This window comes from Ruegeria sp. D7 (assembly GCF_056534355.1).
On sequence record NZ_JBQFPG010000012.1, the window covers coordinates 1 to 57,671 of the forward strand.

Genomic DNA, 57,671 nt, shown 5'->3' on the forward strand with positions numbered 1-57,671 from the left:
ATCTCGGTTCCGTCGAATTTGACCGATCCGGACACCCGCCCGTTGCCGGCGAGCAGCCCCATGATTGAAAACGCCGTCTGGCTCTTCCCTGATCCGCTTTCTCCGACGATGGCCAGAGTCTTCTGCTCTCCGAGCGAAAAGCTGACGTCCTGCACGGCACGTACCGGCCCGTCGGGCGTGTCGAATTCTACAGAGAGGTTTTTGACTTCTAGCAAGCTCATGAATGGTCCCTACCTGTCTTTGGGGTCCAGCGCGTCGCGCAGGCCGTCACCGATGAAGAAGAAGCAAAAGAGCGTCACAATAAAGAAAGCGAGCGGGAAGAAGAGCTGCCAGTAGGTGCCGTATTGCAGGGTCGAGGCACCTTCCGAGATCAACGCTCCCCAGCTTGTGTTGGGCTCCTGAACTCCGAGGCCAAGGAACGAGATAAAGCTCTCGGTCAGGATCATCTGAGGCACCAGCAGGGTGGCGTAGATCACGATCACACCCAGCAAGTTCGGGATGATATGCCGGATGACAATCACATGGTGCTTGACCCCGATAGCCAGTGCCGCCTCGACATATTCTTTGGATTTCAGGGTCAATGTCTGGCCGCGTACGATCCGTGACATTTCCAACCAGGAAATCAATCCGACACCCACGAACAGCAGCCACATCGAGCGGCCAAAGACGACCAGCAGCAGGATAAGCACGAACATGTAAGGGATCGACATCAGGATATCGACTAGCCGCATCATGATGTTGTCGGTGCGCCCGCCTACATATCCAGCTGTCGCGCCATAGAGGGTCCCGAAGGTGACGGCGATCAACGAACCGACGATCCCGACCATGAGTGAAACCTGCGTACCTTGAACGACACGCGCAAAGAGGTCTCGGCCAAGTTCATCGACGCCGAAATAGTGGCCGTTTCCTAGCGACGGCGCGCCCAACGTAGCAATGTCGCCCAAGACGCTCCAGTCCACTTCTTCGTTGTTCCATGCGGTAAAAAACGGGCCAAGAACGGCAACAAGGCATATAAAACTCAGCACGAATAGGCTGATCACAGCGGCCCGGTTTTGCAAGAACCGGCGGCGCGCGTCCTGCCAGAGGGATCGCCCTTTTGTCGGTGTTTCCACGTGGCCGTCAGGAGCTGCAATGGCGGTGTCAGACATGGTGCGGCCTCCTCATAGTTTGATCTTGGGGTCAATCCAGGCGTAGAGGATGTCCACGACCAGATTAAAAAGGATGGTTAGGCAGCCGATCAGGATCGTGATCCCCATCATCACCGAATAGTCCCGGTTCAGCGCCGAGTTTACAAAGGCCTGCCCGATACCGCCGGTGGTGAAATAGAGGTCGATCACAACAGATCCGGTGATCATGATCACGAAGGTCGGCCCGAGGTAGGAAATCACCGGCAGCATCGCCGGCTTCAAGGCGTGCCGGAAAAGGATTGCACGCGCCGACAGGCCTTTGGCGCGCGCGGTTCGTATAAAGTTGCTGTGCATCACTTCCAACAGCGACGACCGCATGATCCGGGCAATCGACGCCATGAAGCTGGTCGACAATGCGATCACCGGCATGACCAGGTAGGGCCATTGCCCACCGTTCCACCCACCGCCGGGCAGCCATCCGAGCCATAGCGTAAAGATCAGCACGAGGATCGGCGCCATGACAAAGTTCGGCAGCACCTGAGCGCCGATAGAAACACCCACGGCAAAATAGTCCAGCCACGAGTTCTGGTTCAGCGCTGCCGTGATGCCCAAGGCGGACCCAAACACAACGGCAACCACAAATGCGATCGACCCATAAGTCAACGTCACCGGAAAACCCTGAGCGATGATCTCGTTTACCGTCCTATCCTTATATTGAAAGGACGGACCGAAATCGAACTGGGTGACGACACCCACAACGTAGTTCCAGATCTGGAGCGGAAGAGGATCGTCGAGATGGTACTTGGCCTCGATGTTGGCCAGCACTTCGGGCGGCAGGGGTCGGTCAGAAGAAAACGGGCCGCCGGGTGCGGAATGCATCAGCAGAAAGGAGAAGATGATCAGAACAAGTAGCGTAGGAATCGCGGATAGCAGACGTCTGAATATGAATTCGGTCATTGGGACCTCCCGCGGAAAGGGAATGTTTGGGGCGAATTCGGGATGAGGTGCCGGACCAGAGACGTGGTGTGCGGTCCGGCGCTGCCCAGTCAGTCAGCCGCGAAATAGAGCACGCGCGAGTACCATTTCTGCTCGACATTCCCAACGGGCCAGTTCCTAAGATCGTCGTTCATCATGTAAACGCCTGCGTAGTGATAGATCGGAATGATCGGGAAGTCGGTGGCCAGGATTTCCTCGATACGCGTAAAACTTGCAGACGGATCGGGGCTGGTCTTGGCTTTTTCCAGCAGTGCGTCAACCTCGGCATTGGCATAGCCCGCATCGTTATATGCGTGTGTGCTGCTCATCAGGTCCAGGAAGGACGATGCCAGGTTATATGGCCCGCACCATCCGGCGCGGCCTATGTCGAACTGCTGGTTCGAACGCGCTTCGAGGAAGGTTTTCCATTCCATGTTTTGTAGGACGGTATCGACACCCAGCTTCTGTTTCCACATCTGGGACGCAATGATCGCAATCTTCTTGTGCGCCTCGCTGGTATTGTAAAGAAGATCCAGCTCAATCTCTTCGCCAGAGTAGCCAGCCTCGGCCAGCAAAGCCGAAGCGCGCGCGTCTCTTTCGGCTTGCGTCATTCCACGTGCCGAGCTGTCTGGGCTGACGAAGTTAGCTGTCGCCTCGGGCGTGAAGGTGTAGGCCGGAAATTCGCCACCCTGCAGGATCGCATTGGTGATCACCTCTCGGTCAATGGCCAGGTAAAGCGCCTCGCGAACACGCGGGTCCAGCAGTGCGGGATGCGTGTTTTCCGTCATGTTGATGAAGTAATAGTAGGCACAGAGACGCGGAAAACTAACTGCGTCGTCTGGGTGTTTTTTGCTTAGGGCATTGTATTGCCCGGTAGGCACCTCTGTGCGATCCAACTCACCGGCGAGATAGCGCGTCAGGGCACCGTTGTCGTCACTGATGACAAGAGCCTCGACCCTTTCCAAAATCGTGTTCTGGTCGTTCCAGTAAAGCGGATTGCGTTCGCGCACGGATTTTTCTTGGGGGACATGTTCGGTCAGAACATAAGCACCGTTTGATACGATGTTCCCGGGCTTGGTCCAGTCGGACCCATGCGCATCGATCGCCCATTTTGGCGACGGAAATGTCGGTTCGCTCGTCGTCATCAGCGGAAAGTGCCCCATGCTGTTTTCCAGCTGAACTTCCAGTGTGCGGTCATCCAAGGCTTTCACACCAAGCTCGGACGGATCCATATCTCCGGCCATAACAGCTTTGACATTCTTCAGCCCCATTTCTTTAGCGAACCAGGAATAAGGAGAGGCCGTGTTCGGATCGGCAAGTCGCTTCCACGAATACTCAAAATCATGGGCGGTCACAGGTTTGCCATCCGACCATTTGGCGTTGTCACGCAATTGAAATGTGTAGACGGTGTTGTCAGCGTTCGCTTCAAAATGTGTGGCGACACCAGGCACCAGATTGCCATCTGCGTCCTGGTTCATCAGCCCTTCGAAAAGGTCCCGAATGAATTCACCGCCTTGGACATCTTCCGCCAGTTGCGGATCAATCGAGGCAAATTCATCACCGACGCGGTATGTAAACACCTGCTCGTCGGCTAGTTCTTCATTGGTGACAGGATGGACATCCGCGATTGAGGGCGATGCAAGCAGCGCCATGCTGATTACGGAGGACAATGCAAGTGCGCGGTTCGAGATCATGTTTGCTCCGAGTATGTACAGTGGCATCAGCAAAAAGAATGCGCAGGACTTCACTTGGTCGCTAGTTTGCCAGGCCTTATCTTGTGCCTTGCTGTGCCTTGTGGTTCATAGTGGTCGGAGTGGTAGCAAACATTTTCCCTTCGGAATCCTGCTGAATCATCAAGGTACTTGACCTTACGTCAGCAATACAAATTTTTCGCATTTATCCTAAGATGTTAAATGGCGGCGAGCGCCGAGCGGTTTCTTTGCGACCACCGCTTATTTGAGCGCCTCCAACTTGCGAAGCGATGGCGTGCACCGTAATCTGACGCCTATCGGAACTTCGCCGGTATTGGTCGGGAATCGCGTTTTTTTACCTGAAGGATCCTCAACGAACTGTTGGCCACACTATATTGGATCATTCCTCGAAGAGGGTTGGACGATGACATTTAGGCAGCTTCAGGCGTTTCTGCTCGTGGTGCGAACTGGGACATTGGCGGCCGCCGCTGAACATATGGGGTTAACACAATCGGGTGTAAGTCGACTTGTCACCGAACTTTCGCGAAATGTAGGGTTCGAACTTTTTACTCGCGTGGGCCGGGGCGTAACACCAACAGTTCAGGGTATGGCCTTTTTTAGGATCGCTGAGGGTGTCTACGATAGCGCCGAATCGCTACAACGCGCTGCTGCTGAAATCCGTGCAGGGATCGAAGATCGGGTTCGCCTAGCCTGCCTACCGACTATCGGCGCCGCGGTATTGCCCTCGGTTCTAGAGTCATTTCATCAGAACTACCCAAATGCCTTCGTCGACATTTATGATCAGGATGCCAAAGAAACTGTGGAAGCTTTCTACGACAAAAAGCTCGACTTTGCCGTAACGCACAAAGTTGGTCATCTTGAAGGGATCCATACCGAAGCCTTTGCAACGGCCGATTATGTGTTCGCTGTGCATCAGGACCATGAGCTAGCCAATCTGAAGGTGATCAAAAATACAGATCTCAGCGGGCATAGTCATGTGGGGTTTGAAAGCGAAACGATGTTCTTACCCAATGATGACGAAACCCGGTTGATTGGCGAAGCGTCTGGCAGCATATCCAAGCGAATCTGGTGCCAATCATCCGTAATGCGGTACGCGCTGTTGGCCAACAAACGAAACGTCAACATTGCGGAACCATTTTCACTGCCGCTATTTGCACCGCATGGCGTTGTTGCACGCAGGTTCGAACCGCGGGTTACCATTGAGATGGAATTTGTGATGCCAATGGAAAACACAAATGTGTCTATGTATGTCGTCCTCAAACGAGCATTTCGCAATGCCACATCTGAATTTGCGGCCCGTCACGATCTGCCGATCTTTGTAGGAGGTGCAGAGAAGCTGTAAGCTAGGCCGGCCCCGGTGTGCTGAACAACAACGTCACTGCTAAAATTAGGATTGGCTGATGCTCGACTTACAGGCGCTGCTGACAAGCATATCAGATCGAATCTATCACGAAGCGGATTGGGGACAGCCTGCGCAGTACATTCCGGATCTTGCTGAAATTGAACCCGCCCAATTTGCTATCAGTGTCTGCTTGGCAGACGGGGCGACGTATTCTGCGGGGCTGGCCAATCAACGGTTCACGATACAAAGCATCTCTAAAGTCTTTGCACTTATTGCAACCTTGGGAAGGATCGGCGACCAATTGTGGGCACGGGTCGATCGCGAACCCTCAGGTACTGCTTTCGACTCGATCGTTCTTTTGGAGAGCGACAAAGGCCACCCCAGAAACCCGTTTGTGAATGCAGGCGCTATTGTTACCACAGACGCCCTCCTGTCTGGCCGTGAGCCCAAACTGGCTTTGGCCGAAGTCTTGAATCTCGTGCGCGCAATGGCCGAGGATGATGACATTCATATCAACGGCGCCGTGGCCAGATCCGAGCAAGAGACTGGGGCCAGAAACAAGGCACTCGCTCATTATCTGGCGTCTTATGAGAACCTTTTTAACCCGCCCGATTTGGTCCTTGGAACGTACTTCCATCAATGCGCAATTGAAATGACAACCATCCAACTTGCACGAGCCGGTCGCGTTCTTGCCGGTTTGAAGGGATCGCCAAGAGTGATGTCCCTAAATCACGCGCGACGTGTCAACGCGTTGATGATGACCTGCGGTCACTACGATGGTTCCGGCGACTTTGCATTTCGCGTTGGATTGCCAGGGAAAAGTGGCGTAGGTGGCGGAATTCTCATTATTGCACCCAACGTTGCTTCCATCGGCATTTGGTCACCGGGATTGAATTTCTACGGCAATTCAAATGCTGGTACACGGGCAGCCGCCTATTTGACTCAAGAAACCGGATGGTCCGTCTTCTGAAATAATCAGTGAGTAACCGTTGCTCCAAGATAGGACAGTTTCGTCCGCGACCCGTAAGTTGCCCGCTCTAATCTCGTTGTGTCCTGAACGAATGGCCGGTTTTCACGCTGCCGCGCAGCGCTTAGAAGGGTGCAAGATCAGCAAGGTAGTTTCTTCGTACGCCCGTAGCACAAACTTAGTTCTTCTCCTTCAGACTCCTTTCAGTCCTCGGATGCAGCGCTGCATCAGCTGGAACTAATCGAGTTGCACTACGACGGGTGGCCCACAGCTGCATTCCATCCACCAGTTCGATGTTGCTAAACAGATCCCAATGCGACCGTTCACGACACAAGAGATAGCTGATCAACAGTAGGCCAACACCGCAGAGCGAAGCTGGCCTCAGCTGTTTTTTCCGTAGCAAAAGAAAGCGTTTTCACAATATCCTGAGCAAGTCAAAGGCACCTTTGTATTACGAAAACCCTTCTTTCGTCGTATATCCCCAACTTAAACCGGTTTGTTTGGTTGACCGAACCCACCGCCGCCGGGTGTTTCCATTACAAACTCGTCTCCCGAATGAAGAACTGACTGGTCGTTGCCACAGAGCTTTTGTACGGCTCCGTCGCTACGGACAATTGCGTTCTGTCCCGTCGCGCCGGGGGCGCCGCCTGAAGCACCGTGTGGATGGGTATCCCGGTGGGACGAAAGGATGGTCACGGTTGTTTCTTCTAAGAACCGCAACCGCCTGCGGATACCGTCGCCACCTTGAAACTCACCGTTCCCGCCTGAACCAGAGCGGATCGAAAACTCCTCCAACCGTACCGGGAACCGGCTTTCCAGAACCTCCGGGTCCGTCATGCGGGTGTTTGTCATATGGCTGTGTACCGCGCTCGTACCGTTAAAGCCCTTGCCGGCTCCGGTCCCGCCGCAGATGGTTTCGTAGTTTTGATAGGAGGCATTACCGTAGACAAAGTTGTTCATCGTGCCCTGGCTGCCGGCAATAACCCCAAGCGCGCCATAAAGGGTGTCCGCAATGGCTTGCGAGACTTCTGTATTGCCGGAAATGACTGCCGCGGGTGCGTTGGGATTGATCATCGTGCCAGCCGGAACAATCAGTTTCAAAGGTTTCATACAGCCTTCGTTCATCGGAATGTCGCTGCCGACCAACGTTCGGAACACGTACAAGACAACGGCACGGCAAATTGCCAGCGGTGCATTGTAGTTGAGGGGCGATTGATCGGATGTGCCCGAAAAATCGATAGTGGCGGTTCGGGATTCCCTGTCTACCGAAATTGCCACTTCGATTTTTGCCCCTCCGTCCAATGGGTAGGAAAAACTGCAATCTCGCAGGACGTCGAGAACCTGTCGCACGCTTTCCTCAGCGTTGTGCTGAACGTGCCCCATATAGGCGTGGACTGTTGGCAAACCAAACTGCGCCGATATTTTGCGCAGTTCGGCTGCGCCGGTCTCGTTCGCTGCAATCTGTGCCGCAAGATCCGCCATGTTCTGATCGACATTGCGACACGGGTAACGCCCTGAACCCAACAGGTCGCGCGCCGCGCCGTCTCGTAATTTACCCTGATCGACCAACAAGAAATTGTCGATCAACACGCCTTCTTCTTCAATGTGGCGACTGTCGGGCGGAGCCGAGCCAGGGGTCTTACCTCCGATGTCAGCGTGATGGCCGCGCGAGGCGACGGTGAACACGATTTTCTCACCTGCTTCGTCAAAAACTGGGGTGACGACGGTAACATCGGGAAGGTGGGTGCCGCCATTATAGGGGTTGTTCATCATAAACACGTCACCTGGACGGATTTTGCCCTTGTTTTGACGTAGGATCGTACGAACACTTTCCGACATCGAGCCCAAGTGCACGGGCACATGCGGTGCGTTGGCAACCAGATCACCGTTTTGGTCAAATATCGCGCAGGAAAAGTCGTACCGTTCTTTGATATTCACTGAATACGCCGTATTCGCGAGCGTTGCCCCCATCTGTTCGGCTATAGACATGAAAAGGTTGTTAAACACTTCCAGCATAACCGGATCGACATTTGTGCCGACTGCTTCAACCCGCTGCAGCGGTGTTTCACGCGTCAGGACCAGGTTGCCACCGCTCAGACAGGTGGCGGTCCAACCGTCTTCGACGACATTTGTTCCAGTTGGTTCGGTCAAGATCGCCGGGCCTTTGATCGATTGACCAATGCCAAGCTGCGTCCGATCAACAAGGGGAACCTGTTGGTGGTGCCCGCTGCAATAAAGCGTCACCGGAATCCGAGCGGCGTTGGTTGCGTCACTATCGGGCAAAGTGACCTGCTCACCCGTCTTTCCAATAGCCTCTGTCACCAGCATTTCGATGATCAGATCGCTGGTATCCGGCGCGAATCCAAAGCGCTGCTTGTGCGACACGACAAATGCGTCGCGCATCGAAATCGGGTCGGAAAATGGCACCGACAGACTTTGCTGAGCGTCCGCGGGACGGATATGGGCAGTTGCTGAGATCGAGATATCTACCTCTGCCACGCCCTGCGCCGCAACCTCGGCCCTGGCGGACTTCGCCAGAGCATCGCAGATATTCTGTGCCTCTGGATCCAGAATAGAGGACTGGAACTGATGTTCCCGGATCGCTGTGATGTCCGCCAAACCCATACCAAAGGCTGACAAAACGCCCGCATACGGGTGGATGAAAATCCGTTCCATCCCCAACGCGTCGGCGACCAGGCAGGCGTGCTGTCCCCCGGCACCGCCAAAGCAATTCATGGTATATTTGGTAACGTCGTAACCGCGTTGCACACTGATTTTCTTGATCGCATTTGCCATGTTCTCAACAGCGATGCGCAAGAACCCTTGGGCAAGTTCTTCAATCGACTTATCCGTACCCATTTCAGCCGCCAGCGCTTCAAATTTTCTGCGCACAATTTCCTTATCCAACGGTTCGTTGCCTTCATGGCCGAAAACCGACGGAAAATGATTGGGCTGCAGTTTGCCAAGCAAAACATTGCAGTCGGTGACGGTTAGCGGGCCACCGCGTCTATAGGCAGCAGGTCCGGGGTTGGCGCCAGCACTTTCCGGCCCGACCTGCATCCTGCCATCACGAAAGGACAGGATAGATCCGCCACCTGCGGCGACCGTATGGATCGACATCATCGGCGCACGCATCCGGACGCCGGCAACCTCGGTTTCAAAGAATCGTTCATATTCACCGGCATAGTGACACACGTCCGTAGACGTGCCGCCCATGTCGAAACCAATCAGTTTGTCAAAGCCGTGATCGGCAGCGGTGCGTACCATTCCGACGACACCGCCCGCCGGCCCGGACAAGATGGCATCACGACCCTGGAAAAGATCGGCGTCGGTCAAGCCGCCGTTAGACTGCATGAACATCAATTGATCGCACCCGCCTTCATCGGCGCCCAGAGCTGTCGCTACCTGCTCTACGTATCGACGAAGAATGGGTGACAAATAGGCATCAACCACTGCGGTGTCTCCGCGGCCCACCAGTTTGATCAGCGGGCTCACCTCGTGGCTAAGCGAGATTTGTGGAAACCCAACGGCACGCGCCAGCTCACCAATCAGTTTTTCATGAGCGGGATACTGAAAGCTGTGCATCAACGCGACAGCGACGGATCGGTACCCGTCCGAATAGGCCTTTTCCAACGCGGTTTTCGTTTTGTCGATATCCAGCTGTGTCACGACCTCGCCATCTGCCGCGACACGTTCCTCGACTTCGACTACGTCTTCGTACAGAAGCTCGGGCAGCTGGATGTTCAGGTCGAACAGGCGCGGACGGTTCTGATACCCGATCCGCAAAAGATCGCGCAGCCCCTTCGTTATGAACAGAATGGTTCGTTCGCCTTTCCGTTCCAGCAGCGCGTTGGTCGCGACCGTGGTTCCCATCTTTACCGCACGAATTGACCCTTTTGGGATGTCCTGATCGCTTTCCAGACCCAGCAATTCACGAACACCTTGTACAGCGGCGTCGGCATAGCGTTCAGGATTCTCGGACAGCAACTTATGTGTCTGCAAACTTCCATCCGGCTTGCGTGCAACGATGTCGGTGAACGTGCCACCCCGATCTACCCAAAACTGCCACATGGACATAACTCCTCTGCTTGCCGGCCAAACCGGCATTGAATTTCATGAAGGGGGAAGGAAGCCTCGGCGGTTTAGTACACCAAGGAAGGCAACCAGGTTGCGAGCTTCGGAAAAACCAAAAGAAGCCCGAGCATGACGAACATGGTAACAACAAATGGCAATGCGCCGCGGATCACATCCATCATCGGTCCTGCTTTCCTGATCCCTTGCACCACATAAAGGTTGATCCCTATCGGCGGTGTGATCAGAGCGGTTTCCAGAAGTACCATCAACAAGATGCCAAACCACACCGGATCAAAACCCAGCGCCACAACGATCGGGGTAACCAGCGGCGCCATGGTCAACAGCATGGACAACGTCTCCATGAAGCAGCCGATCAGGATCAGCACCGCGACGATCATCAACATGGTTTGCGTTGGGCTCCAGCCCAGCCCTGTGACAAAATCGGTCAAAGCCTGGGTCAGGCCGATTATTGAAAGGACAAAGTTCAGGAACACCGCAGCTATAATGATCAGCATGATCATGGCGGTCGTGCGCATTGTGCCTTCGATTGCGTGACGCATGGTTTCCATCGACATCTTGCCGTTGAACGCCGCAAGCGCCATCGAGGCAACAACGCCCAATGCTGCGGCTTCGGTAGGCGTAGCCAGACCTGCGTAAATCGAGCCGACGACCACCATGAAGATGCCAAGAGGGGGGATCAGTGCAGGAAGCGCAGCAAGCCGCTCTGCCCAGCTGTGGCGTAATTGGTCCCCGCCCCATTCCGGCCTGATCATGCATGCCACAACGACGGTTGCCATGAACAACAGTGCCAGCAGAAATCCAGGCAGAAAGCCCGCCAGATACAGTTCCGGCACCGAAGTATTGGTCAACAAACCATATAGGATCAGGTTGATCGAAGGCGGGATGAGAATGCCGAGCGTTCCTCCGGCAGCCACGGTGCCGAGAAACAGCCGCTCGTTGTAACCCCGTTTTTTGATCTGCGGCACAGCCACCGTTCCGATGGTTGCGGCTGTGGCTACGGATGACCCAGACGTGGCCGCGAACAGGGCCGAGGATCCGATATTGGAATGCATCAACCCACCCGGCAACCATCCAAGCCATTTGACAATACCGTCGTACATCCTTTCGGTGATGCCAGCACGCAAAAGGATCTCTCCCATCATTACGAACATCGGGATTGCCACCAGCAGAAAGTCCGTGCTGGTCTGCCATGCCATATCCGATATTGCGCGGTGCAACGGCATCGGGCTGTCGGTCCATTGCAGGATCAGGCCCAGCCAACCCAACGAGGCGGCAATAGGAACGGCCAAACCGATGAGGGCAAGTAGGATCAGGAGTGTCTTGATCAGCATCGGTCTATACCGTCTCGTCTTCTATTTGTTCGTCCAGGGATTTCACGCCGATCAGGTCCTGCACTCCGGCCAGATCGCCTCGTAAGTATTGTCTGATCGCGGCCAGAGCGATCAGAACGCCCGAGCCTACAAAGAACATCCAACCCAAGAGCCACGGTATCTGGGGAATGGCCAACGGTACGCGCATCGGAGTAATCGACCGGGAACCGTTAGCCAGCGTGTCGGCCACCATACCCCACACCATCACAACGATGACCAAGGCAAATCCTGTCAAAAGCACGAGGCCAAACAGGTTGATAATTGGGTGCAGCACCTTGGGAATTGCTCCGAGCAGGGCGTCAACCCGGATATGCGCGCGTTCAAACAGCGCAAAAGACATCGCCAACGCGGTTGCCACACCGAAGGCATAGCCCGAGATTTCGTCCGCCCCGCCCAGCGAGATGTTGAAAACTTTGCGTAGAAAGACTTCGAGAGTGATGAGGAAGGCCGAAAACACGATCAGTGTACCACCCAGCCACGTCATCCAAAGGCTCAGCCTTCGCGCGCCGCCTAAGAGCTTGTCTAACATTTTGATTACCTGATGTTTTGTGGTGGGGCGGCGGGAGTTTGACCGCCCCACTGAATCGGCCGGATTACTTGGCTTCGGCTTTCAGGCCAAGGATCGGGCCAACGGTTTCATTCCAGTTTGCAGCACAATCGGCGCCGCAGCGTTCCGCCCAACGGGCCAGCACGACATCGGTCGCGATCTTGTCCCGTGCGGTCAAATCGTCTGCCGTGGGTTCGACGAGCGTCATGGATCCGGCTTCACCGATTTCACATGTGCCGCCGGTGATGCAGGAAATCGCAATATCATCTTCGGTTGCCGTCTCTGCCCACATGGAGTCCGTCAGAACCGCGAGTTCGGTTTCCAAGAGTGCCTGTTGTTCTGGCGTCAGGCTGTTCCATTTGTCCAGGTTCATGGCTCCGAATGCCAGACCCCAGCCAACACGCAAGGTATAGGCATGAGTGGCCACCTGGTTCCACTTGGCCGTATAGGCTGACATGGTGCCGGTGATCGCGCAGTCTACGACACCTTTTTCCAGCGCCGGAATAACCTCGGAGAAGGCGACAGTTACGGATGTGCCCCCGACACCTTCTACAAAATCACCCAAAGTCGTCGAGTAGACGCGGATCTTTTTGCCTTCCAGATCGGAAATTCCGTTCACTTCAGCGTTGCACCAAAGGGTTTGGCTTGGGAACGGGTACAGCATAAGCAGCTTGGCGTTGTAGATCTCTTCGAACGCCGAGGACAACGTGTCGAAATAGGCGTCGGCCACCTTACGCTGCGTGTCGATGTCCTGTGTCAAAGTGGACAGATCAGCGCCTTCGAAAATCGCATTTTCGGCGGCGACGTAGCCGGGCAAGCCAAAGGCAAAGTCGAAGACACCGTTCTTGACCATGCGCATGATCTCGAAGCCCTTTAGCCCCAAACCGGATTGCGACTGGATTTTTCCGACTATTTCGCCGCCCGATGCCTCGTTGAGCCGTTGGTTAAAGAATGGCTCTTCGTGTTTTTGGTAGTTGGTCAGGCTGGACCACGTTCCTACTGCGTTCAAAACCACGGGATTGTCGGCAAACGCTGCGGTTGCTGAGACAGCGAGCGCGCCGAGAGTTGTTGCGAGTTTCTTCATCTGGTTTCTCTCCTGTTGTATTATTTTGATTGATAGATGGGTGTTTCAGCGTCATCCGCGATGTCGGTGATCAGCATGTGCCCCGGCTTGTGCGTGATCGCGATTGAAGGTTTGGCATTCTTGATCGCAGCCTGTGGTGTGACGCCACAAGCCCAGAACATTGGCGTGGTGCCGTCTGAGACCGGAGCCGGATCGCCCCAGTCCGGGCTATTTATATCGGCGATACCAATTTTCTCTGGCTCGCCCCAATGCACCGGCGCTCCGTGCGCCAGAGGAAATTTGCGTGAGATATCGACAACTTCGTCTACCCTGGCATCAGGGATCGCCCGCATACTGACAACCATTGGCCCCTCGAAAGGACCAGATTTGATCGTTTGGATATTGGTCACGAACATCGGCACTGTGCGGTCGTTTTCGATGTGCCAGAGCGGTACGCCGGCCTGTTGCAATGCATGTTCGAAAGTGAATGAGCACCCCAAAGCGAACGCCACAAAATCATCGCGCCACAGTTGCTTGAGATCATGAACCGTGTCGACGTGGATGCCGTCGCGATATACGTAGTAAGCCGGAGTATCGGTGCGGATATCAATATCAACTCCCAAGGTGTCCATGTTTGGATTGCCCGTATCGGAAACGCCGACAATCGGGCAGGGTTTTGGATTTCGCTGGCAGTAGCGCATGAAATCCAACGCGTAATGTTCGGGCAAAATCGCCAGATTGGCCTGCAGGGTATTCCCGCCCAATCCGGCTGTGTGACCGCGATAGGCCCGTGACCTGATCTGCGCGCGCACAGACGCTGTTGTCGCAGATTTCAACGGCTCAAACAGATCGCTCATTACGACCCTCCCTAGTTTGGAATACGTTCGTGCGACTAGGGCATAAAATCAAATTGTATTATTTTTGCCTTCTACATAATATATTTTTATACCTGTTGAAGCGCTACATCTCGGGCGATGACCGCTGCGGCCTCAAGCAGATGATTGCGCGGATCACCCAGGTAAGAGGCAGAAAATTGAAGAGGTTCGGGAACCCAGCCCGGGTCGAATTCGACCAGCTTTCCCTCTTGCACCAGCTTCTTCGCTAGCGAGATCGGCAGCGCGCCAACACATAGCCCGGCCTCGACCATCCGAAAACAAGAAGACAAAGAAGAGGACGGGAACAGGGAGATTTCGGAACCGAATCGTTCGAAAAGTGCGGCCCTCAGTTCCCGGTACGGCCGGGTGTTCTTGGCGTAGGTCGCGATTGGGATGCCAGCCAGATCGACGTTTTGCCCTAGAGTTCCGCCTGCTGCCTGAAACCAGGCCAGTGGTACATCCGGAAGCACCACGTTGTCGACCGTGTAATCTGAGACCGGCCCAAGCAGAATACCCAGATCGATTTCACGCCCCAGCAACTGATCCCGGAGGTTCAATGAAATGTCGACGCTGATCTCGATCTTGAGAGACGGGTACTTTGCTCGCAATGCGCCGACAAATTCGGGCAGCCAACTTTGAGCGATAGTCTCGGACACGCCCAGGCGGATCAACCTGTCAACGGCGCTCGTATCCACAACGTGCTCTTCGACCAGATCTGAAAGGTGCTGAAATTGCTCGGCATAGTGGACAAGCATATCGCCACGCTTGGTGAGGCGCATGCCAGCGCTTTCACGTTTGAACAACGACGTTCCCAAACCATCTTCCAAGGACTTGATGCGAGTAGTCACGGCAGGCTGCGTCAGGTTAAGTACTTCGGCTGCCTTGCTGACACTGCCGAAGCGCACAACAGAAAGAAATGTTTGTAGATGTTCGAGTTTGAGCCGAGCCAAGTTGATCGCTTTCTGCTAAGAACGGTCCTGATCTTACTATCGTATTGTCTACGTTTGAATTGTCAGAGGCTATTGATGATGAACTTGTTGAATATTTATAGGAAACCAGACTTCCATTGAAGGTAATACGGCAATGGGATCAGATAATTACGGCCCTTAGCAGACCTTGGGCACCCTCTCCATATGCTGCGGTCGCAATATGCATAGCTGCCGTTCGCTGCAGTGTGGCAAGGCCATTGGTCAAAAAACTTTCTAAGCGCAACAAAGCTACTGATGGCCGACTTAAGGCAATTTGCCACACTGGGAGTTTTGTATCTGTCTGACTGGCGTAGCCAGAGAAAAACTCAATTCCTCTGCCCTTTGAAGAGACTTAAGCGCTTGGCCGCTTGAGGCTGAACAGCTCTGTCACACGCGCATAGTCCTGATAGCCCAAACGTGCCAAGGGTTGGAACTTGGTAACATCGAAGATGCCATTGATCAGATATTTCTCGTTGAGGTGAATGCCTGTGACTTCACCAAAGGCTACGATATTGGAGCTGCCAGGCAGGTCTACAACCTTGGTCAGTTTACACTCCATACTCGCAGGGGCGTGGGCCACACGTGAACAAGGGATCGTTTCGCATTCAGTGCGTTCGAGCCCGGCGAGTTCAAATTCATCGACATCGCGGCTCGCCAACAAAGAGGTCTTGTTCATCGCGTCGCGCATTTCGTGCCCAACTACGTTGACACAGAACACCTCGGTATCGATCACGTTGCCGATAGAGTCTTTACCGCGTTGGCGATCCTCTTTGCTGGACGTTGATGCAAACATGACCTGCGGAGGGGAGTAAGAGACACCGTTGAAGAACGAATACGGCGCGAGATTTTCCGACCCATCCGTCCCGCGGGTGGAAATCCAGCCGATCGGGCGTGGTGTGATGAGCGCGTTGAAGGGATTGTGTGGCAGACCGTGGCCGTTTCGCGGTTCGTAAAACATGGGTTGTCCCTTGTCGAGCGGGAGCCTCCGTTTCAAGAGGCTCCCGGCAATTAGACTGCTAAGGCAACTACGTCGGGGTTCATGCTGTAGGTCCCGATATGGGAGGCTTGCCCCAGAACGCGACCTTTCATGGCAGCCAACGCGTCTGCCCCGGTAAAGGGTCCGTGCAAATCCAGCTGGTCGATGTCCAATGCGTAAACAGTAAAATAGTAGTGGTGGATGATGCTGTCGTTCCAAGGTGGGCACGGGCCGTCATAACCGCCGTAATTCCCGCCCATTTCACCATCGCCAGCAAACCAGTCTGTGTAGCTGTTGATCCCCGTTTTGCCGTAGGAACGCTGGCCGGCGGTTTTGCCTTTGGCCGTCACACCAAGACTGTCTGCGCCCTCTAGAATCTCGGATACATTCGCTGGAATGTTCACAACAACCCAGTGGTAAAAATCAACACGTGGCAGATCGGCTGGAACCCTTCTACCCTCTTGATTAACATCGTCTCCGGAGGATGGAACATCCGGGTCATGGCAAATGAGAGCGAAAGATTTTGTACCTTCGGGTGCGTCGCTCCATGCGATTGACGGGTTTACATTGCCGGACAAGGCAAAGCGACCTTCGGCAGGGATCTGTCCAAACGCGAACTTGGCTGGGATCGGTGAGCCGTTGGCAAAGCTGTCGATCGTGATTTTCATCGGTATTCTCCGTGAGGAATCGTTACGCCACGGGGCCACCCCGAGGCGCAAGAAATTAACGATTGTAGACGGCTGTTATGGTTGAGGAAGCCAGACTGTTGGCGTTCACCATGAACCCGGCCAGTGCATTGCTGACGGAGTCGTCCAGCTCCAGTGTCGTGCCGAGAGCATGAACCGTGAAGTTGTAGCGGTGCACCTCACCCGGCGGTGGGCATGCGCCGCCGAAGCCTTCCGCGCCATAATCGTTGGTCAGTTCCACTACACCTGTCGGGACCGCCGCGCCGCTGGGCAATTCACTTACATTTGCCGGGATGTTGAAAGCGAACCAGTGCCACCAGCCAGAACCAGTTGGCGCATCTGGGTCGTAGACAGTGACCGCGTAGCTTTCGGTACCCTCGGGTGCACCAGACCAAGCCAACGTCGGAGCAATGTTGCCGCCTTCACAGCCAAAGCCTTGAAAAACCTGGGCTGCGTCAAGCTGGGTGCCTTCTGCAATATGGGGGCTGGTCAGTTTGAAGGTGTCCGCCACAACAGGGGACGCCAGACCACTTGCGACCAGCATGGGCGCAAGAAGAGATGTGCGTAGCATTGTTCAGTTCCTTTCCTGAACTTTCGTGTTGTCGATGGAGCTAACTTAGACACGACGCACAAGTGCCGCCTCTGACAGCCACGCAAATAATGTCGAAATTCGATCAACCTTTCGCGGAGCGGATGTCTTTTGGCCTAATTCCGAACCTATTTTGGAAAGCGTCCGAAAAATGAGATGGCGTTTTAAAACCGCAATCCATTGCGATTGCGGAGATTTGGCTGTCTGTGGTTTGCAGCAAGCTCAACCCTCGTTCCAATCGCGTGTGCAATAGAATCTTTGCAAACCCCTGACCTGTTTTTGACAGCCATCGTCGCATGGTGGCTTCGCTCATCGCGAAATGGTCGGCGACTTCCCCGGCCATCCATGGATGGCTAATGTCTGTTTCGATCAAGCGGCGGACTTGACTGATTGGATCGTCTTCAACTTGCGTCGGCAGATTGAAACCCTGTGCGCGAAGCCAGAGTAAAGGCTCTAATAGTCGATGCTGTTTGATCATTTCCGGAAGTGAAGCGTTGTTCAGCGTATCGGTGATCAAGCTGAGGATATCAGACGGGTTGTGCTCTGAAGCTCTAACAATTTGGACGCCCTTTTCAGCTCGCGTTCTTGACATATCAGAGAAAACGCCCTTCACCTGGTCATGGGAAAAGCAAACTCCCAAAGCACGGTAGGTTTCATTCATGACCGGCCGGTTTTCCATGGTGACCATGGCGCCCGGTGGAAAGATCATCAAATCCCCTTCTTCGCCAAGCATTTCGCCTTGGGTCGGGTGCAGAACGTATTTGCTGCCGCGTTGAATAAAGAACAGGAAAGTCAGCCGAAAATAGAGTTCCGTAAACGTTGCTGTTGTCGCTTGAGTAATCGGATAGATGGATACCTGATGCGACACTTCTAAAGCTTCAGTTTTCGGTTCACGGTTCACGATTTGGTCTCGCTTGGAAATACGCTGCCCCACGGGAGAGCAGCGCAGAAAATAATCAGGCCACTTCTTGCAAGGACGCTGTCATGCCGTTTGACAGCAGTGCACCGCCGCCCGGTGCAACCTCAGTCAAATCCAGACGACGTAATATTTGGCGCGTCGTTGCAACGGCGGCTGACAGAGTTGGAAGTCCGGACGCACGTTCAATCATTTCGACTGATGGGAGCGACGGCATTTGGACACAGGCAGATGCAACAATGGCATCGACACCGCGCGTATCAAGCTTGCGCCAAAGCTCGGCAGGAGCTGTTGGGTCTTGTGACGCGACTTTGAGGTTGTCCGGAATTTCCAGTGCAAGGAAGTCCTGCACTTCGATACCCTCGTTCTCGATATAATCCACAACCATTTTCGTGAGCGGCTTCATATACGGGCAGATGATCGAGACCTTTTTGATCCCGAGATCCTTCATTCCATCGATGAGCGCGCCCGCAGAGTTCAGGACAGGAGTTGGGCATCCATTGTCGACCGTCGCTTGATTGAGTTTGACTTCAGATTTTCGGTGATAGCCCAACCCCATGGACATAATCGCAACCAGACACGCATAGGCCTGCACTTCGACTGCTGCGTCGGACAACTCGACCGCGCAACGCTGGCTGTCGGCGTCCATAGCTTCAAGCTCTTCCTTCACCACACTTTTCATCCGCATGCGGGACGAATGAAACGCGAAACGATCGGGCAGGATCGTCTCCCGCGCTTTCAAAAGCGCGGGAATTTCCGTTTCCATGGTGACGTTGGAGCTGGGAACAATCAGGCCAACGCGGCGGTACTTTGTAGCAAAAGACATGGTCTTTCCTTTCAGGAGATAGGGTTAGAGCGCGGGGCCCATGACGGCTTCGGGCAACCAGGTTGCGATGCCCGGGAAGACACAAAGCAAGATGATGGCGATCAACATGCAGGCAACGAAAGGGAGGGAACCGGTCAGGATGGTCTTCAACGAAATATCCGGGGCGATACCGTTGATGACATAAAGATTCAGGCCAACGGGTGGAGAGATCAGCCCGATTTCCATGTTGATCGTCAGGATCACGGCAAACCAGATCGGATCAAAGCCAGCAGTCGTGATGATTGGCAACAAGATCGGAGCCGCCATTAGGATCACCGCGACCGGAGGAAGGAAGAAGCCCGCAATGATTAGGAAGATGTTCACAGCGATCATCAAAACCCAAGGGTTCACGTCCAGCGTCCCGATCCAGGTCGCAATGCTTTGCGTGATGAAAAGGCTCGACAGCATGTAAGAGAACACGCCAGCGGCTGCGATGATGAACAGGATCATCACGCTTTCCTTGGTGCTGTCCTGCAGGATCATCCAGATTTTGCGGATATCCCAAAGCTTGTAGATGACGATGGCCACGACAAGACACAGGATTGCGCCGACTGCTGCCGTTTCTGACGGCGTGGCAACGCCGCCGTACATGGTGTAAAGCACGCCGATGATAATGGCGACGAACGGCACAACACGCGGCAGAACTTCGAATTTTTGCTTCCAGGAATAACTGCGCGCGGTCAGCAGCGCGGTATCGCCGGATCGCCAGGTCGCGTAGAGCGACCAAACCACAAAGAGCCCCACCAAAAGCAGGCCAGGAAAGACGCCTGCCAGAAACAGACGGCCAATTGAGGTCTCCGTCGCGATCCCGTAGACGATCATTGTAACCGACGGTGGGATTAAGATGCCGAGCGTACCACCTGCCGCGATAGAACCCGTCGCGATCCCTTCCGGGTAGCCGCGTTTGCGCATTTCTGGAATGCCCATCTTACCAATCGCGGCGCAGGTTGCGGGGCTCGAACCAGACATTGCAGCGAACAATGCGCAGGCGCCCAGGTTCGAGACCACCAACCCGCCGGGGACGCGCGTGAGCCATCTTTCGAGTGCTTCATACAGGTCCGCGCCTGCTCGCGTTGATGCAATCGATGCCCCCATGATGATGAACATCGGGATCGAGAGAAGCGCAAAGCTGTCGAGCTTTCCAAAGAAAATCTCTGGCATCAGTTCCAACGACCGAATGCCGTCAAAGACCAACAAGAAACCAGCAGAGACGATCATCAAGCCTACGGCAACAGACACGCCAGAGAAAAGAACGAGGATAGTGCAAACGCCAACAAGGGCGCCAAGGATGAGGGGGTCCATCGTTATGCCTCCAACCCAAATGGGGTTTCAGATTTTGTAAAAAGGGCAACAAGATCAGCGAGAAGTTGGAGAAGCAACAAACCGAAACCGACAGGTAGCGACAGATACGGGATCCACAGCGGAACGGCTGTGACCGTGTCAGATGTCCAACGACGCTTGTAGGCAAAGTGCCAATACTCGTAGCCGTAGAATAGCAGCACCGCCGTGATGATGATGGACAAACTGAGGGTCAGAACTGCAAGGCCAAACCGAGCGCGCCCCCGCAGTGCCAATGGGATCAAGTCAACATTGACGTGCCCCCGCTGATATTGAACGAATGGCAACCCGACCAGAGTTGCGGCGATGACGAGATAGACGACGATCTCTGTTTGCCACACAGTCGATCCATTCAGGACAAATCGAACAAAGATCATCTGACAAGTCAGAACGACAGCTGTCAGGATCATCAAAGCAGAGCACCAACCGGCGGCGCTTGAAACTTTGTGGATAGATCGAACGATTTGGTTGTCACTTGTTGTTCGAACAATTGCTGCAGGGGCGTGTCCGGACATGGCGGGCGTCCTTTGCTTTCGTGAAAATGTTGTCCGAGGCGCATTGGCCCCGGACGCAACAGGGCTATTCGACGGCCAAAGCGAGATCCAAAAGCTCCTGACCGCCGGGAACTTCGGCGACAAAAGTGGCATATGACGTCTCTTGCGCCAGCGTTTGCCAATCTTGGAAGTCCTCCACGGTCATTTCAGCGATCTCCACGCCGGCCGCGCTGAAGACCTCAACCGATTTCGCGTCCTGAAGCTTCGCCTGTTCGAGGTAATGTGCCTCGGCTTTCTCCGCTGCGGCGAGGAGTGCGGCCTGCTGCTCATCCGACAAGCCTTCAAACGTGGATTTGTTCATCAGAAGCGGCTGATACAGGAACCACAGCGCAATGTCGGAGGCCGGCGTATAACACGCGACCTGTTCGAAAATCCGGTAGGACACAAATGAAGAAGATGATGTGTTTGCTGCGTCTAAAACACCCGTCTGCATGGCCGAGTAGATTTCTGACGACGCCATCGACGTAATCGATGCACCCGCCCCTACCAACATTTGCTCAAAAGACTTTCCAGCGGCGCGGGTTTGCAGTCCTTCGACATCGGAAGGATTAGTGATGCATTTTTCCTTACCGACAAAGCCGCCTGCAAGATAACCATGCACAAGAACCATAACGTCATCTTCGGCCATCTTCTCTTCGAGCGCTTCCATGAAGGGAGACTGGCTCAAACGCGCGGCATGATCGTGGTTTTTTACGAGACCCGGCATCAGGGTGAGGTTGAATGACGGTTGTTGCCCACCTGCATATGAAAGCGGGAAAACCGTCATATCAAGCTGCCCCCGTGACAGTGGCCGATACTGTTCGCGCGGCTTAAAGAGCGACTTGGACGGGAAGATCTTGATCTCAAGATCCACATCCGCGGCGGCGACTTCATCAGCAACGATTTGAGCGACCTCATGCCTGACATCTGCGGTCGACCATTGGTGAGAGAGACGCAGCTCTTCCGCCTGTGCGTTGCCCGCAAAAAGCGCCAAGCCCAATGCAGTTGATCGTGCAAAATATTTCATTGTGATTCCTCCTTGTGGATTATTACATGGCTTATATGTATACATATAGCAACTAAAAAAATCCTGTTGATGCCTTTTTGTATGGAATTGGAATCCGCTGCACTGTATGAAAATGTTGGAAAGGAGCAGCCATGCCGCGCGCATCAGATATGCTTATCGAGCAGATAAAAAACGAGATTTTCAGTGGGTTACTGAAGCCTGGCGATCAGTTGGAAGAAGCTGAACTATCCAAAAGATTTGGTGTCAGCCGCACTCCAATACGTGAAGCGATTAGATCAATGGTGGATGGCGGGTTTCTCGAAACGAGGCCTCGCAAAGGTGCCATAGTTCGAGTTTTGTCTGCGAAAGAACTGAACGATTTATTCGAAGTCGCTGCGGAATTGGAAGGGATGGCGGCGCGATTAGCCAGCGAGTCTTTGACGCTTTCACACAAGACGTCGATCCAAGAAGGCTTGCAACAATGCAGGGACGCAGCCGCGAAAGAAGACCCGACCGCCTACGCCGCTGCAAACCTTGTATTTCACGCAGCCATTCACAGAGCAGCCGGAAACGAATGGCTGATCGATCAACTGGAGCGACTTCAAGCTCGCATAAACGTCTACCGGCTGTTGCCATATGAAGTTGTCGGTCGGCTGGAAAAATCGGTCGAAGAGCATGGGCAGATTGCCGAAGCGATCTTCAACAAGGATGGAGCAACTGCGAACACTTTGATGCGCGATCACATTATGCTGCAAGGCGCACGACTGCCAAGTTTGCTGAAAGCCTTGGAGTAATTCGCTTGAAGCACCATTTGAGTTTTGGGTTCATAGCGGCCCCTTGCGGACATCTGGCAATACACCACGCGCTGCATCGCAGCTTCCTGAAAGCCGACGTTCGGACTTTGCATCTTTGCGTTGGAAAACTATGCTGCCGTTGTGAGTGTTTAGCCTGACAGGTCTGGTAGGTTGGGGTTCGATTCCCCTTCATGTTCTCTGTCTCGTTGGCCTTCTGACCTTCATTGCCCTTTGGGGCCTGGCTTATGCCGTTGAACTGTCAACATCGAATGGAAAGGAGAACCATATGAGCAAAGAAACAGTCCGAAAGATCGAGAAACCAAAACTGAAACTGGCTTCGGCCATGACTACAACTTGGGCTATCGGGACGGGCGCATGGTCTGGAGCGGCCCTGTCAGGCTAAGCACTCACAGCCCACAGCCGCCACCCAACACCACTACGAGATGTCGCAGTCGCAGCCCGCATTCAGGCCATTCGCCGCAAGCTCGAAATCCCGCTTGCGTTGAACTCAAATACTGCGGGACAAAGCGCACAGTGATTTACGTTAGTTGGCTTATGCGGTTGGCCGCAGGTAACCTCTTCTTGCCAAAATCACAGCTTTACAAAACGAGGAGCCAATCTCGACACCAATCCCGAGTCGCAGTCATGAAAACCGAACAAACTCAAAATTGGACAAGATAATTCGGCGACAGCATCATGCCAACTGGCAGAAATGACAGGTAATTCCCAGATACCACCAGTTGTCCGTTGATCTGCGCGCGACACTCGACCAGGAGACCAGTGGACGCCATTGAAGTCGTCGATTTCGCGATGAGCAAGTCCTCGCCAAGTACAACGAAATGCAACCCTTGTGCCTTCGTAGCGATCGGCCATGACACGCGCATGGGTCACCAACTCAGAGGTTTCGCGTATCACGGTCTCGGGACTAATCCACGTACCCGCGGCGCGCCCGGTACCCTCGACAGATCGCTGCCGATCTTCGCGATAGGGGCGGATAATTGTTGCGCGACCATCAACCGTGTATCGCCAGAAGTCGGGCAGGCTCAAATCGAAATCTCCGTCTCCTATTAGGTTGCTTTCAAGTACATCGACCCCAGAACCGTCCTCGAATTCAGGATGCAATGCAGCCGCAATTTCAGGTCGCCTAAATGGGTAGAACATGCTCCAGCCGGTCCAAACAGTTTTCCGAACATCACGGTTCGCCCGTTCTAGTTCCGTCTGAAGTTCCCCTGCAGGAAGCCGGCTGCTCTCTTCAGTCAAGATTGAATAGCTAAGCTGACAGTGGTTGGTTCGAACATCGACCAACCAATTGAGATCGGCAGCGCGTTCAACTATCGATTGCCAGCGTAAGTTACTCTTTTCATGCCAAGTCTTCAGCTGCTCCGAAACGGAAGGTGAGCGCTCCACCGTTTGAAGTTGAACCGCACGCGCAATGTCTGACAGCATTGCATTGCGGTCAAATACGACGCAGCGCCGGATAAGTGGCTGCCAGTCCTCGACACCAACGGCGGCTTCACTCTTTGGGCCCGGTTTACGCACATAGTAAACTCCAGCGCGAATTCCTTGCGGTTGACCTTTAACGTTATGCGGGCCGTCGGCTTTGGCACATATTGGGGTAGAACCATGCGAGGGCACTCGTACAACGGGATAAGTTAGGTTTGAGCCAGATGAGATTAGTACGACATCACATTGAAAGGCTGGAGACAGAAAGCGGTTAATTATTGCTCCAAAGGTGTCTCGGTTGTAACTAGACAGATCAGTTGGTCGGTTGGGTGCGATGCTCTCGTCGTCACAGAAACCAAATACTAGGTAACCCCCACCAGAATTGGCCAAAGCTGCGATGTGCTTTGCAAGCTTTGCCTGCGCTACCCTTTCGGTAAGTTCGACCCACTCCTTTAGCTCGATCTCGAGAGTTTCCCGAGGGTAGTCAACCAAATCCTGCAAGTCGGATTGATCAACGCCCAACATACTTTTGACCATTTCTGTCCCTTCCGGTGAACTTGCGGAAATTGTATCGCCGATCGCGCTGGCACGTACGACCCAATCGGCGGAATAAGCCCCCTTGAATCATGGAGAAATCGTGGCGGTTTCAGTTTGGCTGTTCACCGATGAACCAAAAATGGGGAGGTATCGGTAGTCGGTAGTGTCGGCATGCCGCTAGGAACATCGGAATCAGTCCAAAGCGAACCGCGCTTATACTGTTGATGTCAGGGCACTCTTTGATGGGTGCTGTCAGACTAATTCGAACCAGTCTCAGTTTGCCACGGAAACCGCGAACCTATCCCGAACAAAGTTGACGCCACTCGGCAAGGGCGGCGGCGCGGGTCAGCTTGAAGGTGTCTCGGCTGGTGAGCGATCTTTCTTGGTTGAAATGGTTGTAGACGGAGGAATGGACGGCGGCGAATTTCTGCAAACTTCGCATGCGCCTAAAACGTTGCATGGCGCGTTCGCGTCGTCGAAACGGCAGATGCGAATTCTCGACGCGGTTGTTGAGCCACCGGCCCGTCTGTTGTTTTTCGAGCGCGCCCAATTCTGTGAGCGCAGCCTTGTAGGAAGCGAAGCGATCTGTGACGATCTCTTCGGCGCAACCGTGCCGTTTCATCAATTTCTTGAGGAATTTCAATGCCGCCTGCTTGTTTCGACGCTTCGTGACGACGGCCTCAAGCACTTCACCTTCTTGATCGATCGCACGCCAGAGGTAGTGGCGTTTACCGTTCACTTTCACGAATACTTCGTCTACGTGCCACTTCCATTTTGAAAAGGCTCGGAGTTGCTGAACCCGTTTTCTTCGGATCTCTGATGCAAACATCGGGCCAAACCTGTTCCACCAATAGCGGACAGTTTCATGGCTCACGTCGATGCCTCGCTCGTGCAGCAGATCTTCGACATTCCGAAGCGAGAGCGGGAACCGGATATACAGCATCACCGCAAGGCGGATGATCTCAGGGCTGGTTTTGAAGTACTTGAATGAGGCAGATTTGGTCATGGGCAAAAGCTACGAAAGCCCCCTGCCCGCCTCAAGGCAAGTTCTTCTGACAAGTCCGTTCGAAGCACCTGTTCAATTTCGATAGTAGCCAAGCAGACTTTGTTGCCGGAAAAGCCCGCTGCGCTATCACAGTTTTCAAGGTTATCGGTCGAATCTGCAGTCTCTATGAAATCGGCGCGCTGAAATTAGTTCTCGATTGCCGGATATCTCTCAAACAAATCTCGAAGCGGATTAGGATTCCGCAGCATCAAACGCCTTTTTTGCTGCTGCAATGGCATTCATCGCCGCAGGTACTCCGGCATAGACCGCGATCTGATATACGATCTCTACGAGCTCATGGTGAGCAACGCCACACTTCAATGCTGCTCGCATGTGAAATTCGAGTTGCTTCGGCGCAGTTCCTTGTGCCCCCAACATTGCAACAGTCAGCATCTCTCGGGTCTTCAGATCAATCCCTTTGCGCCCGACCACATCGGCGAAGGCGAACCCGAATATGAGCTCGAATGCATCTGCGTCAAATTCGTCGAGGCTTTTTGTCACCCTTGCCGCCGCGCCAGCCTCCATCTTATCCAGCATATTGATGGCACGCATCTTTCGATCATCATTCCGTTTGTCTGTCATGTCTACATTCCATTCGGCAGCCCAGCACTGTGTGCGTGAAAAACACTTCTATCTGAATAGGTTTCTCAGTTTACATTGTATGGTTTCGGCCCGGCATCTGAATGCGCACCGCTTCGGGTACCAGGCTGTTCATTCGTTCGATATGTTCCGGCAAGCAACGGGTCTGGAAATCGTAGTTCTCAACCACATGCGCCCGGGCCGCTGGGCCAATATCAGCGTAAGCTGCGGGATTGGCGAGTATATCGATCACCTGATCGGCCAGCGCTCCGTAGTCGGAGAATTCCACCAGTAAGCCTGTTTCACCATGCTTGATCGCCTCACGTACCGGCGCCACATCCGAGGACACGACAGTGGCTTGCATCGCCATCGCTTCAAGCAGTGACCAGGAAAGTACGAAGGGCATGGTCAGCGCCATATGGCAGCGACTGAGCTGTATGATCTGGCAATAGCTGTGATAGGGTACATTGCCGACAAAATGCACGCGGTCCCAGTCGATCAAATGGCCGACCTCGGCCTCCATTTCACCACGAAAACCACTCGGGTGGTCGCTCTTACGGCCATAAGATATTCCATCACCACCAATGATCACAACACGCGCTTGAGGTCGCGCGTCGAGAATTTTCGGCAATGCGCGCATAAAGATATGGAACCCCCGTGCACGTTCCATGTTGCGTGCCATATAGGTGAACACCTCATCCTCGCGCGTAATTGCTCGGCCCAATCTGCTAAGTGAAAGGCTGGCCTCCGGATTGGGACCAAGCAAATCGGTACGGATGCCGTCATGACATGTGTAGAATTTGTCGTGAAAGCTGTTGGGAAACGTGTTTTTCTGCCATTCCGTGGGCACATGGCCCAGATCAACAGTATGGATATTGGCAAAAGGTACCGCATTGCGCGCATGCATCAGGAAAGGCATGTTCTCTGAGACTGGCTCTTCGGGGTCGAAACCGACCATACCACCGGAGCGCAAGTAGAAGTATTCGAAGAACCCCAGAATTGGAACATCCGGCCAGATTTGTTTGAAAAACAAAAGCTCGCCCCAACCAGTATGGCCGAGCACCAAAGCCGGTCTGAACCCTTCCTGCTGTTCAAGCTGCCGCGCCATCATCACCGCGCCAAAACCCGCACCGGTGCTCTCTTCCCATACTCTGGACAGGCTGTAAGCATCTTTGACCGGGGTGTGATGCGGCTTGTAGACTACGGATTTCACTCCGGCGATTTGTGGTGCCGGGTTGCGTTGCGTCAGAAACACCAACTCGTGTTCGCCCTGCGCAGCAAGCCACTGAAGCAATTCGCGATACTGGCCAGGCATGTTCTTATGAACGAACAAAATTTTCATTTAAGGTCCAGCCAAGTTGAATCTGATGATCAAAAGTCTTTCGATAATCCCAGTTCCACAAGTTGCGTATGGAAATCCCATACGACCCAGCTTTCAGCGATCAAACCATTTTCAAATCGGTCAATTTGTACTCCTGTCCAGTCTACGGAACGACCAGAGGGTGGCTGTCCCAGATAGGGACCCATCTGCGTCCCCGTGAACCGCCAGTGAGTTGAGACCCTGTCTCCCTCTCCGATTTGTGCAAGGATTTCGACTTTTAGATCAGGAAACGCCTTGTGGTTAGATTTGACGATTTCCACCCAGGCATCCAGATCGACACTGCCGACACCACCTTTTGCAACTGGCTCCTGATGGTTCTTGTATTCCGGCGCAAAAATCGTCGTATCGATATTCGACGTTGCTGCCCACATTCCAAGGGCTCTGTGTGACAGTGCTTTTTCGTCAACCATTAAACTCTCCTGTGCTTTTGTAGCAGATGGCACTGACGCCAACGTAAATCCAAAAATGCTGGTAAAAACAAAACTTCTTCTCAACATTGATTGCTCCGATTTTGCGACCAGATAAGGTTGCCGTTTCCTGACCTTTTGCTTTTCTCACTGGTTCGCGGAGTTGTTGTCTTGCAGCACTAGCCGGTGATTTGCTCGCTAGACGAACTCAAAATAATCGCTTTCCAGTTCGGAAACCCAGATATTTCTCAGTGTCAGGCTGTCCCCATCACCAAAATCAAGAACCGTGTTACTTCCATGCTGAGTGGCTACCGACAGCACGTCGTCAAAACTCTCTACCCCTTCGATATTCAGAACAATCTTTTCGCCCGGAAGGCTCCACCAAAAGAAGTCGAAACCACTTTCGAAATCGTGGATCACATCCTCGCCACCATTGAAGACGAAAGTATCGACGCCCCAGCCTCCGATCAGCTGGTCATTGCCCTCACCGCCCGACAGAATGTCGTTCCCGAAATCACCCTTAAGGGTGTCATTGCCATTATCTCCATTCAGAGTATCGGACCCGAAGCCGCCACTCAGCCAGTCATTGTCATCGCCGCCTTTCAGCAGGTCGTCGTGGTTGCCACCGTGGATATTGTCGTCACCCTGATCGCCTTCGAGCACATCCTTGCCATTGCCGCCTCGGATCAGGTCCTGACCCAAGCCGCCTTCGACACGGTCGTTCCCAGCTCCGGCATAGACCGTATCGTTGCCCATCTCGGCCTCAATCGTATCGTCGCCCGAGTTCCCGCGGATCATGTCGTTGCCGTTGCCGCCATCGATGAAATCATCGCCGCGACCGCCCAGAAAGGAGTCGTTGCCGTCTTCACCACGCAGAACATCATCGCCCGAGCCACCCTTCAGCACATCCGATCCGCCATTGCCGTCAAGCGTGTCGTCGCCCGACTGACCCAAAAGGGTGTCGGCCAGATCGGAACCATAAAGGGCGTCGTTCCCCGAGGTTCCATCTCCACCGTCAGTGATCTGCGCATCAGCGCCAATGACCGCAAGGTAGATATGCGTGTCGCGACCTACGCGCTCAACTTGGAACCTGTCCAACTCTGGGGTGGCGAAGTCACCTTCGATGTCAATGCATGCGTCTGCCGTACCGTCACCATCGACATCCAGCAAAAGCGCGGTCTTGCCGTGGTCAATAGCGCCAAACGTCACGGACTGGTCGTAACCTTCGAGGATCAGTTTGTCGCCGTCGGAAAAGTCGCCAATGGCGCTGCCGTTGATGAAGTGTTCGAAGGTGCCGATGAATATGTCAGCGCCTTCCCCTCCGTATTTGACATCTCTGCCGTTACCGCCCCGAATGACGTCGTCGCCGCGCCCACCGATCAGCGTGTCCTCACCGGCGCCGCCATCAAAATCGACGCGGACGAGATCGGTCATGCCTGAGCCGTCGAAAACATCGTTGCCGACATGCCCTTTGAAAGTCACTGTGTTGAGCGCCACACCCGCGGCAGAGAGGCTGCCCGAGACATTGGTCGTTGTACCATTGACATCGGCGTTGATGACGAGATCTTCGACCTCGCTGACCTCAAACATGTCGCCACCGACAGTAATGTTCAACTTGGGATCTGTTCCGCTGGTTACGGTGATATCCACTGTCGTGTCAGAAACGACGGCGTCGATGCCGTTGTCGGCGTTGATCGTCAACGTGTCGGTGTCATCGCCGCCAAGGATCGTGTCATTGCCGTCGCCATAAGACCAGGTGATGTGGTCGTCCCCGGATGCTCCCGAAATGCTGTCGTCACCTGTGCCGCCATCAATGGTGTCGCTGCCGCTATCGCCGAACAACGAGTCATTGCCACCGGCACCGGAAAGTTCTGTATCGACGGTTAAACCGGGCAAGGGAGCGATTTGGAAATTGTCTACCCCGTCCCCGCCTAAGTAAGTCACACGTGACAGGTTCACACTTGTTGAACCTGTGTTCGCCTCAATGCTGGCGGTGGCGCTGTCAAACCCACGGGTGCCCGTTGCATCAAAAACAAGCTCTTCGATCTCATCGGCATAGGCGATGCCCTGTTGAAACTGCGATCCTTGAATCTCGAGATCGATCTCGATCTGATCCGCGCCAACGAACAGGTTTGCGTATGTGCTGTCGTTCGCCGACCCGGACGCCAGGTTGATCGTTACAACGTCGGTGCCGGAACCACCCTGCAGAGAGACGTTTTCAGCGTCGCTGACGCTGATCACAAGATTGTCGTCGCCATCGCCGCCATCAAGGGTGTCGTTGCCCAAACCGGCTATCGTGTCGTTCCCGGCGCCACCGTCGATGGTGTTGGCAGTGAAGGTGCCGCTGGCAACAATCGAGTCATCGCCATCGCCTCCGTCAATTGTGTTTGTCCCCAATGCGGTGATGGTATCGTTGCCAGCGCCGCCGATTATTGTGTCGTTGCCAGTTCCGGCTGAAATCGAGTCATTGCCATCGCCACCGTCAATGACGTTGGCGCCGTCATTTCCGGCATTTGTGCTGTCGGATGCTGAAATCGTGTCGTTTCCGCCACCCGCATTGACAGAATCATTTCCACCGCCGGCCACAATTCTCTCACCGGCGACGCTGCCCAGAATGGTATCGGCGCTGTTTGTCGCTACATAGGCTTCAAAATTCTGGAAATAGGTCTTGGCATTAGCGTTCGTCACCGATGTCACCCGACCGGGCGCGATATCGATATCGACACCGCCCGCGAAATCCGCAGTATCAAGGCGCAGTGTGTCAGTACCGTTGCCGCCATCGGCAATATCGTAGCCGACGCTGGCGGCTACGGTATCGTCACCACCCAGAGCATTGATCAACTCATTGGCAGCCGTGCCGGTTATCTGCTCGGACGCGTCGGTGCCGGTAACAGGTGTCAGGCTCGCCACAATACCGGGCGGATTGTTGGTCGACACAAGTGTCCCGTTGGCATCGGAAATTACAAAGACTTCTTCGATTCCGGTCGCTTCGAATGTCTGGCTTGTCCAACTCGAGGGGTCCGATGCGTAGTAGTAGTATGCGGTTATGTTGGTCCCCTCGATGACAAGGGTGTTTTGATCAAGGTCGAACCCGTCCTCCATGTTGATAATGAGACGGTCGGTGTCATCCCCGCCATCGATCGACTGGAAATTATTGGCATCTCCGACAAACCACAAAATAGCGTCATCGCCTGTGCCTGCTGATATGATATCACCTCCGGTACTGTCGCCCGGACCGCCCTGGATCGTGTCGTCGCCATCCCCCGCATCAATCGAATCGCGCCCATCTCCGCCGAGGATGCTGTCCGCACCATCGCCGCCTTCCAAAGTGTCTGCGCCATCGCCCCCCGAAAGCGTGTCGGACCCGGCATCGCCGGTGACCGAGTCGTCGCCAAAGCCTGCAAGGATCGAGTCGTCTCCGACGCCTCCGTCAATTGTGTCGTCGTTGTCAAAACCCAGCGCATTGTCACCGCCAATGATCGTGTCGTTTCCGGCACCGCCAGCAAGATTGTCCTGACCTTGTCCACCATCTATGGAATCGTTGCCCGCGCCGCCGTCCACAGTGTCGTTTCCATCCAGCGCATCAATGACGTCCGGACCGTCCCCACCGACAAGCGAGTCGTTCTGGTTCGTTCCGGTGACCTCGATGCCGCCTTCGAAACCGACGAAGCGGTCAAAGTTGGAGTAGGTCAGCGTGTATTCGTTGCCCTCTGCGTCAAGGAATGTGGCCGTCCCACCTTGGTTGCTCAGGAACGCGTTGGTGGTGATCAGCCCCGAACCGGTAAAATCCAACGTATTCGTCCCGCTTCCGCCGTCGAGCGTATCGTTCCCGAAGCTGGCAAAGATCGTATCATCGCCACCACCACCTGCTATGGAGTCATCGCTGTTGCTGCCAGTGATCGAGTCAGTCCCATTCGTACCGATAACCGTTTCGATGTTGGAAAAGGTGAAACCATAGTCGCCATTCAGGGTTACGCTCGGGTCGACGAGTTCATAACTGCCTGTCCCCGCACCCATGTCGAGCACAATGCCGATATCGAAGCCCGACTCAAAACGAACGCCGTTGGATGAAAGGTCAAGCGTGTCGTTTCCGGCACCACCGTCGATCGTTTTGCTGGCACTGGTAGTGGTGCCGTCTGACAGGCTTGAAATGACACCAGACACGACAATCACGTCGTCGCCTATGCCGCCGCTGATTGTCGCGTTGCCATCGCCCCCGTCAATGGTGTCATTGCCGTCCTCGCCGTTGAGGACATCATTGCCGCTGGGCGCGTTCGAATCTGATCCGAATGCGTATACGAGATCATTGCCGCCGCCGGCATTTATCACGTCGTCTTGCTGGCCACCAAAAAGGGTGTCGGCCCCATAACCGCCGATAAGCGAGTCGTTGCCAGTGCCGCCCGATAAGCTCTCACCTTCGTCACCCGGGTCATAAGTGCCCGAATTAGCATCGAGCGTATCTTCGCCCGCGATCAGTGTATCATTGCCAGCGCCGCCATCCAGCGTGTCGAGGCCTGCGCCGCCGATGATCGAGTCGTTGCCCGCGTTGCCGAAAATCATATCGGCATCATTTTCACCTTCTAGCGTATCAGCGCCCGATCCACCGTCGAGGGTATCGTCGCCTGCACCGGCAGAGATGGAATCATCGCCGCTGCCGCCCAGCAGGCTATCCCCATTGTCAGTGCCGATGACCGTCAAGGCGTAGTCGCCTCCAACAATCCCTTCTATGCCAGTGAACGATTGGCTGTATGTCAGGCCGACCGTGTTGAGGTCCGGGGCACCGAGATTGGTGTTGACGGTCAGCGTCTCGGTCAAAAGATCAACCGTGGCTGAAATTATGGAACCATCATAATCGTTAGTGAATTCAAGCGTGTCGGTACCGCTTCCTCCGTCGATCGTGTCCGTGCCCAGGCCGACGATAATCTTGTCATTGAAGTTTCCGCCGATGATGGAGTCGTCACCGTAGCCACCATCAATGGTGTTCAACCCGGTGGTGCCGTAAATGGTGTCGTTGTTCGCGCCACCGAGAAGCGAGTCGTTGCCGCTGCCGCCGGTAATCACATTGCTGCCCAGGTTGCCGACGATGAAATCGTTTCCGCTACCACCGTCCAAGGTGTCCGATTCCTTAGAACCGATGATCTGGTCGTTGCCACCCAGACCCTGGTAACTGTAGCCAACATCAACGAACTCGGATGAGGGTTGGACAAAGTCGTTGCCCTCGGTGCCGACACCGGCAATGCGGGTCACGTAGATCTGCGACTGGTCGCTGTTATACGCGACTTTGAATCCTGGTGCGTCATATTTGTTGCCGCCGAACACGCTCGACGTAGTTGCGGAATTGAGGTCCAGGAGGAGGCCGGTCAGCGATTGATCACTGTTGTTGCTGACGTTGACCTGATTGAGATCACCAATAACGACTCCCTGCCCACCGGTGATCGGGAAACTTTCGGACGCGAACCGAATGATAATATTGTTTGTCGATCCACTTGTGGCAAATTCGATATCGTTTGGATTGAGGGTGACGACGCGATTGTTGCTGTCGGTGTATGTTACGTCGAAGATGATTGTTTCGTAAAATTCAATGTCTGCGATGGTGTTCTCTTGAAACGCAATGTCAGACACCGACTGGGGAATGTTGAAGTGATCGATGTAGAAGTTGTCGGCTCCGGTGCCCCCGATCAGCGTGTCCGAACCGGCACCCGCAGAGAGGTAGTCGTCGCCGTCACCACCATCCAGTGACTCATTTGTCGCGCCACCATAAAGCCCGTCATCGCCGCCAAGGCCTTCAAGGGATGTCGCCCCAACCATAACTTTGTAGGGATCGAATTCTGTCTCAAGTTGCTCGACGAATTTGGCATAGGAATAAGCAACAATCGCATCGTTATCATCGGTACCACGTACATAATCGTTGCCGTCACCAGCCAGCGCTTGTCCACCCCAGTTGCCAAATGCGAGTACTGAAGCGTCTCCCAACTGGCTTGACAGATTGGTGACTGCGGCGCTGTTTCCGGTATCAAGGGTGATCTCATTACCGGCGTTGGATTGAGTATAAGTACCGTCGCCGTCGGCATCGCTGAAAGAGCCATCCCGCCGCTGGGTGAACGAGACATTGCCGTCTTTGTCATTCTTAATAATCAACGCGTTTTCAATGAATGCTTCGAGAACACCCAAAGCGTCTTCGCCGCCAAGAACGGTGCTGTTCGGATCGTTAATGTCCAGTCTCAGGAAATCATTGTCGATGTTGATATTAGCTATTTTCTGGTCGCCGTCATCGACCAGAATGCTCCATCCACTATCGCTTTGCACGATGTTAAAAGTCAGGTTGCCAGCGACTTGCGGCAACGGCAAGACGATGTAGTCTTCGCGCGGATTGAAATCGACTATATTAACATAGTTGTAGTTGTTATCCTGCGCGCTTGGGATCGTTTGGTCACTTTGGGCGATGCCGGAATCGTTGATAACACTGGCAATGATCGAACCGAAATCAAACGCGGCAGTAAAGGCGGATCCTACGGGTCCCGGAATGGCGCCAACGGCCGACGCGCTGGAAACGAGGCCGCCCACGCCGTACCGCGCGAGCTGAATGGCCTGGTCCGACGTCACGCTGAGACCGCTGCTGCCAGTGTCTGAGATTATGACCTGAGGAGGTTGATAACTGAGGACAAAAACATCGCCCCCGTCGCCGCCGGTCAGGCTGTCCCGGTCGTTCTCATTCATCTGAACCGTCAGGACATCGTTGCCAGAGCCGCCGTCCAACGTATCGGAACCATCCCGGCCATTGAGGAAGTCGTCGCCAGAGCCGCCAAAAAGGAGGTCGTTTCCGCTTGGCTCGTCTACGTCCATCCCCTCTTCGTTGGTCTCGCCGCCGCGAAGGATATCATTTCCTGGCCCGCCATAGATCGTATCGGCGCCGAGTCCCCCTTCAATCGTGTCGTTGCCTGAAACCTTCGGATCTTCGGTGGGCAGCGCGATGGGAGGATTGGACCCCGTGCCGAGATAGGTCGGCGCGTTCGCGTAGTCACCGTAGATGAGGTCGTTCCAGTCGTACCCATCAATTGTGTCATCACCGCTGCCACCGACCAGCGTATCGGGCCCTCCGAATGTGCCAACGACGGTATCGTTGCCCCGCCCAGCAAAGACCAATACCCGGCCCAACGCGTCGGGTTGAAGCAAATCATCGGAGTCGACATCAGGAACAGTCGGGTCGGGAGCGACATATGCCGTGCGGGAGTAATCGAGAGTGCCGAAGAATACGTTGTATCCTGTATAGTCAGACGACAGGTTATCGAAATCGGTCCCGAAATAGATTTGAGTTACATCGCCATTGTTGATGACGGTGGCATCGGTTTGATCATAGTTGATGGTACTCATGACGATCCTTCCCAGACTTCGCTGGCACCTTCATGGCCCACGACTTCTATGGTTTGGCGGTCCAGAATTTCTTGGCAGCAGAACTTGATCTCAATCGTAAACAACGTCTGAATTCCTTGACTGCCTACTAAGGGCTTTCACTGACTTAAAGTGATCAAGGTCCTGGTACTTATCGTTGCCGGTTTCGCCTTTGATTTTGTTCGGCGAAAAAACCAGACCAGCTGCACACTTCGCTCCATCCAGAGCACTCTGACTTAAGAAATTGAACGCACTCACTAAACTCTACCTTTGTTTTCTGACCAATGTTGCCCGCAGCTTAATAAGAGGCATCCCGGGTCCTGAATGAACTATGAGGATTGGGGTACTCAGCCATCGACCATCTAATCCAACGTATGAACCGGTAGGGTCCAAATCTCTGAGGCGAACGCGGAGACGCACACCGACATGAAATTTGAAAGCGTGTGGTTCGCTTCGTTTCAGTCCCTTTTTGGGTTCAAGAACGTTCTCAGCTTAGACCGCTGAAACACACACAACTTGGCCGAAGTCTTAGGCGATACTGGACAAGTCGAGGCCGTCACAGCATATTTTTGAGAGAATCTGGGTAAATCTAGGCGCAGCCGCCCTGATTTGGATTGAGATTCAGGGGGAACTCTTCGGATGATCCACCGTTTTGGCACGGTCGAGCTTGATGTAACTGCGGGCGCGCTCCGCAAGGACGGTCAAAATGTTGTTTTGAAGCCGCGACCGCTGGCCCTGCTCACGTATCTCATGCATCAAAGGGGTCGAGTAGTTACCAAAGAAGAAGTGGTTGCTGAAGTCTGGGGAACCGCTGCGATCTCGGATGCGGCCATTTCGACCGCCATCCGGGATATTCGCCGAGCCCTCAATGCCAAAGACGGAAGCAGCGATGTGATCCGCACCCACTATGGCAAGGGGTTCGAATTTATAGCTACGGTCGAAGAAGTATCCGAGCCGACGCTGACGGCACAAAAATCAAGCATTGCAGGAGGATACCCGCGCAGCCTGGCGGTCCTCCCGTTCGATAACCTGACTTCCGAACCGGAGATTGGGCACCTTTGCAATTTGATGGCCGGTGACATCGTTGTTCAGATGGCACGGTTTCGAGACATGCGCGTGCTACCTTCGTGGGTGACCTTCAACTTGCGCAACCTCGACGCGGCAGTTCGAGATATCGGGATTCAAGCTGGCGCAGATTACATTTTGGATGGCTCGATCGGCGGATGGGGTGGCGCCTTTCGGGTTAATGCTCAATTGCTGCACTCGGCAAGCGAAGAAATCGTTTGGGCGGAACAGTTTGAGCTAAGCCCGGACCCTTTGGCAGATAATCGTGACACTGTGATCGCCTCGATTTGCAGTTCGGTCGTCGCTATGCAAGCTGTGCACGAATTGCTTCTGGCCAAAGCCAAGCCTGTAGACGAGCTTGATGCATATGAGTGTTTCCTGCGTGGACGGGCTTTGGTGGACACTTTCGATGTGCCTTCACAAAGTGAAGCCATCGCGCTCTTGGAACGATCTATTCGTCTTGACCCGGAATTCGCAGATGCGTTCGCCGTATTGTCTTACTCCATAAATATTCAGAATCATAATCCGGAAGCCTACACCGCTGGAGCACAGGTAAATCGTTACACGGCACAACGACTTTGGGCCCTTGAAACAGCAAAGCAAGCGGTTGCTCTTGACCCTCGCCTGCCATCTGGCTGGGTAGCACTCGCCCGAACTCAATTTGGTTTGGGTGAACTCGATGACGCGATTGATGCAGCTCGGAAGGCGCTGAGCCTCAACCCGAATCTCTCTCGCGCTGAGATCCTCTTGGGAATGAGCTTAATGCAACTGGATCGAGCTGAAGAGGCACTTAACGCATTTGATCGCGCCTTTGCAGCAAGTCCTCAGGATTCATACCGCTGGATTGTCCGCGGCTGCCGGTCAATCGCGATGTTCCTGCTGGAGCGTTACAACGAGGCGATTGACGAGTCACGACAGGCACAGCTCGATCCGAACGCCAACTATCTCGCTTTCATTGGTGAAGTTTGCGCGCTAAGCGATCTAGGGCGAAACGAAGAGGCAAGACGCGCTTTGCAGCGTGGTATGAAAACGGATCCGGAATTCAGTATCTCGCTGGTGCGTCACGATCTTGCTCTACCCGTCCAAAGTGTGAGGGAACGCATTATTGATGGACTTACGCGTGGCGGTATAGGTGCTTAGGCTATTCTGATAGTTGGCAGAGCCAAAGTCGGATCGGTACTATGTCTACGAAGTCCTGAAAGCTCTCTGCGCTCTTGGCGTAGCGTGTCGCGATACGCAGGGCACTATTAATATTGTTGAATTAACTTTCGAAGAGGTTTCGCTGCCGGTATGGCTAAAGGTGCTCTCAGCCTTTATTCTGAGTATGTATTCAAACTCAACTATTAGCCTTTACTTGTGAAAGGTCACGGCGTCATTGCCGGTTCGAACCAGCTGCAACTTCTATCCTGAATGTCCGCTTGTCGGACTTGCGACAAATTATGCTGCTACTGCGGCGAAGGTCAGCTCCCCGCCCTTCGTGCCCACTGACCAAGGTTCGCCGGGGCGGTTCAAGGCCGACTACCGGCCTCGAACTTTGGTTTATGTTCTATCGCCGTCTGATCCGCTCGTGACGGCGCTCGCGACGTTCGATGTTTATCTGATGATCATGGCCTAGCGCCCGATAGAACCCCAATCCCTTGGACCAGTTCAGAAAGTGGGCAAAGCTGTCGACCTGATCGTCATTGCGACCGCGTGGAAAGGACTGCAGTTCCCGTTTGAACGCCGCCAGCCAGGGCGCATCTGCAGGCAGATACACCTTGCCCTCTTCGACCGGACCGCACGCGGACTGGAACCGGGTTTCCTTGTCCTTGTCAGGTCTAATGCGTTCATAGCGCCGACGGTCATCACGAAACAATTCGTCCAGAAGCGGTTTGCCAGAAGCGGCATCTTCAATCAGAACACGATCCGGATCCCAGCGACCGACAAGCTGCAGAGCCTTGGCTTTCAGGTCTGGGTAATCCACCTGCCCACGCCAGACGTCGAGAAGGCACCACGCATTTTCTCGGAACCCCCAGGTCGTACAGACCGAGAAGTCGGACCGGGGATCCGCAGACATCCCCGTATCCCAGCTTTGAACGACAAGCTGATACCAGCGGCGATCTTCGATGGTCTCGTAGGTACCAAACCACTCCCAGCGCAGGGGTGACCCGTCGGGAGCAATGGGGTTCTGCTGATACTGGCAATTGAACACAGCTGCACCCATTTCACGACGCTTGGTATCCAGCGTGTTCTGATCCAAACGGGACGGGCACAGGAGATCGCCAGGTTTGCGGCGCATGACCCTTCCAAGCCCAAGAGGAACCGTCTCATGGTCTTCGGCGATGGCAGGCAGATTCAGATGCCGATAAGTCCCACGTTCAAGCAGATAACCCGGCGGATCCATCTCGTGCAGCCGTTGTGCAACCATAACCACGCGCCCCTCGGCCGGGTTGTCAAAGCGCGACAGCAAGGTCCCCTCAATGAACTCCTGTGCTTTGACCAGCTCGGCTTCGGAGCCGGCATCACCCGCTTTCAGCAGGTCGTCGATGATGATGTAATCAGCACCATGACCAGTCACAGAACTGCCGATGGAGACAGCCTTACGGCTGCCTCCCTTTGTGGTGCGGATTTCTTCTGAGGTGTTGCCCTTTTTAGCCAAGACCGTTTCAGGGAACATTTCCCGGTACCAGCGCGCAGACATGATCCGACGACAATCCTCGGAATGTTTACGCGCCAGATCCAGCCCGTAGCTGGCAACAATGATTTTGGCGCTGGGGTTATGACCCAGAAGATAGGCAACATACGCAACGGCCACGGTGACCGATTTCAGGCACCGCGGCGGAATGTTGATGATCAATCGCTTGTTCTCGCCGATGCGTACGTTGTCCAACTCATGGCACATAGCACGCACATGCCAGGCCGGATCAAAGCCGCGGTCAGTCCCCTGGTGCAGCGTGCCAAACACACGCCACACGAAGGGAAAGAAATTATCCCGGCAAACTTCGCGAGCGACCTGCCGGACCATTTTGGGATCAGGAGCTGACATCATTTGCCACCTCATCTTCAGGACCGCCGTCACCATCCGGGTGACTGGAAAAGAAATCCCGGAGGATGTCGTAGTCGACAGCGTCCGGCTCAACCGCGCGGACGCTTTCTTGCGCGTCCATGTTACTTGTGTTGAACAGATCAGTGTCCAGCTTCAGCAACGCCATCAACAATTTCGCGTCGCCCTTCAACGCGCCAGCCGTGAGCCGCTTTGCAATTGCCTCAGCCTTGGAAATCCGGATTTCGTGACTGCCTTCGCGAACCGTAATCTTGGTTTCCAATTCGCGTTTCAGACTGGCATTCACCCCTTTGGCACCTTTTGGTCGTCCCTTCGGATTGCCAGATCGGCCTTTCTTGAATTGGGTCGCTTTGGGCGGTTTGCCGTAGCCCACCTCAAACTCTTTCGTATCGTCAGACATGATCCGCCTCCAGCTCTGAAGTGGTGTCATTGGCGGCAGGACTCGCATCGAACGACTGGCCTGTGACCGAATGCACAGCGCTCTCGCCAGTCATCTCTTGCCAACGGCGGATGGCGACATCGACATAGGTCGGGTCGAGCTCAACCAGCCGCGCCCGGCGCCCGGTTTTCTCAGCTGCCAGCAAAGTCGCGCCAGACCCGCCAAAGGCGTCCAGCACGACATCGCCGCGATGGCTCACATCCATGATGGCATCCGCGACCAGGGCCGTTGGCTTCACCGTGGGATGATCAGCGAGATCCGCCTCGCGCCCTGCCCCAAAGCTGTTCACACCGGCATAGTCCCAGACATTGGTCCGGTTGCGCCAGTGTTTTCCCAGCTCGACATTGTTGATATGCGGTGCACCGGGCTTCTTGAAGATGCAAACCAGCTCTTGCTTGGACCGATAAAGGCTGCCCATCCCGCCATTGGTCTTGTTCCAGACGCAGAGATTGATGAGATCAAAGCCACCTGCCTTGCCGGACGCAATCAGTTCTTCAATGTGACGCCAGTCCATGCAGATCATCGCAATGCCCCCGCCCGGCAAGTAGTCATACAGCCGGTTGATCGCGTCTGAGAGAAAGCCACGGAATTCGCTGTCCGACATTTCTCCCGACGCCATGGCAAATTCGCGATGATCGCCGCCGGTGCCACAACGGACATGCCCATTGACCGGCACATTGTAAGGAGGATCAGTGAACACCATCTGCGGGCTCTCGCCTTCCAGCAAGGTGTCATAGCTCTGGGCTTGCAGGGCATCCCCGCAGAAGATGCGGTGATCTCCGAGAACCCAGAGGTCGCCCGGCTTCGTGACTACGGGTGCCGCAGGGTCAGGCGTCTCAACAGTTTCGGTTTCAGTCTTTGCGGCCTCATCCGCGCCATCGATGATGATGTCGATTTCCGCTGTTTCGAACCCGGTGATCCCCAGATCAAAATCCAGCTCGCCATCAAGGCTGAGGTCCATCAGCTCGGCAAACTCAATCTGGAGGGCCGCTTCGTTCCAGTCGGACAATTCCGCCAGCTTGTTATCCGCGATGCGCAGGGCGCGTACTTCCGCGTCTGACAAGTGATCCGCGACCACCGTCGGCACAGACTTCAACCCCAGAGCCTTGGCGGCCTCATAGCGGCCATGACCCGCGATGATTGTGCCCGAACCATCCAACAGGATCGGTGTGACAAAGCCAAACTTGGCCACCGACGCTTTGAGCTTGTCGATATTCTTGGCCGCGTGCACGCGGTTGTTGTTGGCGTAGGGCTTGATCTGGCTGATTTGAGATTGGACGACTTTGTCCGCCATCCAGATCGGCGTGTTGGACGCCTTGGCGTCGCTCTGTGTTTTCTTAGTAGGCATTGCCGCCTCCTTTCGTTTGACGCTCGTTAGCGTCGACAAGAAAGGATCGTGTTGGGAATTCGGAGAGAGCACGAATAGCAACTCTCCGGACCAATCGATCCGGTTCGTTGCCCCTTCGAATGCTCTCGGTCTTATCCGCTTCGAAAAATGCGGCGCCGAATGCTGCCTGGGAGATGTGTTCACCTCCCCGTGGGACCTTGTCCCTTGCAGGGCTGGCTAGAATCTATGCACAGGCTTTTGCATTTGCAACCCCCAAACAAAAAGTAACCAATTAAGATTGTTGACGAATAATCGGGGGTACAGCAGCAACGCCCGGCATAACACAGCCCTCTTCGGATTGCCCCAGAAAGAGCTGGACTGTTGCTGTGAACCACGCATCACTGAACCCACGCCCGAGCCATTCGGGCGCTCCTCGGTACGGGGGTTCGGCATTCCGCCAGCCCCAGATCAGAGGAGACGATACATGTCCAAATCCAAACAAACCAAAATTGACAAGGTGCAAGCTCTGTTACGTCGCCCGAGTGGCGCCAGCCTTGAGGCGCTCTGCAAAGCAACAGGGTGGCAGCCTCATTCGGTCCGAGCGGCATTGAGTGAGTTACGGAAGAAAGGCGCGACGATTGAACGGCGGGCATCCGACAAACCAAAAGGACCATCCACGTATCACCTGACGGCGGGAACAGGAGAAGAGTCATGACGAAGACGAGCGATGTCGCCGATCTGGCCGCCATGGGTCGATCAGATCTGATCACGCTTTGGCAGCAACTGTTTGATCAACCCGCCCCCGCCATGCTCAGCCAACCCTTCCTGCGCCGTTTTATCGCCATTGAGATGCAGTCCCGCCGTCATGGCGGGCTACCCCGGCAGGTCAAAGCCACGCTGGAAAAGGGTTCCGAGAAAAAACCCCGGCCAGCCTGCCCTGCTCTTAAACCCGGCGGGCGCCTGCTGCGCGAGTGGAACAGCGTGACCCATGTAGTCGACGTTACAGATGACGGCTTCAGTTGGAACAGTCGGTCCTATCGCTCGCTCTCGGCCATCGCCCGAGAGATTACCGGCGCGCATTGGTCAGGGCCGCGTTTCTTTGGGCTCACCGGCAAGGCGGCCAAATGAGCCCGCGCCGTAAAATCCGATGCGCCATCTACACGCGCAAGTCCTCAGAAGATGGTCTGGATCAGGACTTCAATTCGCTGGATGCGCAATATGAGGCCTGCGCGGCCTATGTCGCCAGCCAGCGACATGAAGGCTGGACCCTGTTGTCCGGGCGCTACGATGACGGTGGCCTGTCGGGCGGCACCCTAGAGCGACCCGCCCTTCAGCGCCTTCTTGAAGAGATCGATGCCGGGCGTATTGACATGGTGGTGGTCTACAAGATTGACCGGCTGACCCGGTCGCTTGCCGACTTCTCTAAGCTGGTCGACCGGCTGGAACAGGCAAACTGTTCTTTTGTGTCCGTCACGCAGGCCTTCAATACCTCATCTTCCATGGGCCGGTTAACGCTGAATGTGCTGTTGTCCTTTGCTCAGTTTGAACGGGAAGTCACCGCCGAACGTATTCGCGACAAGATTGCAGCGTCGAAGAAGAAGGGGCTTTGGATGGGTGGCAACCTGCCTCTGGGCTATGATCGCCACCCCGATCCGAAGGCAAGAACGCTGGTGGTGAATGAAGAGGAGGCCAGAACGGTCCGGCATCTCTTTGGGCTTTATGACGAGCTGGGTTGCCTGCGCAAAGTAGAAGAACGGGCAACGGCAGAAGGGCTGCGGTCAATACGGGTTGTTCGGACAGATGGCAGTGTGAAGGGGGATTGTCCGCTGTCACGGGGTCAAATCTATTACCTGCTGCGCAATCCGGTCTATCTCGGAAAAATCCGCCACAAGGATAAGATCTGGGACGGACAACATCCGGCGATCATCGATCAGGACATCTGGGACCGGGTGCAGGAAAAAATGCGACAGGCCTCCAACCGCTCGCGGGCACGCGGCCACTCCGATGCTCGCCAACTCTCCACTGACCCCGGGTCCTGGCTCACCGGTCTGCTGCATGACGAAACTGGTGATCGGTTGACGCCGACCCACACCACGCGCAAAGGCCGACGGTTGCGCTACTATATCTCCAATCGACTGATCTCAGGTGGCAAGGATATCTCTGGCTGGCGACTGCCCGGCCCGGCGCTGGAACACGCCGTCATGGATGTCATCGTCAGACATTTGCAAGACGCCGCAATCACGCATCGAGTTCTGTCGCAACCGGAGGCCGGGTCAGCCGCGGTGATCCAGACGTCAATTGCCGATTTGGTGACTCGACTTCAACGCCAAGGCGGTTATGTGGGCGCTGCTCTTCTGGCCAAAGGCAAAATTGCACCAGGTCAGATCGACCTCGAATTGAACCCCAAAACTCTGGCAAGCGCACTTGGCATGGCCGCGGACCATTTGCACCCGGATCTCACCCACGTCACAGCATCTTTCGGTCTGCGCCGCCGCGGCGTCGAGGCCAAGGTCATCGCCGGAGATATGGCACCCCAACCTGATCCCCACCTCCGGTCCATGCTGATCCGCGCCCATGGCTGGGCCCGTGATCTGAAGGCCGGAGTTCAACTGATGGAGATTGCGCGCCGCGAAAGCGTCCCCGGCGCCTTCATCCGCACCCGTGCTCAGCTCGCGTTTCTTTCACCGAAGATTCAGGCCGCGATTCTCGACGGCACCCAGCCGCCCGAACTCACACTCAAGCGTCTGGTCAGCGTGACCCACCCACTTGATTGGTCCGAACAGGAACGCCAGTTCGGCTTTTGATAGCTTCAGATCCTGCGTCCCTGATACGGGGTTCGCCCTCCCTGATCCGTCGGAACAATTCCCTGTTCCCACGAGAAAATTCCCTGTTCCATGATTTAGGGAATTTGCAGCCTAAGCTATTGGAAAAAATAGAGTTGTGACATCTGAAATGTCGGGTTCCAGACTTGGTTTGCAGAAATTCCCTGTAAATTGCCGGGTATCAGGGAAATCCAGCCCAAAGCGACCCCGCCAAAATGCGGCACTGAGACTGCGGCCGGAATTGTCCTCTGAGTGTACAGTCCGCTCCGTCTCTGATTGATAGCGCATGCGCCAACGCGCGGGAATTGCGGAACAATTCCGGGTCAGAAAACACAACTGAAGTGAGACAGGTATGAGTGGCGGGGAGACAGGGATTCGAACCCTGGGAACGCTCTCACGTTCAACGGTTTTCAAGACCGCCGCATTCGACCACTCTGCCACCTCCCCGCGTGAGGCTGGGTCTATGACGAGTTGAGCGCGGTGGCAAGCCATAAAGCGGGAAATCTTGCCGAAGCGAATGTAGCAGTCTTTCCATGGCCCGATGCCCGCGCTATGATCTGCGGGAAAGACCGCACAAGACTGGCAACAAGAACCAGCAATGACGCGGTGGGGCGCGGCCGAAATGGCCTTGTCAGGCAAGGGATTGAGAAAATGGAGCGAGCTACGGGCACACGCTTTGGGCCACAACGGCTGGCAATTTTGGTCGTGACCATGGCAGCATTGGCTGGATGCGAAGAAGGGCTACTTACAACAGAGGACCCGCCTGAGGATACGGCCGCCGAAGATGCGGACAACACAAACCGGTTCGAACTGTTCCCCGAAGCTGCCGCGACCAATCAGCGCGATGTTGAAGCCCCCGAGGTTTTTCAGGTCACCGAAGCAGGTTTGTGGGACGGGCGGCCATCGCTGGGTGGTATCTGGGTGGCGCATCCCGATGTGACTCAACCCGAGCGGGTGCTGATCAAGAATACAGCCAACAACAAATCGGTAACGGGTGCCCTGTTCCGCCGTGAGCGGAATTTGCCGGGACCCGCGCTGCAGGTCTCGTCATCCGCTGCCGAGCAATTGGGAATGCTGGCTGGTGCTCCAACCAGGGTGCAGGTTGTCGCATTGCGACGTGAGGCTATTGAAGAACCCCCTGCACCTGTCGCCGCGGAACCTGCCGAAGAGACAGATAGTGCAGAGAGTTCGGAAACAACCGACACCGCAGAAGCGTCGGAAACGGGCGCTGCTGAAAAGCCTCAAAAGCGGAAATGGTGGCAGAAAAAGCCAAGCACCGAAGCAGCGACCGGAGCTGCGGTCGTTGCCGGGGCCGCCGTTGTTGCATCGTCGGATGAAGATGCGCCCAGTGCAGAAGCCCCGACCAATGCAGAAGCACCGACCAGTGAATTGGCCGCGAATGAGGCACCAGCCCCAGAGAAACCGGCCAAACGCAAATGGTGGCAGAAAAAGCCAAGCGACGAGACTGCAGTCGCAGCAGCTGGCGCAGCAACCGCAGCTGCTGCCGGGACCGAATCCCCTTCGTCAGAAACACAGACGGCAGCATTGTCGGATCCCGAACTGACGGCACCGGCTGAAAAACCGGCCAAGCGCAAGTGGTGGCAAAAGAAAGACCCTAACGCAATCACCGAAACGCCTCTGGACCCGATTGCCGGAGCGGCAGCGGCCATCGAGGCCTCTGAACCAACGGCGGCGGCACCAGCGACGGCGAGTGCTGCGGCGACAAGTGGGTTGGCAAAACCTTTTGTTCAGGCGGGCACATTCAGCGTAGAATCCAACGCCAAGAGCGCGGCGGACAAGATCCGGCGCAATGGCATGGCTGCCGAAGTCATGGAACTGAAAAGCGAGGACAAGTCGGTCTGGCGCGTTTTGGTTGGACCCGTTGCAACCCGCGCGGAACGCCGGGCGATGTTGAACGATGTGAAAGACCTTGGGTTTACCGATGCTTTCACGGCGAAGAACTGATCAAACAGGAGGCCCATGATGCTTTCCGCTTTGCGATCCACCACACTGGCCCTCGGGTTGGCGCTGTTGGCACTGCCCGCCCATGCCTTCGACACCACCGCGCGTGCGGCTTATGTGATGGACCAGAAAACCGGCACTGTGCTGTTGTCTAAAGACGCCGATCAGCCTCTGCCTCCAGCGTCCATGTCGAAACTCATGACGCTTTATGTGGCGTTTGAAGCCTTGCGCGATGGCCGTTTGACGCTGGACGAAACTTTGCCCGTCTCGGAGCATGCGATGAGCTATGGCGGCTCGACCATGTTCCTGAACACGCAGGATCGTGTCCGGGTCGAGGATCTTTTGCGCGGGATCATCGTGCTTTCGGGCAATGACGCCTGTGTCGTGATCGCCGAAGCGCTCAGCCCCGACGGAAGCGAAGCCGGATTCGCCCGTTTCATGACTCAGCGGGCGCAGCAGATGGGCATGAACAACTCGAACTTTGCCAATTCCAACGGCTGGCCTGCTGCTGGGCACATGATGTCAGTGCACGATCTGGCAGTTCTGGCCGACCGGCTGATCACCGATTTCCCCGAGTACTATCCCCTGTTTGCCGAAGAAGAGTTCGAATTCGATGGCCGAGCGCCCTCGAACGCGCGGAACCGCAATCCGCTGCTGAAGCTGGATATCGGGGCCGATGGCCTCAAGACGGGCCATACTCAAGAGGCAGGATATGGTTTGGTCGGTTCTGCCAAACAAGGCGACCGACGGGTTGTCTTTGTTCTTTCAGGGCTCGACAGCACCGCCAAGCGCGCAGAGGAGGCTGAGGCCGTGGTTAACTGGTCGTTTCGAAATTTTGTCGAGAGGACAGTTGCCAAATCAGAAGAACCGGTAGCCCAGGCCAAGCTTTGGATGGGGGCGGAAAAGACTGTGGGATTGGTGCCCGAGGGTGATCTGACCCTTCTGTTCCCCGTTTTGGGCGACAAGGACATCAAGGCCGAGGTTGTCTATGACGGCCCTATCAACGCACCGGTCAGCAAAGGCCAGCAATTGGCCGAGCTGGTGATCCAACCCGAAGGATTGCCCGAAATCCGCCGCCCGCTGGTGGCGGAAAAGGATGTTCCCTTGGGCGGGTTTGTCGTGCGTATGTTGACCGTGGGTGGCATCGTTCTGAAAGAAGTGATCAACACCCCGCTGGAGCAAATGTGACAGCGCGCGGAACGTTTCTGACCTTCGAAGGCATTGACGGATCAGGCAAGTCCACGCAGGCGCGCCTGCTGGCCGAGCACTTGCGGCATCAAGGCCGCGACGTCGTTCTGACGCGCGAGCCCGGCGGATCGGACGGGGCAGAAGAAATTCGCAGCCTTGTGCTGCAGGGTGATCCGGACCGCTGGTCGGCCGAGACCGAGATCCTGCTGTTCACCGCTGCCCGGCGCGATCATCTTGAGCGCACGATTGAACCCGCGTTGGCAGAGGGCAAGGTTGTGATCTGCGATCGCTTTGCCGACAGTACCCGGATGTATCAAGGTCTGTCGCGCGGCGATCTGCGGGGTTTGGTGGATCAGTTGCACAGCTTGATGATCCGGCGAGAGCCAGATATGACCTTGCTGATCGATATGGACCCGGAAACCGGTCTGTTGCGCGCCAAAGGTCGTCAGGGCACCGAAGAACGATTCGAAGATTTCGGTTTGGATCTCCAACAACAGATGCGGGCAGGTTTTCTGGGTCTGGCCCAAGAATTCTCTGACCGTTTCCACGTGGTCGACGGCAATCGGGACATGGACAGCGTTGCGCGGGATGTGACAGATATTGTCATGGCGTCCCTGCAATTGAGCTGACATGAGCGACGATATCCAAACACCGGATCAGGCCCCTGGTGCCCCGCATCCGCGCGAAACTCTCAAGCTGTTCGGACAGGATGCGGCCCAAGAGGCGTTTTTAACCGCGTATAACTCGGACCGGCTGCACCACGGCTGGTTGCTAACGGGGCCGCGCGGCGTGGGCAAGGCTACCCTTGCCTGGCGCATTGCACAGTTTTTGTTGGCCACACCTCCGGCAGATGAAGGCGGGTTGTTTGGTGCCCCTCCTGCGCCTGAGACGTTGGACATCGACCCGGGCCACCCTGTCGCACACCGTATCCAGGCGGGGGCCGAGCCCGGCCTTGCCGCAATCACCCGGTCCGTCAACGATCAGGGACGGTTGCGCAACGAAATTGTTGTCGATGACATCCGCAAACTGGGCAAGTTCTTCGGCCTGTCCTCTGCCGATGGTGGTCGCCGGGTTGTTATCGTCGATTCAGCGGATGAAATGAATGTCAGCGCCGCCAATGCGCTGCTGAAAATGCTCGAAGAACCCCCAGCGCGCACGACGCTGCTGCTGGTTTCACACCAACCTTCGCGCCTGCTGCCGACCATCCGTTCGCGTTGCCGCACGCTGCGGCTTTCACCCCTTGGCGCAGATGACATGCAGGCCGCGCTAGCGCAGACCGGCACAGAAATCCCTAGTCGGGCCGAGCATCTGGCAGCCCTCGCCGCCGGTTCAGTGGGTGATGCCGTCCGCTTGATCAATCTCGGCGGGCTAGAGCTTTATGCCGAGCTGATTGCAATTCTGGGCTCCCTTCCCCGGCTCGACCGCCAGCGCGCCCTGAAACTGGCAGAAGCGGCAGCTCAGCGGGGGGCTGCCGAACGGTTTGACCTGCTGCTTTCACTGATCGACGTTGCGCTCTCGCGTTTGGCGCTGACAGGTGCAAAAGGTGCCGCCTCCATACCCGAGGCCGCCCCGAATGAGGCTGAAACTCTGTCGCGCCTGTCTAACTCGCAGCACAAGGCCCGCCAATGGGCGGAGGTCGCCGCGCTCATCACGGCGCGCGCGCGGCATGGGCAGGCGGTGAACCTTGACCCTGCCTCGCTTGTCCTAGATACGGTGTTCAAGATACAGGAAACCGCCGGTCACAGCTGATGAGCCTCACCCCCGAAATTACCGACAGCCACTGCCATCTGGATTTCCCTGATTTCGACGGTCAGTTGGATGATATCGTCGCCCGCGCTGCCGAGGCTGGCGTGACCCGCATGGTGACCATCTGCACCCGGCTGCGCAACGAACCCGCTGTGCGCGCCATCGCCGAGGCTCACTCCCCAGTCTTCTACGCTGCAGGCACCCACCCGATGAGCGCCGCTGATGAGCCGATGGCCTCGGTCGATGAGCTGGTCGCATTGGCTAAGCATCCCAAGTTCGTGGGCATTGGGGAAAGCGGGCTTGATTATCACTACACGGCCGAGTCGGCAGATGTTCAGAAACAATCGCTGCGCATCCATATCGAGGCCGCCCAGCGCACCGGCCTGCCTCTGATCATCCACGCGCGCGCTGCTGATGACGACATGGCCCGCATTCTGACCGAAGAGCATCTTAATACCCCCTATTCCTGTGTCATGCATTGCTTTTCTTCGTCGGCAGAACTGGCCCGGGCCGCGCTTGATCTGGGCTTTTACCTGTCCATGTCCGGCATTGCGGCCTTCCCAAGAAGCCAGGAACTGCGCGATATCTTCGCTTCGGCACCTGTTGACCGAATTCTGGTCGAAACCGATGCGCCCTATCTTGCCCCCCCACCATATCGCGGTAAACGGAATGAGCCCGCCTATACGGCACACACCGCCCGTAAAGGGGCTGAGGTCTTCGGATTGGATTACGCAGATTTCGCCGCACAAACGCAGGCCAATTTTGACCGGCTCTTCACCAAAGCCGCCACATACAAGGCGGCTGCATGAGCGAGCTGCGCCTGACAATTCTGGGCTGCGGGTCATCCGGTGGCGTCCCCCGTCTCGGGGGGCATTGGGGCGATTGTGATCCGGAAAACCCGAAAAACCAGCGGCGGCGATGCTCGTTACTGGTCGAACGGGACGGGCCGGATGGGACTACGTCGGTTCTGATCGACACCTCACCGGATATGCGTAGCCAATTGCTGGACACCGGGACTGGGCGATTGGATGGTGTCGTCTATACGCATTCCCACGCGGACCACATGAATGGGATCGACGATCTGCGGATGATCGTTTTCAATATGAAAACCCGCGTCCCCGTCTGGGCCGATGGTGACACGCAGAACGATCTGCTCAGCCGGTTTGGCTATGCCTTCGTTCAGCCCGAGGGATCGCCCTATCCGCCCATACTCGACCTCAAGACAATCAATGGGCCGTTCGAAATTCCCGGCCCAGGCGGCACGATCTCGCTTCGGCCATTTCGCGTGAACCACGGATCGATTGATGCGCTTGGCTTCAGAATGGGAAACATCGTCTATCTGCCTGATGTAGCAGAGCTTTATGATGAGAGCATGACTGAACTGGCGAATCTGGACTGCCTGATTATTGACGCTCTGCGTCGTTCCCCGCATCCGACACATGCCCATCTGGAAAAGACGCTGGAGTGGATCGACCAATTGAAACCAAAACGCGCCGTTTTGACCAACATGCATATCGATCTGGATTATGCGACGGTCGATGCGGAAACACCGGATCATATCACGCCTGCCTATGATGGCATGGTGATCCGGCACGCCCTGTAAGGCATGCTGCTGCACGCGCTTACGATACCCCGTATGGCGCCGCCATGTTACAAAGCCTGATTGATGTCATCCTGCCGGTGTTTCTGGTCATCGGTGCCGGATACACGGCGACGAGGTTCGGCTATTTTCGCGAAACCCATATCGATGGGTTAATGAGTTTCACGCAGAACTTTGCCATTCCCTGCCTACTGTTTCTCGCCATTGCCAATCTCGATCTCGGCACCAGCTTCGATCCTCGGCTTTTGGTCAGTTTCTATTCAGCAGCTGGTCTGTGTTTTGTCGCTGGTATGATCGGTGCGCGCCTGATCTTCGGACGAGCGTGGGAGGATTCGGTTGCTATTGGATTTTGCTGTCTGTTTTCAAACTCGGTCCTCTTGGGGTTGCCTATTACCGAGCGCGCCTATGGGGTCGAAAATCTAGTTGGCAACTTCACAATCATCGCGTTCCACTCACCCTTTTGCTATTGCCTCGGCATCACGGTGATGGAGGTGCTTCGAAACCGCGGCAACGGCGGAGTGCGGATGTTGAAATCCGTGCTGTCGGCCATGTTCAAGAATGCACTCATTCTTGGGATCTCGTTGGGGTTTGTTGTAAACCTCACTGGACTGGCCATACCCGGAGTTGTGGACGAAGCCTTGAACCTGATCACCCGCGCGGCCTTGCCCGGTGCCTTGTTTGCGCTGGGGGGTGTGCTGGTCAAGTACCGACCCGAGGGCGATCTGCGTACCATTATTTTCGTCTGCTGTATCTCATTGATGCTGCACCCGAGCCTGGTTTGGTTCTTTGGGTCATCTCTGGCGTTGCCGCAAGATTTGTTCCGCTCGGGCGTTCTTACCGCAGCGATGGCGCCGGGGATCAATAGCTACATCTTCGCAAACATGTACGGACATGCCAAACGTGTGGCCGCGTCGTCAGTTCTGATCGGAACGACCGCGTCAATATTGACGGTCTGGTTGTGGCTGACCCTCTTGGGATGACGAAAGTGCCAACACCGCATTGACTCTGCCCACCAGCAATACATCTATCGCAGAACCTATCCGGAGCCCTGCATGACACACGCCGTTATCGTCGCCCATGGCCAACCCTCGGACCCTGCACCTGCAGAAGCTGCGCTAGCAGCCTTTGCGCGAGAGGTAGATGAGTTATGTCAACAGGTTTCGGTATCGTCGGCCACATTGGCAGCCCCGCAGGCGTTGGAAAATTGTCTTGATGGATTGACCAGCGACACGGTTATCTACCCCTTATTCATGGCCCGCGGCTGGTTTGTCACCAGCGCTCTGCCAAAGCGGATTGGCCAGCGTTCTGTCACGATTCTGGACCCCATGGGTATCGATCCCGAACTGCCTGCCCTGATTACAGCGGCCATACATCAGGAACTGACGAACAGGGTTTGGAGCGCGGCGGACACAGATCTTGTGATCGCTGCACATGGCTCGGGCCGCAGCGCCAATCCGGCCATTGTCGCAAAGGGTTTCGCCGAGAATCTGGGTCGGCTTACCGCGTTCAATAGCATTCGCACCGGGTTCGTTGAGCAAACCCCATCAATTGCGGACGCCGCCACCGGGTGCGGTGGCAAGGCGCTGTGCCTGCCGTTTTTTGCCTGCACCGGAGGCCATGTTTTGGAAGATGTACCCGAGGAACTTGCCCGCGCCAGCTTTCACGGACACGTAATGCCCGTGATTTCAGAGCTTCCTCAGGTCAAGCGACACATCGCGGCGACGTTGGATACACTGTAGCGAAGCAAAGGGGGGCCACCTGCGTCAACCGGAATGCTGCGCATCCGATAGCTCGCAATAGAAACGGTGGCAGGATCGCCCGCTTCGTTTCGCGGCGTATAAAGCCAGATCGGCGGCATGAAGAATATCCTCGGCCTTGGGCACTTCGAATTGTGTCGAGAGTGCTGTACCAATACTTGCCGATATACGGCAGGTTGCCCCATCGAACTGCATCGGCTTGCACAGGCGTGAAATCAGGCGCCCTGCAATACCATCAAGCTTTGTACGATCGTTCATGCCCTTAAAAATCAAGACAAACTCATCACCCCCGACTCGGGCAACCGTGTCGTCGCTGCGTGTGACGTCCAGCATGATCTTTGCGGCTTGCTGCAGAACATAGTCCCCTGCAGCATGCCCCAATCGATCATTGACCGATTTGAAGAAATCCAGATCCAGATGCATCATTGCAAAACTCGATTTCGACGAAATCAAATGCCCCAGAATATGATCCATCGCACGTCGATTTTTCAGCCCGGTCAACGTGTCCGTATAGGCTTGTTCTTCTGCCGCCAGCATCGCACCTTGCAGACGCAAGTTCAGTGAGCGTGACGCTTCCATCGCGGCAGAATTTGCCTCGACCAGATACAACAATTCTATGGCCAGATCAGTGCCCGGGAAATCGGTGCTGGTCAGAGAATAGTCGCGTACCGCATCCAGTATCGAAATTCCAAACGACAGGTTGATGACCGCCCCGCTTCCGCCAGGAAACGGCGCAATCAGACCTTTGAACGCAGTCTGCGGCCGGTCTTGAAACCTGAGGTGTAGCTTTCGGTCCGGCACCATCATCAGCGCAGCTACTGTCGTGATTGAGCGAGGGCGCACCAGTTCAAAGACATCCAGAAAGCTTCGGCCGACCATAGGCCGATCCGGACGTAGCTTCTGCAGAGTTGGTCCAACCTGCCCGATCCGCCCCATGTCATCTACAAGGACGAACATCGGACATAAGGTGTCCAGCAACTGTCCAAGATCTGCGGTCTTGATCATGATTTACGTGCCCCAAGATCAAAGTGACGCCCTTCGGCAAACGCGCTTTCGATCAATGTGATTGAAATCAACTCAGCCCCGTTTTGGCACCCTTCATTGGACAGGATCACCAACGCCCCATAGTCATCCGCCATGGCTCGTAGTACACCTGTCATGACGCTGGAATACCCCGGCAAATCAGGAGTACAGTGCAGGTGATATTCCCCGGGCGAGTGTTCCTGCAGTTCCAAATCCGGCAATCTCAGATCGGACACAGCGAGGCGGACGCGATCCGACAGATCATCAAGCGAATGCAGAAACTCCAAATAGGTGACCCCGCCAAAACGCAACAGCCTGCGTAGATCTTCCATGTTCGAGTGTGAGACCAGATAAGTGCCCAAATCCTCAAGAAATTCGGATTTTGGGCGGTTCAAGTCAGCGCACAAAGCGTCGAGCACTCGGGTCGATATCTCCGCGTCATAGATCAACATCGCCTCGAACTCGTCAAATCCCAGCCCGGCCGTATGAGTCGCGCGCAACCAGCATTGACGCCCGTAGGTGGCGCAGACAAAGGATTGGATCGCCCTGTTGATCAGCCCGTGCATGAGTCGCCTCAGATTGAAAGACACTCTCAAGTGATCGCAGAAAACTTAACAAACACCCAAAATCCGATACGGGATTATGAGAATCCGATCTAATCCCAAACTGAGGGGCGGATTGGGAAGCGATCAGAAATCGGTCGGCGCACCGCCTTCGGCCTTGCGGCGCTCAACAAACTCGGCCAGCTCCTCGCGGATCGCCTCATCCATCTTCGGGGCTTCGAAATTGTTCACGATCTCCTTGAACATCCGATGGGCACGTTCCGCAGTCCAGATACCACCAGCTGCTTCCCAGGCTTCGAAGTTTTTCCAGTCACTCAGGAACGGCTGATAAAATGCGGTGGTATAGCGATCTTGTGTATGTTGGATGCCAAAGAAATGCCCGTCGTTTCCAACAGACCGGATCGCTTCAAGGGCGATGTCATCCGGGCCCGTCGCTGTCAGTTCCGGCTGCATATACCTCTGAATCTGCTGAAGGATTTCGCAATCCATGATAAATTTCTCGGGGCTTGCGATAAGGCCTCCTTCCAGCCAGCCTGCCGCATGATATACCATGTTGGTGCCTGACTGCACCGCCGCCCAAAGGGAATTCGAGGTTTCCCAAACCGACTGCCCATCGGGCACATTTGCCGCGCAAACGCCCGAGGACCGCATAGGCAAGCCATAATACCGTGCCATCTGCCCAGTCATCTGGGTCGAGCGCATGTATTCCGGTGTCCCGAATGCAGGCGCACCGGATTTCATATCGACATTCGAAGTAAAGGTTCCGATCACGCATGGAATACCCGGGCGAACGTACTGAAACAACGCAATCGCGCACAGCGCTTCGGCAAGCGATTGTGCCACTGCGCCAGCCATCGTCACAGGGGCCATCGCCCCGGCCAGAGTGAAAGGCGTCACGACAATTGCCTGCCCACGCCGCGCCAGCCGTAGGCAGCCATCGATCATTGGATGGTCGTGTTTCAACGGTGAGGTCGAGTTGATGTTAGTGTACATCCGGGGCGTGGCCTCGAATTCCTCGTGGCTCAGGCCACCCGCGATACGCACCATCTCCATCACGTCTTCGACGCGCTCTTTCCCCAGCGAATAGGCATGCATTGCCTTGTCGGTCAGGGTCAGCTTGTCATAAAGCACATCAAGGTGCCGTATGCTGGCGTGGATATCGACCGGCTCAACCGGATATCCACCTGCAAAGTGGATACAGTTGAAGTATTGCGTCAGCTTCAGCAGGTCCTGACACATCCGCCGGGTGCCGGGCACTTTTTTTCCGATTTCCATGTCCCAATAATTTGGTGGGGATGAAACATTGCCGAACAGAATGGTCCTGCCACCAATCTCGATCTGATGCTCCGGGTTGCGCGGCGTGATGGTAAATTTGCTGGGCGCCTTGCCCACCATTTCCATCACGAAATCCCGGTCCATACGGACGTTGTCGCCGGAAATTGTACAGCCCGCCTTGCGCAGGATCCCGATGGCTTCTTGATTGTAGAACTCGATGCCGATCTCTTCGAGAATCCGCATGGCACCTTCGTGAACCGCTTCGATCCCCTCGGGTCCCAACGGCTCGATTGGCTTGTCGATGTTTGTGGGCGGGTTCCAGGGCATCTGCTCGATCACCGCCGCGCCGCGCCTCGCGGCTGCGCCCGCGCGTCCACCACCGCGACGTTTGCGTGTCTTGCTCTCAGCCATCACCATCCTCCGCGCTTTCACTCCTATGAAAGCCCCGAAGATTCAGTATCGCCGTTCTGTCTGCGACAAGAGTTGTCGGTTTTATTATCCAACCCGGCGATTTGGAACCGAGGTTATTCGGTTTTCGACAACCAGCCGGGAATGTGCCCGATGTTGGGCAAGACGACATCCGCCAGCGGTTCGAGTGTTTTGGCCGTCGCCATGCCGGTCAGAACCCCGATGGTGACCATCCCCGCGGCGCGTCCCGCCTCTAGATCGTGAAGACTGTCACCAACCATCGCAACACGAGATGGCGCGACCTCGACATGCTGAGCAAAGGCCAATAGCTGCCCCGGACCTGGCTTGTAACCATGTCCGCTGTCATATCCGGCTACAAAATCAAAATGGTCTCGCACACCAACGGACTGCAGGTGCTGCAGGGCCGGCATTTCAGCATCGTTCGTCGCAACGCCCAGTTTCAGCCCGGCGCGCCGCAGCTCGGCAAGGAATGGTGCCAAGGGAACGGCTTGGATCTGCTCTGCGTTCGCTGACGCCCGGTTGAGTGTTTCGATCAGATGCCCCAGAGTTACCTCAGGCAAATGCGGTGTCAGAGCTGCAGCAACTTCATCGACCGTTCCGGCGATGACTACGCTATTCGGGTCGTAGCTCTCTTGTTCAAAATCAAATCCGATGGCCTTCCCCAACTCGGTCGCGCGCTGCACATCTCCATCAGAGAGCTGCAGCATCGCGATACGCCCGAACGCACCCCAAGTGGCTGCAAAATCAAAAAGAGTACCGTCCTTGTCGAACACCAGGGCGTCGATTGCCATGAAACAAATTTCCTTTGGGTTAGGTCCAGTGCATATCCGAAATTCCGGACAACGCGGCACGGGCTTGACCCGGCTCTTCGTAGGGCACGGAATTGGCGTCACAAAAAGCGATCACCCATGAATCGTCAAGCAGCAGAAAGTCCAACACAGACCCAAGAAATTCAGCCTCACCCGCACGGTCGCGCAAATCTTGTTCCGAGGCACCTGTCGCCCCAAGGAAAACGGGCAGCAACTCATCATTTCCCACCAGCCAGCCCAGCACATTCAGGGCCAGAGTTTCAGCGGAATTGGCGGAGATCGGCATAAACTGGCCTCGGACACTGTGTTGGAAAGGGTTTGTTAACCAGACTCATAAACACTTTAGCAACGCATGCAATCAAACGGTGAATGGCTATGTCTGTACAAGGCACCATACTCGTCCTCGACGGTGTTTCGACCAATCGCATAATGCTCAAGGTTCAGTTGACGGCCGCCTGGTACCATGTCGTGCAGGGTGAGAAACTGGCCGGGCTTGGTGCATTGCTGCGGCGGACACGGCCTGATCTGGTTCTTACAGCGCAAACTCTGCCCGACGGAAGCGCTGCGGATGTTAAGAAAGTGATGGCGGCAGATCCTGCTCTGATCGATGTGCCGATTGTTGCGATTGCACCGCAAAACGACAAAGCAGCGCGTTTGAAGGCACTGTCGAACGGGCTGGATGATGTGCTTGGCTATCCGTTCAAGGATACACTTCTATTGGCCCGCGTGCGCAGCTTGTTACGTACGCGCGCCGAACGGCAGGAATTAAACATCGAAGGTTCGGCCCAAACCATTGGCTTTGGCGAGGCGCCACAGGTGCTGATCGCCCCGCCATCGACGGCAGAGATCGCGATCCTGACGCAAACAGTTCGAACCAGCGCGTTGTGGAGTAATGCTCTGACCCATCAAACCCGGCATCGTGTGACCGGCCATACTCTGCCTGATCTCAAAGGCATCCTGTCCGGAACGATCCCGGACGCGATTATTGTTGAGCTTGCACCGAATAGCTCGGGGCGGAACCTACTGGCAGATCTTCGGTCGCGCGGTGCGACACGAAATACGGTGCTGATCGGTGTGTTGCCGGATGATAATCCCGCA

Annotated in this window: 48 protein-coding genes, 1 tRNA gene and 1 pseudogene (1 of these 50 running past the window's edge); 16 read left to right on the forward strand and 34 right to left on the reverse strand. The window is 55.4% G+C overall.

Annotated elements, in window-relative coordinates:
• The 4 genes from ACRZ9U_RS15690 to ACRZ9U_RS15705 form a co-directional block, all read right to left on the reverse strand.
• Positions 1-221 (reverse strand): ATP-binding cassette domain-containing protein (locus ACRZ9U_RS15690; protein ID WP_480902336.1); only part of this gene is annotated, 221 nt, incomplete at its 3' end.
• A gap of 9 nt (positions 222-230) precedes the next feature.
• The gene (locus ACRZ9U_RS15695) at positions 231-1,148 is read right to left on the reverse strand and encodes an ABC transporter permease subunit (RefSeq protein WP_170403821.1); all 918 of its coding nucleotides are present in this window, start codon (positions 1,146-1,148) and stop codon (positions 231-233) included.
• 12 nt (positions 1,149-1,160) lie between these two features.
• A complete protein-coding gene (gene oppB, locus ACRZ9U_RS15700) occupies positions 1,161-2,084 on the reverse strand; it encodes an oligopeptide ABC transporter permease OppB (protein WP_170403824.1) in 924 nt (307 codons plus the stop codon).
• Between the two features lie 89 nt (positions 2,085-2,173).
• Positions 2,174-3,796 carry a peptide ABC transporter substrate-binding protein gene (locus tag ACRZ9U_RS15705; protein WP_170403828.1) on the reverse strand — a complete coding sequence of 541 codons (1,623 nt, stop codon included), beginning with the start codon at positions 3,794-3,796 and terminating at the stop codon, positions 2,174-2,176.
• Positions 3,797-4,088: 292 nt separating this feature from the next.
• Here ACRZ9U_RS15705 and ACRZ9U_RS15710 point away from each other — a divergent pair, with 292 nt between their 5' ends.
• Complete coding sequence (locus tag ACRZ9U_RS15710) at positions 4,089-5,156, forward strand: LysR family transcriptional regulator (RefSeq protein ID WP_170403831.1); 1,068 nt, start codon at positions 4,089-4,091, stop codon at positions 5,154-5,156.
• A 58-nt stretch (positions 5,157-5,214) separates the two neighbouring features.
• Positions 5,215-6,126: a glutaminase gene (locus ACRZ9U_RS15715; RefSeq protein ID WP_170511028.1), complete on the forward strand. Its 912-nt coding sequence runs from the start codon at positions 5,215-5,217 to the stop codon at positions 6,124-6,126.
• 483 nt (positions 6,127-6,609) lie between these two features.
• Here ACRZ9U_RS15715 and ACRZ9U_RS15720 read toward each other — a convergent pair whose 3' ends face one another.
• From ACRZ9U_RS15720 to dctP, 14 genes are all read right to left on the reverse strand, one after another.
• Positions 6,610-10,194, reverse strand: a complete 3,585-nt coding sequence (locus ACRZ9U_RS15720) for a hydantoinase B/oxoprolinase family protein (RefSeq protein WP_170403839.1) — start codon at positions 10,192-10,194, stop codon at positions 6,610-6,612.
• Between the two features lie 71 nt (positions 10,195-10,265).
• Positions 10,266-11,549 carry a TRAP transporter large permease gene (locus ACRZ9U_RS15725; RefSeq protein ID WP_170403842.1) on the reverse strand — a complete coding sequence of 428 codons (1,284 nt, stop codon included), beginning with the start codon at positions 11,547-11,549 and terminating at the stop codon, positions 10,266-10,268.
• A gap of 4 nt (positions 11,550-11,553) precedes the next feature.
• Complete coding sequence (locus ACRZ9U_RS15730) at positions 11,554-12,117, reverse strand: TRAP transporter small permease subunit (protein WP_480439428.1); 564 nt, start codon at positions 12,115-12,117, stop codon at positions 11,554-11,556.
• 64 nt (positions 12,118-12,181) lie between these two features.
• Positions 12,182-13,219, reverse strand: a complete 1,038-nt coding sequence (locus tag ACRZ9U_RS15735) for a TRAP transporter substrate-binding protein (protein WP_170403844.1) — start codon at positions 13,217-13,219, stop codon at positions 12,182-12,184.
• A gap of 20 nt (positions 13,220-13,239) precedes the next feature.
• The gene (locus ACRZ9U_RS15740; RefSeq protein ID WP_170736357.1) at positions 13,240-14,055 is read right to left on the reverse strand and encodes a putative hydro-lyase; all 816 of its coding nucleotides are present in this window, start codon (positions 14,053-14,055) and stop codon (positions 13,240-13,242) included.
• Positions 14,056-14,141: 86 nt separating this feature from the next.
• On the reverse strand, positions 14,142-15,023 hold the full coding sequence (locus ACRZ9U_RS15745) for a LysR family transcriptional regulator (protein ID WP_170403851.1): 882 nt from the start codon (positions 15,021-15,023) through the stop codon (positions 14,142-14,144).
• Positions 15,024-15,393: 370 nt separating this feature from the next.
• Positions 15,394-15,999, reverse strand: coding sequence for a flavin reductase family protein (locus tag ACRZ9U_RS15750; protein WP_170403855.1), 606 nt, complete (start codon positions 15,997-15,999; stop codon positions 15,394-15,396).
• Positions 16,000-16,049: 50 nt separating this feature from the next.
• Positions 16,050-16,685, reverse strand: coding sequence for a YbhB/YbcL family Raf kinase inhibitor-like protein (locus tag ACRZ9U_RS15755; RefSeq protein ID WP_170403858.1), 636 nt, complete (start codon positions 16,683-16,685; stop codon positions 16,050-16,052).
• Positions 16,686-16,740: 55 nt separating this feature from the next.
• Entirely contained in the window at positions 16,741-17,274 is a 534-nt protein-coding gene (locus ACRZ9U_RS15760; protein ID WP_170403862.1) for a YbhB/YbcL family Raf kinase inhibitor-like protein, read from the reverse strand.
• Positions 17,275-17,377: 103 nt separating this feature from the next.
• Complete coding sequence (locus ACRZ9U_RS15765) at positions 17,378-18,193, reverse strand: helix-turn-helix transcriptional regulator (RefSeq protein WP_480902345.1); 816 nt, start codon at positions 18,191-18,193, stop codon at positions 17,378-17,380.
• A gap of 55 nt (positions 18,194-18,248) precedes the next feature.
• Complete coding sequence (locus ACRZ9U_RS15770; RefSeq protein ID WP_480613314.1) at positions 18,249-19,034, reverse strand: maleate cis-trans isomerase family protein; 786 nt, start codon at positions 19,032-19,034, stop codon at positions 18,249-18,251.
• Between the two features lie 24 nt (positions 19,035-19,058).
• Entirely contained in the window at positions 19,059-20,375 is a 1,317-nt protein-coding gene (locus ACRZ9U_RS15775; RefSeq protein ID WP_480902347.1) for a TRAP transporter large permease, read from the reverse strand.
• A gap of 2 nt (positions 20,376-20,377) precedes the next feature.
• A complete protein-coding gene (locus ACRZ9U_RS15780) occupies positions 20,378-20,926 on the reverse strand; it encodes a TRAP transporter small permease (RefSeq protein ID WP_170403869.1) in 549 nt (182 codons plus the stop codon).
• A 64-nt stretch (positions 20,927-20,990) separates the two neighbouring features.
• Entirely contained in the window at positions 20,991-21,971 is a 981-nt protein-coding gene (gene dctP / locus ACRZ9U_RS15785; RefSeq protein ID WP_170403873.1) for a TRAP transporter substrate-binding protein DctP, read from the reverse strand.
• Between the two features lie 149 nt (positions 21,972-22,120).
• Here dctP and ACRZ9U_RS15790 point away from each other — a divergent pair, with 149 nt between their 5' ends.
• Positions 22,121-22,744, forward strand: coding sequence for a GntR family transcriptional regulator (locus ACRZ9U_RS15790; protein WP_480902351.1), 624 nt, complete (start codon positions 22,121-22,123; stop codon positions 22,742-22,744).
• A 591-nt stretch (positions 22,745-23,335) separates the two neighbouring features.
• On the opposite strand, the gene ACRZ9U_RS15795 is transcribed toward ACRZ9U_RS15790, so the two are convergent.
• The 6 genes from ACRZ9U_RS15795 to ACRZ9U_RS15820 all read right to left on the reverse strand — a co-directional run bounded on the left by ACRZ9U_RS15795 (position 23,336) and on the right by ACRZ9U_RS15820 (position 35,507).
• On the reverse strand, positions 23,336-24,724 hold the full coding sequence (locus ACRZ9U_RS15795; protein WP_480902354.1) for an AlbA family DNA-binding domain-containing protein: 1,389 nt from the start codon (positions 24,722-24,724) through the stop codon (positions 23,336-23,338).
• A gap of 298 nt (positions 24,725-25,022) precedes the next feature.
• A complete protein-coding gene (locus ACRZ9U_RS15800) occupies positions 25,023-25,730 on the reverse strand; it encodes an IS6 family transposase (RefSeq protein WP_170403879.1) in 708 nt (235 codons plus the stop codon).
• A 231-nt stretch (positions 25,731-25,961) separates the two neighbouring features.
• Complete coding sequence (locus ACRZ9U_RS15805; protein WP_170647747.1) at positions 25,962-26,351, reverse strand: carboxymuconolactone decarboxylase family protein; 390 nt, start codon at positions 26,349-26,351, stop codon at positions 25,962-25,964.
• Positions 26,352-26,421: 70 nt separating this feature from the next.
• On the reverse strand, positions 26,422-27,690 hold the full coding sequence (locus tag ACRZ9U_RS15810) for a glycosyltransferase family 4 protein (protein WP_170647745.1): 1,269 nt from the start codon (positions 27,688-27,690) through the stop codon (positions 26,422-26,424).
• Positions 27,691-27,719: 29 nt separating this feature from the next.
• A complete protein-coding gene (locus ACRZ9U_RS15815) occupies positions 27,720-28,139 on the reverse strand; it encodes an ester cyclase (RefSeq protein ID WP_170403887.1) in 420 nt (139 codons plus the stop codon).
• A gap of 195 nt (positions 28,140-28,334) precedes the next feature.
• Positions 28,335-35,507, reverse strand: coding sequence for a hypothetical protein (locus tag ACRZ9U_RS15820; protein WP_170403891.1), 7,173 nt, complete (start codon positions 35,505-35,507; stop codon positions 28,335-28,337).
• A gap of 657 nt (positions 35,508-36,164) precedes the next feature.
• Here ACRZ9U_RS15820 and ACRZ9U_RS15825 point away from each other — a divergent pair.
• Entirely contained in the window at positions 36,165-37,730 is a 1,566-nt protein-coding gene (locus ACRZ9U_RS15825; protein ID WP_170403894.1) for a tetratricopeptide repeat protein, read from the forward strand.
• Position 37,731: 1 nt separating this feature from the next.
• Here the strand turns inward: ACRZ9U_RS15825 and ACRZ9U_RS15830 are convergent.
• The 4 genes and pseudogenes from ACRZ9U_RS15830 to ACRZ9U_RS15845 all read right to left on the reverse strand — a co-directional run.
• Positions 37,732-37,827 (reverse strand): annotated as a pseudogene (locus tag ACRZ9U_RS15830) (IS5/IS1182 family transposase); the annotation flags it as partial.
• A 309-nt stretch (positions 37,828-38,136) separates the two neighbouring features.
• A complete protein-coding gene (gene terL, locus ACRZ9U_RS15835; protein ID WP_170403897.1) occupies positions 38,137-39,615 on the reverse strand; it encodes a phage terminase large subunit in 1,479 nt (492 codons plus the stop codon).
• On the reverse strand, positions 39,602-40,033 hold the full coding sequence (locus ACRZ9U_RS15840) for a DUF5681 domain-containing protein (RefSeq protein ID WP_170403900.1): 432 nt from the start codon (positions 40,031-40,033) through the stop codon (positions 39,602-39,604). The genes terL and ACRZ9U_RS15840 overlap by 14 nt, the downstream gene beginning before the upstream one ends.
• Positions 40,026-41,420, reverse strand: a complete 1,395-nt coding sequence (locus tag ACRZ9U_RS15845) for a site-specific DNA-methyltransferase (protein ID WP_480902359.1) — start codon at positions 41,418-41,420, stop codon at positions 40,026-40,028. Before ACRZ9U_RS15845 ends, ACRZ9U_RS15840 begins: the two co-directional genes overlap by 8 nt.
• A gap of 463 nt (positions 41,421-41,883) precedes the next feature.
• Here ACRZ9U_RS15845 and ACRZ9U_RS15850 point away from each other — a divergent pair, with 463 nt between their 5' ends.
• The 3 genes from ACRZ9U_RS15850 to ACRZ9U_RS15860 are packed head-to-tail and all read left to right on the forward strand — an operon-like array spanning position 41,884 to position 44,203.
• A complete protein-coding gene (locus ACRZ9U_RS15850; protein ID WP_170403904.1) occupies positions 41,884-42,114 on the forward strand; it encodes a DUF3489 domain-containing protein in 231 nt (76 codons plus the stop codon).
• Positions 42,111-42,527 (forward strand): DUF2924 domain-containing protein, encoded by a 417-nt coding sequence (locus ACRZ9U_RS15855; protein ID WP_170403907.1) that lies wholly within the window; start codon positions 42,111-42,113, stop codon positions 42,525-42,527. The genes ACRZ9U_RS15850 and ACRZ9U_RS15855 overlap by 4 nt, the downstream gene beginning before the upstream one ends.
• The gene (locus tag ACRZ9U_RS15860) at positions 42,524-44,203 is read left to right on the forward strand and encodes a recombinase family protein (protein ID WP_170403909.1); all 1,680 of its coding nucleotides are present in this window, start codon (positions 42,524-42,526) and stop codon (positions 44,201-44,203) included. The genes ACRZ9U_RS15855 and ACRZ9U_RS15860 overlap by 4 nt, the downstream gene beginning before the upstream one ends.
• Positions 44,204-44,578: 375 nt before the next feature.
• Here the strand turns inward: ACRZ9U_RS15860 and ACRZ9U_RS15865 are convergent.
• Positions 44,579-44,668 (reverse strand) — tRNA-Ser (locus ACRZ9U_RS15865).
• Between the two features lie 204 nt (positions 44,669-44,872).
• Between ACRZ9U_RS15865 and ACRZ9U_RS15870 the strand changes: the two genes are divergently transcribed.
• The 8 genes from ACRZ9U_RS15870 (at position 44,873) to ACRZ9U_RS15905 (ending at position 52,456) form a co-directional block, all read left to right on the forward strand.
• Positions 44,873-46,186 (forward strand): SPOR domain-containing protein, encoded by a 1,314-nt coding sequence (locus tag ACRZ9U_RS15870; protein WP_170403913.1) that lies wholly within the window; start codon positions 44,873-44,875, stop codon positions 46,184-46,186.
• Between the two features lie 18 nt (positions 46,187-46,204).
• Positions 46,205-47,371: a D-alanyl-D-alanine carboxypeptidase family protein gene (locus ACRZ9U_RS15875; RefSeq protein WP_170396992.1), complete on the forward strand. Its 1,167-nt coding sequence runs from the start codon at positions 46,205-46,207 to the stop codon at positions 47,369-47,371.
• Positions 47,368-48,000: a dTMP kinase gene (gene tmk, locus ACRZ9U_RS15880; RefSeq protein WP_170403915.1), complete on the forward strand. Its 633-nt coding sequence runs from the start codon at positions 47,368-47,370 to the stop codon at positions 47,998-48,000. The genes ACRZ9U_RS15875 and tmk overlap by 4 nt, the downstream gene beginning before the upstream one ends.
• Position 48,001: 1 nt before the next feature.
• Complete coding sequence (locus ACRZ9U_RS15885; protein WP_170403918.1) at positions 48,002-49,120, forward strand: DNA polymerase III subunit delta'; 1,119 nt, start codon at positions 48,002-48,004, stop codon at positions 49,118-49,120.
• Positions 49,120-49,926 carry a TatD family hydrolase gene (locus ACRZ9U_RS15890; RefSeq protein WP_170403922.1) on the forward strand — a complete coding sequence of 269 codons (807 nt, stop codon included), beginning with the start codon at positions 49,120-49,122 and terminating at the stop codon, positions 49,924-49,926. Before ACRZ9U_RS15885 ends, ACRZ9U_RS15890 begins: the two co-directional genes overlap by 1 nt.
• The gene (locus ACRZ9U_RS15895; RefSeq protein ID WP_170403925.1) at positions 49,923-50,720 is read left to right on the forward strand and encodes an MBL fold metallo-hydrolase; all 798 of its coding nucleotides are present in this window, start codon (positions 49,923-49,925) and stop codon (positions 50,718-50,720) included. Before ACRZ9U_RS15890 ends, ACRZ9U_RS15895 begins: the two co-directional genes overlap by 4 nt.
• A 44-nt stretch (positions 50,721-50,764) precedes the next feature.
• Positions 50,765-51,697: an AEC family transporter gene (locus tag ACRZ9U_RS15900; protein WP_170403928.1), complete on the forward strand. Its 933-nt coding sequence runs from the start codon at positions 50,765-50,767 to the stop codon at positions 51,695-51,697.
• Between the two features lie 72 nt (positions 51,698-51,769).
• Positions 51,770-52,456: a CbiX/SirB N-terminal domain-containing protein gene (locus ACRZ9U_RS15905; RefSeq protein WP_170403932.1), complete on the forward strand. Its 687-nt coding sequence runs from the start codon at positions 51,770-51,772 to the stop codon at positions 52,454-52,456.
• A 24-nt stretch (positions 52,457-52,480) separates the two neighbouring features.
• Here ACRZ9U_RS15905 and ACRZ9U_RS15910 read toward each other — a convergent pair whose 3' ends face one another.
• From ACRZ9U_RS15910 to ACRZ9U_RS15930, 5 genes are all read right to left on the reverse strand, one after another.
• On the reverse strand, positions 52,481-53,479 hold the full coding sequence (locus tag ACRZ9U_RS15910; protein ID WP_170403937.1) for a GGDEF domain-containing protein: 999 nt from the start codon (positions 53,477-53,479) through the stop codon (positions 52,481-52,483).
• The gene (locus tag ACRZ9U_RS15915; RefSeq protein ID WP_170403939.1) at positions 53,476-54,063 is read right to left on the reverse strand and encodes a heme NO-binding domain-containing protein; all 588 of its coding nucleotides are present in this window, start codon (positions 54,061-54,063) and stop codon (positions 53,476-53,478) included. The genes ACRZ9U_RS15910 and ACRZ9U_RS15915 overlap by 4 nt, the downstream gene beginning before the upstream one ends.
• A gap of 123 nt (positions 54,064-54,186) precedes the next feature.
• Positions 54,187-55,746 carry a trimethylamine methyltransferase family protein gene (locus tag ACRZ9U_RS15920; RefSeq protein WP_170403942.1) on the reverse strand — a complete coding sequence of 520 codons (1,560 nt, stop codon included), beginning with the start codon at positions 55,744-55,746 and terminating at the stop codon, positions 54,187-54,189.
• Between the two features lie 113 nt (positions 55,747-55,859).
• A complete protein-coding gene (locus ACRZ9U_RS15925) occupies positions 55,860-56,555 on the reverse strand; it encodes an HAD family hydrolase (protein ID WP_170403945.1) in 696 nt (231 codons plus the stop codon).
• 19 nt (positions 56,556-56,574) lie between these two features.
• On the reverse strand, positions 56,575-56,859 hold the full coding sequence (locus ACRZ9U_RS15930) for a DUF3572 domain-containing protein (RefSeq protein WP_170397013.1): 285 nt from the start codon (positions 56,857-56,859) through the stop codon (positions 56,575-56,577).
• Between the two features lie 83 nt (positions 56,860-56,942).
• On the opposite strand from ACRZ9U_RS15930, the gene ACRZ9U_RS15935 reads away from it, so the two are divergent.
• A protein-coding gene (locus ACRZ9U_RS15935; RefSeq protein ID WP_480902368.1) for a diguanylate cyclase crosses the window boundary here: on the forward strand, positions 56,943-57,671 show its 5' portion. It continues 678 nt past the right edge of the window; only the first 729 of its 1,407 coding nucleotides appear in the window; its start codon is at positions 56,943-56,945; the stop codon falls past the right edge of the window.

Bases quoted from the DNA above. Each gene is read 5' to 3' on its own strand.
- ACRZ9U_RS15925 (WP_170403945.1), bottom strand. From the start codon at position 56,555: ATGGCAATCGACGCCCTGGTGTTCGACAAGGACGGTACTCTTTTTGAT.
- ACRZ9U_RS15715 (WP_170511028.1), top strand. From the start codon at position 5,215: ATGCTCGACTTACAGGCGCTGCTGACAAGCATATCAGATCGAATCTAT.
- ACRZ9U_RS15790 (WP_480902351.1), top strand. From the start codon at position 22,121: ATGCTTATCGAGCAGATAAAAAACGAGATTTTCAGTGGGTTACTGAAG.
- ACRZ9U_RS15890 (WP_170403922.1), top strand. From the start codon at position 49,120: ATGAGCCTCACCCCCGAAATTACCGACAGCCACTGCCATCTGGATTTC.
- ACRZ9U_RS15805 (WP_170647747.1), bottom strand. From the start codon at position 26,351: ATGACAGACAAACGGAATGATGATCGAAAGATGCGTGCCATCAATATG.
- ACRZ9U_RS15860 (WP_170403909.1), top strand. From the start codon at position 42,524: ATGAGCCCGCGCCGTAAAATCCGATGCGCCATCTACACGCGCAAGTCC.
- ACRZ9U_RS15920 (WP_170403942.1), bottom strand. From the start codon at position 55,746: ATGGCTGAGAGCAAGACACGCAAACGTCGCGGTGGTGGACGCGCGGGC.
- ACRZ9U_RS15820 (WP_170403891.1), bottom strand. From the start codon at position 35,507: ATGAGTACCATCAACTATGATCAAACCGATGCCACCGTCATCAACAAT.
- ACRZ9U_RS15735 (WP_170403844.1), bottom strand. From the start codon at position 13,219: ATGAAGAAACTCGCAACAACTCTCGGCGCGCTCGCTGTCTCAGCAACC.
- ACRZ9U_RS15725 (WP_170403842.1), bottom strand. From the start codon at position 11,549: ATGCTGATCAAGACACTCCTGATCCTACTTGCCCTCATCGGTTTGGCC.
- dctP (WP_170403873.1), bottom strand. From the start codon at position 21,971: ATGAAATATTTTGCACGATCAACTGCATTGGGCTTGGCGCTTTTTGCG.
- ACRZ9U_RS15810 (WP_170647745.1), bottom strand. From the start codon at position 27,690: ATGAAAATTTTGTTCGTTCATAAGAACATGCCTGGCCAGTATCGCGAA.
- ACRZ9U_RS15825 (WP_170403894.1), top strand. From the start codon at position 36,165: ATGATCCACCGTTTTGGCACGGTCGAGCTTGATGTAACTGCGGGCGCG.
- ACRZ9U_RS15850 (WP_170403904.1), top strand. From the start codon at position 41,884: ATGTCCAAATCCAAACAAACCAAAATTGACAAGGTGCAAGCTCTGTTA.
- ACRZ9U_RS15870 (WP_170403913.1), top strand. From the start codon at position 44,873: ATGGAGCGAGCTACGGGCACACGCTTTGGGCCACAACGGCTGGCAATT.
- ACRZ9U_RS15895 (WP_170403925.1), top strand. From the start codon at position 49,923: ATGAGCGAGCTGCGCCTGACAATTCTGGGCTGCGGGTCATCCGGTGGC.
- ACRZ9U_RS15840 (WP_170403900.1), bottom strand. From the start codon at position 40,033: ATGTCTGACGATACGAAAGAGTTTGAGGTGGGCTACGGCAAACCGCCC.
- ACRZ9U_RS15900 (WP_170403928.1), top strand. From the start codon at position 50,765: ATGTTACAAAGCCTGATTGATGTCATCCTGCCGGTGTTTCTGGTCATC.
- ACRZ9U_RS15730 (WP_480439428.1), bottom strand. From the start codon at position 12,117: ATGTTAGACAAGCTCTTAGGCGGCGCGCGAAGGCTGAGCCTTTGGATG.
- ACRZ9U_RS15930 (WP_170397013.1), bottom strand. From the start codon at position 56,859: ATGCCGATCTCCGCCAATTCCGCTGAAACTCTGGCCCTGAATGTGCTG.
- ACRZ9U_RS15760 (WP_170403862.1), bottom strand. From the start codon at position 17,274: ATGCTACGCACATCTCTTCTTGCGCCCATGCTGGTCGCAAGTGGTCTG.
- ACRZ9U_RS15705 (WP_170403828.1), bottom strand. From the start codon at position 3,796: ATGATCTCGAACCGCGCACTTGCATTGTCCTCCGTAATCAGCATGGCG.
- terL (WP_170403897.1), bottom strand. From the start codon at position 39,615: ATGTCAGCTCCTGATCCCAAAATGGTCCGGCAGGTCGCTCGCGAAGTT.
- ACRZ9U_RS15755 (WP_170403858.1), bottom strand. From the start codon at position 16,685: ATGAAAATCACGATCGACAGCTTTGCCAACGGCTCACCGATCCCAGCC.
- ACRZ9U_RS15770 (WP_480613314.1), bottom strand. From the start codon at position 19,034: ATGTCTTTTGCTACAAAGTACCGCCGCGTTGGCCTGATTGTTCCCAGC.
- ACRZ9U_RS15845 (WP_480902359.1), bottom strand. From the start codon at position 41,420: ATGCCTACTAAGAAAACACAGAGCGACGCCAAGGCGTCCAACACGCCG.
- ACRZ9U_RS15855 (WP_170403907.1), top strand. From the start codon at position 42,111: ATGACGAAGACGAGCGATGTCGCCGATCTGGCCGCCATGGGTCGATCA.
- ACRZ9U_RS15750 (WP_170403855.1), bottom strand. From the start codon at position 15,999: ATGTTTTACGAACCGCGAAACGGCCACGGTCTGCCACACAATCCCTTC.
- ACRZ9U_RS15910 (WP_170403937.1), bottom strand. From the start codon at position 53,479: ATGATCAAGACCGCAGATCTTGGACAGTTGCTGGACACCTTATGTCCG.
- ACRZ9U_RS15775 (WP_480902347.1), bottom strand. From the start codon at position 20,375: ATGGACCCCCTCATCCTTGGCGCCCTTGTTGGCGTTTGCACTATCCTC.
- ACRZ9U_RS15905 (WP_170403932.1), top strand. From the start codon at position 51,770: ATGACACACGCCGTTATCGTCGCCCATGGCCAACCCTCGGACCCTGCA.
- ACRZ9U_RS15740 (WP_170736357.1), bottom strand. From the start codon at position 14,055: ATGAGCGATCTGTTTGAGCCGTTGAAATCTGCGACAACAGCGTCTGTG.
- ACRZ9U_RS15695 (WP_170403821.1), bottom strand. From the start codon at position 1,148: ATGTCTGACACCGCCATTGCAGCTCCTGACGGCCACGTGGAAACACCG.
- ACRZ9U_RS15915 (WP_170403939.1), bottom strand. From the start codon at position 54,063: ATGCACGGGCTGATCAACAGGGCGATCCAATCCTTTGTCTGCGCCACC.
- ACRZ9U_RS15885 (WP_170403918.1), top strand. From the start codon at position 48,002: ATGAGCGACGATATCCAAACACCGGATCAGGCCCCTGGTGCCCCGCAT.
- ACRZ9U_RS15780 (WP_170403869.1), bottom strand. From the start codon at position 20,926: ATGTCCGGACACGCCCCTGCAGCAATTGTTCGAACAACAAGTGACAAC.
- ACRZ9U_RS15720 (WP_170403839.1), bottom strand. From the start codon at position 10,194: ATGTGGCAGTTTTGGGTAGATCGGGGTGGCACGTTCACCGACATCGTT.
- ACRZ9U_RS15800 (WP_170403879.1), bottom strand. From the start codon at position 25,730: ATGACCAAATCTGCCTCATTCAAGTACTTCAAAACCAGCCCTGAGATC.
- oppB (WP_170403824.1), bottom strand. From the start codon at position 2,084: ATGACCGAATTCATATTCAGACGTCTGCTATCCGCGATTCCTACGCTA.
- ACRZ9U_RS15815 (WP_170403887.1), bottom strand. From the start codon at position 28,139: ATGGTTGACGAAAAAGCACTGTCACACAGAGCCCTTGGAATGTGGGCA.
- ACRZ9U_RS15795 (WP_480902354.1), bottom strand. From the start codon at position 24,724: ATGGTCAAAAGTATGTTGGGCGTTGATCAATCCGACTTGCAGGATTTG.
- ACRZ9U_RS15875 (WP_170396992.1), top strand. From the start codon at position 46,205: ATGCTTTCCGCTTTGCGATCCACCACACTGGCCCTCGGGTTGGCGCTG.